The following is a 57,261-nucleotide window of genomic DNA, read 5'->3' as shown; positions in this document are numbered from 1 at the left end:
GACTGCATCAGTGCAAAGGTCTGGGCGTACATCAGGAAGCAAAATGCCTGCTCAACGTCGATAAAGTGACGGGATGGCGGCAGGATGATATGCGGGCCGGCGGCAACAATGTCGTTGCTTTCAGCGGCGATGGCGATCACGCGCATTGCCTGGTTATCGCGGCGGAGTTCTGCCAGCAGATCAAGATCATACTGACGGGTGTAAGGATGGCTGGAGACAAACACCACGACCAGCGTTTCATCATCGACCAGTGATTTCGGGCCATGACGGAATCCGGTCGGGGAATCATAAAAGGCCGCCAGTTTACCCGCCGTCAGTTCCAGCACTTTCAGCGCCGACTCACGTGCCGCGCCCTGTAAGCCACCGCTGCCGAGATAAACGATCCGTTTCCACGGCGCGTAACCAAACACGCCTTCGCTGAAATCGCCGAGCGAGGTCAGGATCGCCTGGCAACGATCCGCCACGTCGCGGAAGGTCTGGCTGTTGATTGTCTCAGGCGCGAAAACCGCGAGGCAGCTGGCCATCATGGTGGTAATACTGCTGGTCATCGCAAAGCCGCGATCGTGCGTTTCTGCGGGCATCAGCAGGGCAAACGCGTTATCGCTGTTGAGCGCGTTTTGATAGAGATCGCCCGCTTCATTGCAGGTGATCGGCAGGTGATAGCACTCTGGTACAAACTGATTCGCCAGTTCCACGGCGGCGACGCTTTCCGGGCTGTTGCCGGATCGACCGAAGGAGATTAACAGCAGCGGGTGGGCTGGATTCAGGTAGTCCATCGGATTGGTAACCAGATCGGTGGTCGGTACGGCGCTGAAGTTTTTGCCGGTATGGCTGGCGAGCCACGGCGCGATGATGTCACCGATAAATGCCGAGGTTCCGGCACCGGTCAGGATTACCCGCAGGTTCTCTTTGCGCAGTAACGGTTCAAGAAAGTTATTGAGCGCGGAACGTAGCGCGTCAATGTTGGCGAGCGAACGAAGCCACGCGCGAGGCTGATGGCGGATCTCTTCTTCAGTCCATGTACCGGTGGTGGCAGGGGGGTAATTTTCTGGCATAACTCAATCCTTAGTTTGATGAACTTGACGTCGGGCGTTATAGCTTTCGCTTACCTTTCGTTTCATTTCACTTGGTGATATCTTTCGTTGATTAAAATTTATAGAAAAGAAACTGAAAGTTCAATGAAGAGAAAGGAAATAAAACGAAATTTGTGATCGTTGAAAGAAAAGACAAGGGAAGATAAAGGGATTGTTTGATGGGGGGATATTTGCACCGATTACCGGATGCGGCGTAAACGCTTTATCCAGCCTGGCTGTCACCAACCGCAGGTCGGATAAGACGCGTCAGCGTCGCATCCGACACCGGTGCAAAAGTCAAAACAAAAGAAAAAAGGCCTTGTGAGGGAAGTGAAAGCCAGATAAAGAAACGAAAGTGTAAAACGCCACTCACAGTCTTTTACCAATAGCGGCGGGGCGCTTACCTCATATTCCTTCCTCGACCGGACATTCTTCATGGCAGCGGCCTAACTCGTCCACCAGACTGGTCAGCCCACGGTGTCCGCACTCCAGCGCCTGCACACGGAATTCTTCTCCGCTTAACCCTTCGCGCTCCAGCACCATTTCCAGTAATAGTTGCAAATTGGTGCCGGTGATCACTTCACAGCCCGGTTTTTGCATCGCCAGCGTTGAAGCTACGCGAAACGGTGTGCCGCCCAGCAAATCCGTCAGAAAAACAATGCCGTCTTCACAATCCAGTTGGGCGATGGCTTCTTCAAGCTGCGATGTAAGCAGCGCGGTGCTTGAGGTTTCCGGAAAATCAATGGCGATAAACTGTGATTGCTCACCGAGGATTTGCTTCATTGCTTTTTCCATGCCGCTGGCAAATCCACCATGCCCTGTCAAAATAATACTTAACATCTAATACCTCATTGTATTTAAAGGAAATGACAGAATTTACCGACGATGCCGAGAACCACAGTGATTGCAATCAGGCGCAGCGGACTCCAGCCGCGACGTACCAGCCAGAACATGGTCAGGGTATAGACCAGCGGTAAGAAGGCAGGCATCAGTTTGTCGATAACGTCAGTCTGTAGCTTAACCACTGCGTCGCCTGCCGTGATTTCCAGTGTGGTGCTTAAACGGACATAGGTTGCTACCAGCGCGCCGATCACCGTCATCCCGACGATAGACGCCGCATGACCGACTTTTTTGGTATTCGCTTTAATTAGCGGGATCGCCGCCACGCCCATTCGATAAGCGTAATGCGCAAGACCAAAACGCAGACCGAGATGCACCACGTTGAATAACACGATAAATACCACGGCGCCGAGAATAGAGCCTTGCAACGCCAGACTGGCACCAATCCCGCCGCAAATTGGCAGCAACGTCAGCCAGAACATCGCATCGCCAATCCCGCCGAGCGGCGCACCGACAGCAATTTTGGTGCTCTGAATACTGTTAACGTCCTGCTTAGAACGCTCCATCGCAAGGATAATGCCGATCACAAACGTCACCAGAAACGGGTGAGTATTGAAAAAGCCCATATGGCCTTTCATGGCGCGCGCCAGGTCGCGTTTATTGGTATGGATCTTTTTCAGTGCAGGCAGCAGACCGTACAACCAGCCGGAAGCCTGCATACGTTCGTAGTTGAAAGAAGCCTGTAACAGCATGGAACGCCATGCGACGCGATTGATATCTTTTTTCGTTAACTCCGCGCCAATGCTTTGATCTTCATATACGTTTTCATTGACGCCAGTCAGCAGTGCTTCTTCGTTTTCACTGACGTTCGGCAGGGTCGTTTGATTAGATGCCATCTTCAAATTCCTCTTTCTGTGCCGCAGGTTGAATCGGTTCAGGAGATTTACGCAGCAGGTCGATCAGCGCCATCGCCAGCGCGGCAGCAGCAATAGCCAGCACCGGTAACTTGAGCCAGGCGGCGGCAACAAAGCCCAGGATGAAGTAGGGGATGTAGACGTTTTTCATCATGATTTTCAGCAGTACGGCAAAACCGATTGCTGGCATGATGCCGCCTGCGACGCCGAGGCCGTCGATTAAGCGTTGCGGCAGGACATCAATGATGGTTTTGGCATGTTCCGCACCGAAGTAAATCGGCAGGAAAGCGCAGAGAAAATAGAAGATGCCGAGCGCCAGCAGCGCCAGATAGTTCACGCGCTCAATGCCGCGTGTATCGGCATTTTCCGCCATCCTGTCGCAGCGGGACATCACGCCAGACATCACCGAGAACAGGAAGGTAATCCCCATCTGTACCGCGACGGCGAAAGGTACGGCGATACCGACCGCGACATCGGGTTTCACACCGGTGGTAATAGCAAATGCCGTACCGACTATAGTACCGATAATTACGTTAGGCGGCTGTGCGCCCGCCAGCGGAGCCAGCCCCATCCATACCAGTTCCAGCGTACCGCCGGTTAAAATACCGGTATGTAGATCGCCAAGTACCAGCCCAACCAACGGTCCAAGAACCACCGGGCGATGTATATGGGTTAAGCCGTTAAACATATCCAGGCCAGCGATAAAGGCGAGAATGCCCAACACGAATGCCTGCAACAGACTGATTTCCATAATGAATCCCTCAAAGTAATTTAAAGAGCTCCACAGCAGGTTCTGTCGGGACGCCCTGAACGAAGCATTCCACTCTGGCGGTTTTCAGATCGTTAAACGCCGCGATATCACCCGCATCTACAGAAACCGTTTTGGCGATTTGCTGCTTGCCATTGGTGTAATGCATATTGCCAACGTTAATGCGACTCACCGGGACACCACCTTTTACCAGCGTCAGGAAATCGGCTGGTGTTTTGCAAACCAGCAGGATTTTCTGCCGGTCAGCGGCGCGATGGATGTTGTCGATCACTTTTTGCAATGACCAGAAACGCACGGCGATCCCTTCTGCCAGTACCATTTCCATCAGGTTTTGTTGTACCGGATCTTCGGCTACCTCGTCGTTGGCGACCAGAACCAGATTTGCCCCCGCAAATCCGACCCACTGAACGCCGACCTGACCGTGAATCAAGCGTTCATCAATCCGGCTTAAAACAATATTTGGCATAGCGTGTTCCTCTTGTTTTGGTTATTGGCCTCCACAGGCTGTGTGGTACTGCGCCAGGATGTCCTGAATATGGTTGATAATGAGCGCCCTCGGCGTTGGTTGTAGCTCGCCGGAGCGAACTTTGACGTATTGCAGCGGCAGATACTGGCTGATGAGCGGCAGCGGAATTGGGGCATCCGCCAGGTTACGAATCAGATGGGCGAAAGCGTTATCAATCTGGCTGTCCGGCCAGTAGTAGCGCACGCGATCTGAGTAGCTGTAACCGCGTGCCAGACGACGTGCGTTGCCGTCACCGTGGTAGTGGCTTTGCCAGTATTCCGGGCGATCGAGCATCACGTTTTCCAGTATCTGACGCAGACCGGAACAGGCTTTCGCTGGCACCAGCTCTTCTTCAATCGCCGCCAGAGAAAACAGGGCTTCACGCAGGGCGAAGGTCAGCGCCGGGCCAACTTTCAGAATGGCAAAGTGGTCGATTACCAACTGGCGCAGCGATTGCGGCGTTTGATAATCGGTAGAGTGAGCTTCGAAAATCAGCGTTTCATAGTGTTCAACCATCTGGCTTAAGGCGGTCGCTTTGGCTGGCTGATAATCAATAACGTTGGTGTGATCGAATTCGACGCCGGGTTGTACTACCAGGGCAATGATGCGTGGCCAGATGGCATTCAGACCCTGCTTTTCAAAAGCGTGACGATGAGCTTCCAGCGTGGCGCGGGCGGCATCCGGCGTGGTGACCGCCAGTTCGCTTAAGGTTTCATGAGCGCCGCCAGGCACCGGCACTTCAGTACCAATGACATACACCAGATCGGCTTCGCCAAAGTGTTCGCGGCAGGTTTCTTCCGCCACTTTCGCCAGACGGGCAGCGCGTTCAGCCACGATATCATCGGTTAAGGGAACCGGATCGCCCTGACAGGACATACTGCAATCAAGATGGATTTTTTTGAACCCCGCCGCGACGTAGCTTTTAATCAAATCATCGGCATTGTCCATCGCCTGAGCGGCAGGCAGATTCTGCCAGCGGTTTGGCCCCAGATGGTCACCGCCGAGAATCAACGCGTCTTGCGGGAAATTCAGCGAGTCGGCAAGCTGGCAAACAAAGCCGCGAAAATCGGCGGGCGTCATTCCGGTATATCCGCCGAACTGATCCACCTGATTGGAGGTTGCTTCAATCAGTAACGGCGTTTGGTTTGCGAAGGCGTAGTGGATGGCGGCTTCCAGTACCAGCGGATGCGCGGAGCAAACGGCATAAATCCCATTTGTTTTGCCCTCTTTGTGCTGTCTCACCATTTCTATCAGATATTTCACTTTCCTCTCCAGGCCAGATAACTGCCATTGCTGATCTTTCGTTTTGTTTCAGTTGATACTGCGTCATGGTGAGGTAAAAATAAAACGAAAGGTAATTGTTTTCTGATCTGATTCACAAAAGAAACATAATGAAAGCTTCTGAAACAGGAGTCGCTTGCGTCAACGGGCAAGGTGGGCTTGCATTTGCTTAATAGAACGGTATTAATAATAAAAACGAAATGAAACGAAAGCTTTACGAAAGGATTTTCTATGAGTAATACCGACGCATCAGGTGAGAAACGAGTGACTGGCACCAGCGAACGACGAGAGCAGATCATTCAGCGCCTGCGTCAGCAAGGGAGTGTGCAGGTTAACGATCTGTCAGCATTATTTGGCGTTTCTACCGTGACGATCCGCAATGATCTGGCTTTTCTGGAAAAACAGGGGATCGCCGTGCGTGCGTATGGTGGCGCGTTGATCTGCGATGGCACAACGCTGTCAGTCGAGCCTTCGGTAGAAGATAAAAGCGCGCTGAACACGGCGATGAAACGCAGCGTTGCGAAAGCTGCCGTTGAGTTAATTAAGCCAGGTCATCGGGTGATCCTCGACTCCGGGACCACCACCTTTGAGATTGCCCGTCTGATGCGCAAGCACACCGACGTAATTGCGATGACCAACGGTATGAACGTGGCCAATGCTTTGCTGGAAGCTGAAGGGGTGGAACTGCTGATGACCGGAGGGCATCTGCGCCGCCAGTCGCAATCTTTTTACGGCGATCAGGCTGAACAATCGCTGCAAAATTACCACTTCGATATGCTGTTTCTCGGCGTAGACGCTATCGATCTGGAGCGCGGCGTCAGCACGCACAATGAAGATGAAGCTCGTTTAAACCGCCGGATGTGCGAAGTTGCGGAACGGATCATCGTGGTCACCGATTCCAGTAAGTTCAACCGCTCCAGTTTACATAAGATCATCGATACTCAGCGGATCGATATGATCATTGTCGATGAAGGCATTCCTGCGGATAGTCTGGAAGGACTGCGAAAGGCTGGGGTTGAGGTGATTCTGGTCGGGGAGTGAGAAATGGTGCCCGCTGGTCAAAACGGATGCGTTCGGCGGGCATTGTGAACACCATCAATGGGTTTCTTCAGTCTCTCTGGTGAGGGTTTCCCAGTCGGCAGGAGGATGTCCTCTTTTTAACATTTTGCTGAATACGGTATAGGCATCTGTTTTTTTACCGTAGGTGCGCAGCGTGTTTTCATCGTTCATCCATCCCAGAATGATGACTTTCTCTTTTTCGCTGTAACGAAAGAAGAGACGATAACGACCAGCGCCAAATTTTACCCGTGACCAGTCTTTATTTTTCCCTGAGCCTAACGACTTGCCATGACGGAATGCCGGTGATGATGGATTGACCGTGATATGCTCCTCAATAACTTTATGTACTACTGCCAATAACTTTGTGGCGGCTTTTTTCTGATAATTTTCAGGATCTTTCCCCTTTAATGTCTCAACTTCGGCAACTAAAGCGTCGTAGGTTTCCTGAAAGCAGGGATGAGCATATAGCGCCCAACCATTAACCCTTTGTGGAAAATCCATTATTCGTCGTCGCCAATCTCATCATCAATGTTGACGTCCATGCCAGCGACAAGTCTCTTTCCTTGTTGAATTTCGAATGGACGAGTTTTTTGCGGGTTGTTCTGGATATCTGCATCCAGAAAACGCAAAAATGCATTCATAGTATGATCCTCCTGTTCATCTCCCACACGGCACATAAATACTTGCCCACCAGGCAGGATTTCGTAATGAATGCTGTCCAGGCCTGGCTTCAGTTTTAAGGCCTCACGCACTGGCGCGGGGATAGTTGTTTGTCCGCGTATCGTGACCTTTGATTCAGTGGTCAGTACAGCGTTAGAGCGAGCATTAGCGGGCATTGTTCACTGTCCTTTTACAGCCTTTTTTCTGCTCAAATTATAATCTTCAACTAAGGTAATGCAAATGCATTATTAATGGATGACGGGACTTGAAACAATAAAAACATGGCACTAAGGCCATGTTTTGCGAGGCGCGTTCCAAAAGAAATCAGGTCACCGGCGCCGGGTTAAACACCGCCAGTTGGTTATGCAGTCTCCATTGATCCGAGAAGGTTTTCTTCTTCCCGCTGGCGACATCGAGAATAAAGTGGAACAGCTTCCAGCCCACCTCTTCAATGGTCTCTTCGCCGGTGGCGATAGTGCCCGCATTAATATCCATCAAATCAAACCAGCGGTTCGCCAGTTCGGTGCGGGTCGCCATTTTAATGACCGGCACCGCCATCAGACCGTACGGTGTGCCGCGACCGGTCGTAAATACTTGCACGGTAATCCCTGAAGCCACCTGTTGGGTGCCACAGACGAAATCGCTGGCTGGCGTCGCGGCGTAAATTAATCCGCGTTTGGTCGGACGCTGACCGGGTGACAGCACTTCTACAATCGCACTTTTACCTGATTTAGCAATGGAGCCGAGTGCCTTTTCCACCACGTTTGCCAGACCGCCTTTTTTGTTACCCGGCGAAGGGTTGGCGCTGCGGTCGGTTTTCCCCATATTGAGATAGTTGTCGTACCACTCCATCTCTTCCAGCAGGCGCTTGCCAACCTCTTCGTTAACAGCGCGCGGCGTCAGCAGATGAATGGCGTCACGCACTTCCGTGACTTCTGAGAACATCACCGTTGCGCCGCAGCGCACCAGTAAATCAGATGCATAACCCACTGCCGGGTTTGCCGTTACACCAGAAAACGCATCGCTGCCGCCGCACTGCATACCGACAACCAGTTCTGAAGCTGGACAGGTTTCTCGCTGCCGTTGATTTAATTTTTGCAGATGGCGCTCGGCAACTTGCAAAATATCCTCGACCATTGACTGAAAACCGACATGTTTTTCATCCTGCAAGCTGACAATACTGGCACTTTCCACTGGAATAGCCGGTACATCATCCGTGCCGATCAGCAGGCGCTCAGGTTGCAATTTCTCGCAACCCAGACCAATCACCATCACCTCACCGCCAAAGTTTGGGTTAAGCGAAATGTTGTGAATAGTACGAATAGGCACCACCGCCGCCGGAGCGTTAATCGCCACGCCACAACCGTACAGATGATTCAGCCCCACCACGCCATCGACGTTCGGGTATTTCGGCAGCAGGTCACGCTCAATGATTTTCACCACGTAATCCACCACGCCCGCCACACAGTGGACGCTGGTGGTGATGCCGAGCAGGTTTTTGGTTCCCACGCTGCCATCGGCATTGTGATAGCCTTCAAAGGTATAACCTTCAAGCGCCGGTAAGGGTTCCGGCACTTTAGTTGCTAGTGGCAGCGTGTGTAATGGCGGCGCTTCCGGCAGTACTACCATTGATTCGTCGATCCAACTTCCGCGTGGGATCGCGCGCACGGCGTAACCAATCACTTCGCCATAACGAATAATTTCACCATTAGCCGGAATGTCCAGCAATGCGACTTTATGCCCCTGGGGAATATGTTCAATTAATTCCAGCCCATCCGGAAAACGCGTTCCTGCTTTCAGGCCATTATCATTAACAATAATTGCCACATTATCTGTGTTGTGAACTTTTATATAAAACGCAGTCGGCGTTTCTTGTCTGATTTCGATGTTGGCCATTATCCCGTTTTCTCCGGTCGCTGGTAATAATAAATTTATGTTGATTGATTCTGATGACAGAAATAATTTTATCTGCGAGATGGAATAAGAGTGTCAGGAGATGAAAAGTCAGTATGTGATCAACATCACTAATTATCGTGATAGCAGGGTAACCGGGGCAGGCAAAGCGTAAATATGTGCATTGGCACGCAGCGTGATAGGCATATGCTCAAAATAATATTTATATCAGACAAACATAATGAGCATTTGCACAATGCCTATTGTTTCTGTGCTGATTATACTCATTGTCGAAAACGGATTTATTATTGTGCAGTGGCCAATATTCGTTAATAGAATATTTAATAAATAGCACTGACCTTTTTGCTATCGACTGAATATAAACATGATTAGTGGGATTGATGAATAAGGAACGCATGTGCCTTTTTAATCTTACTGCCTATTTTTATTGTCATCGAAGAGATTGCCCTCTTTCAATACTGCACCAGGAAGCCTGATTGGCGACATTAAACGTATGGAATTGCAGAAATAAGCAAAGGTATAAGCGATGAATAACGATATTTTCCCAAATAAGTTCAAAGCCGCGTTGGCAGCGAAACAGGTACAGATTGGCTGCTGGTCAGCACTTTCTAACCCAATTAGCACAGAAGTTCTTGGTTTAGCTGGCTTTGACTGGCTGGTGCTGGATGGCGAACATGCGCCAAACGATATCTCCACGTTCATTCCTCAGTTGATGGCTCTGAAGGGGAGCGTCAGCGCGCCAGTGGTGCGTGTACCGACCAACGAACCGGTGATCATCAAGCGTCTGCTGGATATCGGTTTTTATAACTTCCTGATCCCCTTTGTGGAAACGAAAGAAGAAGCGGTGCAGGCGGTGGCATCTACCCGTTATCCACCAGAAGGTATTCGCGGCGTCTCCGTTTCTCACCGCGCCAATATGTTTGGCACCGTGGCGGATTACTTCGCTCAGTCGAATAAGAACATCACCATTCTGGTGCAAATTGAAAGCCAGCAAGGCGTTGATAACGTTGATGCTATCGCCGCAACCGAAGGCGTGGACGGTATCTTCGTTGGCCCCAGCGATCTGGCAGCGGCATTAGGTCATCTCGGCAATGCGTCGCATCCGGATGTGCAAAAAGCGATTCAACATATTTTTAATCGCGCCAGAGCCAACGGCAAACCCTGCGGCATCCTCGCCCCTGTCGAAGCCGATGCGCGTCGTTATCTGGAATGGGGCGCTACGTTTGTGGCCGTTGGCAGCGATCTCGGCGTATTCCGTTCCGCCACGCAGAAACTGGCAGATACCTTTAAAAAATAACCACCACCGCAACAAGAGAGATGATTGATATGACTATGAAAGTTGGTTTTATTGGCCTGGGTATTATGGGTAAACCAATGAGTAAAAACCTCCTGAAAGCAGGTTACTCGCTGGTGGTTGCTGACCGTAACCCTGAAGCCATTGCTGAAGTGATTGCCGCAGGCGCAGAAACAGCGTCTACGGCTAAAACTATCGCTGAACAGTGCGACGTCATCATAACCATGCTGCCAAACTCCCCTCATGTGAAAGAGGTGGCGCTGGGTGAAAATGGCATCATTGAAGGCGCGAAGCCAGGTACGGTATTGATCGATATGAGTTCAATCGCTCCGCTGGCAAGCCGTGAAATCAGCGAAGCACTGAAAGCGAAAGGTATTGATATGCTGGACGCCCCGGTGAGCGGCGGTGAACCGAAAGCCATCGACGGTACGCTGTCAGTGATGGTGGGCGGCGACAAGGCTATTTTCGACAAATACTATGATTTGATGAAAGCGATGGCGGGTTCCGTGGTGCATACCGGGGAAATCGGTGCAGGTAACGTCACCAAACTGGCAAACCAGGTCATTGTGGCGCTGAATATTGCCGCGATGTCAGAAGCGTTAACGCTGGCAACCAAGGCGGGCGTTAACCCGGATCTGGTTTATCAGGCAATTCGCGGTGGACTGGCGGGCAGTACCGTTCTTGACGCCAAAGCGCCTATGGTCATGGACAGAAACTTCAAGCCAGGCTTCCGTATTGATCTGCATATTAAGGATCTGGCAAATGCGCTGGATACCTCCCACGGCGTTGGTGCGCAATTGCCGCTAACTGCTGCGGTTATGGAGATGATGCAGGCACTACGTGCCGATGGTTTGGGAACGGCGGATCATAGCGCCCTGGCGTGCTACTACGAAAAACTGGCGAAAGTCGAAGTTACTCGTTAATGACGTCGCGCCCGGATGGCGTATTGCAATCCGGGCCTGGAATCCAGGCCGAATAAGAGAAACGCCCTCCGGCGTCATGTGGTAACAGGCACAGGTATGAAAATCGTAATCGCCCCAGACTCTTATAAAGAAAGTTTATCTGCCAGCGAGGTTGCGCAGGCGATAGAAAAAGGATTTCGGGAAATTTTTCCTGATGCACAGTACGTTTCTGTTCCGGTTGCTGATGGCGGCGAAGGAACGGTGGAAGCGATGATTGCAGCTACCCAGGGTTCCGAACGTCACGCCTGGGTTACAGGGCCACTGGGCGAGAAGGTGAATGCCAGTTGGGGGATCTCTGGCGATGGTAAAACCGCGTTTATTGAAATGGCGGCGGCCAGTGGGCTGGCGTTAGTACCGTCGGAAAAGCGTGATCCGTTGGTGACGACTTCTCGCGGCACGGGAGAGTTAATTTTGCAGGCGCTGGAGAGTGGCGCGACCAGTATTATTATTGGCATCGGCGGCAGTGCCACCAACGACGGCGGTGCGGGGATGATGCAGGCGCTGGGGGCGAAGTTAAGCGATGTCAACGGTAATGAAATCGGTTTTGGCGGCGGCAGTCTTAATACCCTGAATGATATTGATATCTCCGGCCTCGATCCGCGTTTAAAAGATTGCGCTATTCGCGTCGCCTGCGATGTCACTAATCCACTGGTGGGCGATAACGGTGCTTCGCGTATTTTTGGCCCGCAAAAAGGGGCTAATGAAGCCACGATTATCGAGCTGGACAAGAATCTCTCTCACTATGCTGATGTCATCAAAAAATTGCTGCATGTTGATGTGAAAAACGTTCCTGGTGCAGGGGCGGCAGGCGGCATGGGGGCGGCGATAATGGCGTTTCTTGGCGCAGAGCTAAAGAGCGGCATTGAGATTGTGACGACGGCGCTCAATCTGGAAGAACATATTCATGATTGCTCGTTGGTGATCACCGGAGAAGGCCGCATTGATAGCCAGAGCATTCACGGTAAAGTGCCGATTGGCGTAGCGAACGTCGCGAAGAAATACAATAAACCGGTAATTGGTATTGCGGGTAGTCTGACGAAGGATGTCGGCGTTGTGCATCAGCATGGCATCGATGCTGTATTCAGCGTGTTGAACAGTATTGTTACGCTGAATGAAGCTTTCAGTGGGGCTTATGACAATATTTACCGTGCTTCACGCAATATCGCCGCGACGCTGGCGATTGGAATGCGTAACGCGGGGTGACAAGGGCGCGCAAACCCTCTATACTTCGCGCCGAAGCTGACCAGACAGTCGCCGCTTCGTCGTCGTCCTCTTCGGGGGAGACGGGCGGAGGGGAGGAAAGTCCGGGCTCCATAGGGCAGGGTGCCAGGTAACGCCTGGGGGGGAAACCCACGACCAGTGCAACAGAGAGCAAACCGCCGATGGCTCACGCAAGTGGGATCAGGTAAGGGTGAAAGGGTGCGGTAAGAGCGCACCGCGCGGCTGGTAACAGTCCGTGGCACGGTAAACTCCACCCGGAGCAAGGCCAAATAGGGGTTCATAAGGTACGGCCCGTACTGAACCCGGGTAGGCTGCTTGAGCCAGTGAGCGATTGCTGGCCTAGATGAATGACTGTCCACGACAGAACCCGGCTTATCGGTCAGTTTCACCTCTTCAACAGAAACCCGCCAGTGCAAAACTGGCGGGTTTTTGCTTTTGAAGCAGGCAGTAAGATGAATGACTGTCCACGACGCTATACCCAAAAGAAAGCGGCTTATCGGTCAGTTTCACCTGTTTTAACGAAAACCCGGCAGAGCAAACTGGCGGTTTTTTGCTTTTGGAGCGAGCGGTAAGATGAATGACTGTCCACGACGCTATACCCAAAAGGAAGCCCAATATAAACACTCTTTTTAGTCACCCCGTGCTCTCTTCTGATAACTTACTTCGAATGGCAATTATTAGTTTTGTGATCCTCAACACAAAATACTGTTCTGCAACCGGAATGCGAGAATAAATCATGGAAAACGATTGCATTCACAAAATGACGTTCTGCAAAAGAGACAATGAATGACGTTAATCAATTGTTCGAGATGATCAATATCTGTATTCGAGATTTTAAAATATTGATAAAATAAATGTTCTATCTCCAACAAATAGCGCAAAAAAATGTGATGTACCGCATTATTTATCTGTGGAAATGATTTATTTATAATAAAATTTGATAACTTGCTCATTAAATTTAACTTAAAAGTCGTCTGCGAAATACACGATAATTGCTTGAAATATCGTCTAAGAGCATTTTTTAATAACAAAAATTAAGTGTGTCGTTATCGCCATAAAATATGGTTATCCCCCCTTGTTTTTTTGATAAAAGTCAGCCTTTGTGTTGATTTTATTTATATAACCCATTGATATTAAATGATTATATGTCTTTAAGGATATGCCTGGAAAACTAATGAAAGTTAATTTGTGAGTGGTCGCACATATCCTATTCATTGCATTTTGATACACTTCATACCGTCAATGAGGTAATTAACGCGGGTTGTTATGAGCACTATTCTTCTTCCTAAAACGCAACACCTGGTAGTCTTTCAGGAAGTCATCAGAAGTGGCTCTATTGGCTCGGCTGCAAAAGAATTAGGGTTAACTCAACCAGCGGTCAGTAAAATCATTAACGATATCGAAGATTATTTTGGCGTGGAATTAGTGGTGCGGAAAAATACCGGTGTAACGCTGACGCCAGCGGGTCAATTGTTGCTCTCACGCTCCGAATCCATTACCCGCGAAATGAAAAATATGGTTAATGAGATTAGCGGTATGTCCTCTGATGCAGTCGTGGAGGTCTCATTTGGTTTTCCATCGCTGATCGGCTTTACCTTTATGTCCGGGATGATCAACAAATTCAAAGAGGTGTTCCCGAAAGCGCAGGTCTCAATGTATGAAGCGCAATTGTCCTCGTTCTTACCGGCTATCCGCGACGGGCGTCTGGATTTTGCGATAGGTACGTTAAGTGCAGAAATGAAGCTTCAGGATTTGCATGTCGAGCCGCTGTTCGAGTCAGAGTTCGTACTGGTTGCCAGTAAGTCCCGAACATCCACCGGCACCACCACGCTGGAGTCTTTGAAAAACGAACAGTGGGTGTTGCCGCAAACGAATATGGGATACTACAGCGAACTACTCACCACGTTACAAAGAAATGGCATCAGTATTGAAAACATTGTTAAAACCGACTCAGTCGTGACAATTTATAATCTTGTTCTCAATGCTGATTTCTTAACCGTGATTCCCTGCGATATGACTTCACCTTTTGGTTCTAATCAATTTATTACCATTCCGGTTGAGGAAACATTACCGGTAGCGCAATATGCCGCAGTATGGTCGAAAAATTATCGTATTAAAAAAGCAGCATCGGTTTTGGTGGAATTAGCCAAAGAATATTCATCTTATAATGGGTGTAGACGAAAGCAATTAATAGAATCTTGTTAGTTATTTGTTTTTTATTTAAACATAAATAATCCACCTGCCTTTTTGCAGGTGCTGGTTACGGTTACCTACATATTTAATTCAGGCTAAGAGGTTTTATAATGCATATTACATACGATCTGCCGGTTGCTATTGATGACATTATTGAAGCAAAACAACGTCTGGCTGGGCGAATTTATAAAACAGGCATGCCTCGATCTAACTATTTTAGCGAACGTTGCAAAGGTGAAATATTCCTTAAGTTTGAAAACATGCAGCGTACCGGGTCATTTAAAATTCGTGGCGCATTTAATAAATTAAGCTCCTTAACTGATGCTGAGAAACGTAAAGGTGTAGTGGCCTGTTCAGCAGGGAACCACGCGCAAGGGGTTTCGCTCTCCTGTGCGATGTTGGGGATTGATGGTAAAGTTGTAATGCCGAAAGGCGCGCCAAAATCCAAAGTTGCGGCAACGTGTGACTACTCTGCTGAAGTGGTACTGCACGGCGACAACTTCAACGACACCATCGCCAAAGTGAGCGAAATTGTCGAAACGGAAGGTCGCATCTTTATTCCACCTTATGATGATCCGAAAGTGATTGCCGGTCAGGGAACCATTGGGCTGGAAATTATGGAAGATCTTTATGATGTCGATAACGTCATTGTGCCAATTGGCGGTGGCGGTTTAATTGCCGGTATTGCGGTGGCAATTAAATCTATTAACCCGACCATTCGTGTTATTGGTGTGCAGTCAGAAAACGTTCACGGCATGGCGGCTTCTTTCCACTCCGGAGAAATAACCACGCACCGAACTACCGGCACCCTGGCGGATGGTTGTGATGTCGCCCGCCCGGGTAATTTAACTTACGAAATCGTTCGTGAATTAGTCGATGACATCGTGCTGGTTAGTGAAGACGAAATCAGAAACAGTATGATTGCCTTAATTCAGCGTAATAAAGTCGTTACCGAAGGTGCAGGCGCTTTGGCATGTGCTGCATTATTAAGCGGTAAATTAGACCAATATATTCAAAACAGAAAAACCGTCAGTATTATTTCTGGCGGTAATATCGATCTTTCTCGCGTCTCTCAAATCACCGGTTTCGTTGACGCTTAATTAATTCGTTGAGGATAGGATATGAGTACTTCAGATAGCATTGTATCCAGCCAGACAAAACAATCATCCTGGCGTAAATCAGATACCACATGGACGTTAGGCTTGTTTGGTACGGCAATCGGCGCCGGGGTGCTGTTCTTCCCTATCCGCGCAGGTTTTGGCGGACTGATCCCGATTCTTCTGATGTTGGTATTGGCATACCCGATTGCGTTTTATTGCCACCGGGCGCTGGCGCGTCTGTGTCTCTCTGGCTCTAACCCTTCCGGCAACATTACGGAAACGGTAGAAGAGCATTTTGGTAAAACCGGCGGTGTGGTCATCACGTTCCTGTATTTCTTCGCGATTTGCCCACTGTTGTGGATTTATGGCGTTACCATTACCAACACCTTTATGACCTTCTGGGAAAACCAGCTCGGTTTTGCGCCGCTGAACCGTGGCTTCGTGGCGCTGTTCCTGCTGCTGCTGATGGCGTTCGTCATTTGGTTTGGTAAAGATCTGATGGTTAAAGTGATGAGCTACCTGGTATGGCCTTTTATCGCCAGCCTGGTGCTGATTTCTCTGTCGCTGATCCCTTACTGGAACTCTGCGGTTATCGATCAAGTTGACCTTGGTGCGCTGTCGTTAACAGGTCATGACGGTATCCTGATCACCGTCTGGCTGGGGATTTCCATCATGGTTTTCTCCTTTAACTTCTCACCAATCGTCTCTTCTTTCGTCGTTTCTAAGCGTGAAGAGTATGAGAAAGACTTTGGTCGCGACTTCACTGAGCAGAAATGTTCACAAATCATCTCTCGCGCCAGTATGCTGATGGTTGCAGTGGTCATGTTCTTTGCCTTCAGCTGCCTGTTTACGCTGTCTCCGGCGAACATGGCGGAAGCAAAAGCGCAGAATATTCCGGTGCTTTCTTACCTGGCTAACCACTTTGCATCCATGACCGGCACCAAAACGACGTTCGCTATTATTCTGGAATATGCGGCGTCCATCATCGCGCTGGTTGCTATCTTCAAATCTTTCTTCGGTCACTATCTGGGGACGCTGGAAGGTCTGAACGGTCTGATTCTGAAGTTCGGTTATAAAGGCGACAAAACCAAAGTGTCGCTGGGTAAACTGAATACTCTCAGCATGATCTTCATCATGGGTTCAACCTGGGTTGTTGCCTACGCCAACCCGAACATCCTGGATCTGATTGAAGCCATGGGCGCACCGATTATCGCATCCCTGCTGTGCCTGTTGCCGATGTACGCCATCCGTAAGGCGCCGTCTCTGGCGAAATACCGTGGTCGTCTGGATAACGTGTTTGTTACTGTGATTGGTCTGCTGACCATCCTGAACATCGTATACAAACTGTTTTAATCCATAACTCAGGATGAGAAAAGAGATGAATGAATTTCCGGTTGTTTTGGTTATTAACTGTGGTTCGTCTTCGATTAAGTTTTCCGTGCTCGATACCTGTGACTGTGAAGTATTAATGTCAGGTATTGCCGATGGTATTAACTCGGAAAATGCATTCTTATCCGTAAATGGGGGAGAGCCAGCACCGCTGGCTCACCACAGTTACGAAGGTGCATTGAAGGCAATCGCATTTGAACTGGAAAAACGGAATTTAAATGACAGTGTGGCCTTAATTGGCCACCGCATCGCCCACGGCGGCAGTATTTTTACCGAGTCCGCTATTATTACCGATGAGGTCATTGATAATATCCGCCGCGTTTCTCCACTGGCTCCGCTGCATAATTACGCCAATTTAAGTGGCATTGAATCGGCGCAGCAATTATTTCCTGGCGTAACTCAGGTGGCGGTATTTGATACCAGTTTCCACCAGACTATGGCTCCGGAAGCTTATTTATACGGCCTGCCGTGGAAATATTATGAAGAGTTAGGTGTGCGCCGTTATGGTTTCCACGGAACCTCGCACCGCTATGTTTCCCAGCGCGCCCATTCGCTGCTGGACCTTGTGGAAGATGACTCCGGGCTGGTTGTGGCGCATCTTGGCAATGGTGCGTCAATCTGCGCGGTTCGTAACGGTCAGAGCGTAGATACTTCAATGGGAATGACGCCGCTGGAAGGCTTGATGATGGGGACGCGCAGTGGTGATGTCGACTTCGGCGCGATGTCCTGGGTTGCCAGTCAAACCAATCAGAGCCTGGGCGATCTGGAACGCATAGTGAATAAAGAGTCGGGATTATTAGGTATTTCCGGTCTTTCTTCCGACCTGCGCGTACTGGAAAAAGCCTGGCATGAAGGACACGAGCGCGCACAACTGGCAATTAAAACTTTTGTTCATCGAATTGCCCGTCATATTGCCGGACACGCTGCCTCATTACATCGTCTGGATGGCATTATATTTACCGGCGGAATAGGCGAAAACTCAAGTTTAATTCGTCGTCTGGTCATGGAACATTTAGCCGTATTAGGCGTTGAGATTGATGTGGAAATGAATAATCAATCTAATTCCTACGGTGAACGTATTATTTCCAGTGAAAATGCGCGCGTAATTTGCGCCGTTATTCCGACTAATGAAGAAAAAATGATTGCCTTAGATGCAATTCATTTAGGCAAAGTTAACGCTCCCGCAGAATTTGCATAATTTAGTTGAAGTCTTGTAGAGAGATTATTTTTCATGAAGGTAGATATTGATACCAGCGATAAGCTGTACGCCGACGCATGGCTTGGCTTTAAAGGTACGGACTGGAAAAACGAAATTAATGTCCGCGATTTTATTCAACACAACTATACGCCTTATGAAGGTGATGAATCTTTCCTTGCTGAAGCAACGCCAGCGACCACGGCATTGTGGGAAAAAGTAATGGAAGGCATTCGTATCGAAAATGCGACCCACGCGCCGGTTGATTTCGATACTAATATTGCCACTACCATTACTGCCCATGATGCTGGTTATATTAATCAGCCGCTGGAAAAAATTGTTGGTCTGCAAACCGATGCGCCGTTAAAGCGCGCGCTGCATCCGTTTGGCGGCATTAATATGATTAAAAGTTCATTCCACGCATATGGCCGTGAAATGGACAGCGAATTTGAGTACATCTTTACCGATCTGCGTAAAACCCATAATCAGGGCGTATTTGATGTTTACTCACCTGATATGCTGCGCTGCCGTAAATCTGGCGTACTGACCGGTTTGCCGGACGGTTATGGTCGTGGTCGTATCATCGGAGACTATCGCCGCGTGGCGCTGTACGGCATCAGTTATCTGGTACGTGAACGCGAACTGCAATTTGCCGATCTCCAGTCTCGTCTGGAAAAAGGTGAGGATCTTGAAGCCACCATCCGTCTGCGTGAAGAGCTGGCAGAACATCGTCATGCGCTGTTGCAGATTCAGGAAATGGCGGCGAAATACGGCTTCGACATCTCCCGTCCGGCGCAGAATGCGCAGGAAGCGGTGCAGTGGCTCTACTTCGCTTACCTGGCGGCGGTGAAATCGCAAAACGGCGGCGCAATGTCTCTGGGTCGTACCGCATCGTTCCTCGATATCTACATTGAGCGCGACTTTAAAGCCGGCGTGCTTAATGAGCAGCAGGCGCAGGAACTGATCGACCACTTCATCATGAAGATCCGCATGGTGCGCTTCCTGCGTACACCGGAATTTGATTCGTTGTTCTCCGGCGACCCCATCTGGGCGACGGAAGTGATCGGCGGGATGGGGCTGGATGGCCGCACTCTGGTGACTAAAAACTCCTTCCGCTATCTGCATACCCTACACACCATGGGAGCAGCGCCGGAACCAAACCTGACTATTCTGTGGTCGGAAGCATTGCCGATTGCCTTCAAAAAATATGCGGCGCAAGTATCTATCGTCACCTCTTCTTTGCAGTATGAAAACGACGATCTGATGCGTACTGACTTCAACAGCGACGATTACGCGATTGCCTGCTGCGTCAGCCCAATGGTGATTGGTAAGCAGATGCAGTTCTTCGGTGCACGCGCTAACCTGGCGAAAACACTGCTGTACGCAATCAACGGCGGGATGGACGAGAAGCTGAAGATTCAGGTCGGCCCGAAAACGGCACCATTGATGGACGACGTGCTGGATTACAACAAAGTCATGGACAGCCTCGACCATTTCATGGACTGGCTGGCGGTGCAGTACATCAGCGCGCTGAACATCATCCACTACATGCACGACAAGTACAGCTATGAAGCCTCGCTGATGGCGCTGCACGATCGTGATGTCTATCGCACCATGGCTTGCGGCATCGCGGGTCTGTCGGTGGCGACGGATTCACTTTCCGCCATTAAATATGCCCGTGTGAAACCCATCCGTGACGAAAACGGTCTGGCGGTGGACTTTGAAATCGACGGCGAATATCCACAGTACGGCAACAACGACGAGCGTGTAGACAGTATTGCTTGTGACCTGGTTAAACGCTTTATGAAGAAAATTAAAGCCCTGCCAACCTATCGCAACGCCGTGCCGACCCAGTCGATCCTGACTATCACTTCTAACGTGGTGTACGGACAGAAAACCGGTAACACACCGGACGGTCGCCGCGCGGGTACGCCGTTTGCGCCGGGCGCTAACCCGATGCACGGTCGTGACCGCAAAGGCGCGGTAGCCTCGCTGACTTCCGTGGCGAAACTGCCGTTCACTTACGCCAAAGACGGTATTTCGTACACCTTCTCGATCGTCCCGGCGGCGCTGGGTAAAGAAGATCCGGTACGCAAAACTAACCTTGTTGGTCTGCTGGATGGATATTTCCATCACGAAGCGGACATCGAAGGCGGTCAACATCTCAACGTTAACGTTATGAATCGGGAAATGTTGTTGGATGCCATTGAGCACCCGGAAAAATACCCGAACCTGACAATCCGTGTCTCTGGCTACGCTGTGCGCTTTAACGCGCTGACTCGCGAACAGCAACAGGATGTGATTTCACGTACCTTTACCCAGGCGCTCTGACGCCGGAGGATGTATGAAAAAGATTATCGAAACGCAACGTGCCCCTGGCGCAATCGGCCCTTATGTTCAGGGCGTTGATTTAGGCAGCATGGTCTTCACCTCCGGACAAATTCCGGTTTGCCCGCAGACTGGCGAGATCCCGGCTGATGTGAAAGATCAGGCGCGTTTAAGCCTTGAAAACGTCAAAGCGATCGTGGTTGCTGCTGGCCTCACCGTGGGCGATATCATCAAGATGACGGTATTCATCACCGATCTGAACGACTTTGCCACCATCAATGAAGTCTATAAGCAGTTCTTCGATGAGCATCAGGCGACTTACCCGACCCGTAGCTGCGTGCAGGTCGCGCGTTTGCCGAAAGATGTGAAGCTGGAAATTGAAGCTATCGCAGTACGTAGCGTGTAAAGCCCGGAGCGGGGCGATTGCAGAGTCGTCCCGCCCTCTTCACAGAATGGCAATCCGAGAGTGTGGTTATGATTAGTGCATTCGATATTTTCAAAATTGGTATTGGCCCCTCCAGTTCGCATACCGTGGGGCCAATGAATGCTGGAAAAAGTTTTATCGACCGACTGGTGAGTAGTGGCTTATTAACTGCAACAAGTCATATTGTGGTCGATCTTTACGGGTCGTTGTCACTGACGGGCAAAGGCCATGCCACGGATATCGCCATCATTATGGGGCTGGCAGGAAACAGCCCGCAGGATGTTGTTATTGATGAGATCCCTGCATTTATTGAACTTGTGACGCGCAGTGGGCGACTGCCGGTGGCTTCTGGTGCGCATATTGTTGATTTTCCTGTAGTAAAGAACATTATCTTCCATCCCGAAATGTTGCCTCGTCATGAGAACGGGATGCGGATTACTGCCTGGAACGGGCAGGAAGAGCTATTAAGCAAAACCTATTACTCTGTCGGCGGCGGGTTTATCGTTGAAGAAGAACACTTCGGCCTGTCGCACGATGTCGAAACACCCGTACCTTATGACTTCCACTCGGCAGGCGAACTGCTGAAAATGTGTGATTACAACGGCCTGTCTATTTCTGGCCTGATGATGCATAACGAGCTGGCGCTGCGCAGCAAAGCGGAAATTGATGCAGGGTTTGCTCGTATCTGGCAGGTGATGCACGACGGTATTGAACGCGGCATGAATACCGAAGGCGTATTGCCTGGCCCGCTCAATGTCCCACGCCGGGCGGTGGCGCTGCGCCGTTTGCTGGTCTCTAGTGACAATATCTCTAACGATCCAATGAACGTCATCGACTGGATCAATATGTTTGCTCTGGCGGTCAGCGAAGAAAACGCCGCTGGCGGACGTGTAGTGACAGCACCAACTAACGGCGCTTGCGGTATTATTCCGGCAGTGCTGGCCTATTACGATAAATTCCGCCGTCCGCTCAATGAGCGATCCATCGCCCGTTTTCTACTGGCGGCTGGCGCTATTGGCGCGCTGTATAAAATGAATGCCTCCATCTCTGGTGCGGAAGTGGGGTGTCAGGGCGAAATTGGCGTGGCCTGTTCGATGGCGGCGGCAGGGTTAACCGAACTGCTGGGCGGCAGCCCGGCGCAGGTATGCAATGCGGCGGAAATCGCTATGGAGCATAACCTTGGGCTGACCTGCGATCCGGTTGCCGGACAAGTGCAAATTCCGTGTATTGAACGTAACGCTATCAACGCTGTGAAAGCGGTAAACGCCGCGCGGATGGCAATGCGGCGTACCTCTGCACCGCGTGTTTCGCTCGATAAAGTGATCGAGACGATGTATGAAACCGGCAAAGATATGAACGATAAATACCGCGAAACTTCACGCGGAGGACTGGCGATAAAAGTGGTCTGCGGCTGATATTTCATCCGCATTTATCTTTGGGTGCACAAAATGTGCACCCTTTTTTATTGTGATCTGCCGCAAATAGAGAATAATTGTTTCTTTTCTGTTGATTTTATAGAAAATTATTATCCATAACTGCTATTTCAAAGTCTTGATTGTGAAGATTTTCTCTAACCTCACGCGTATCATTTCTTCATTCTAATAACTCGCCTGCAAAAAAACGTAGACCGCGTATCGCCTTGATGCGGCTCGAAAAAAATAAAAAGCCCTACAAAATATTGAGCGAGAAATTATGGAAATTGCAACGAATAAAGGCGTTATTGCAGACGCTTCGACCCCGGCGGGTCGTGCTGGAATGAGTGAAAGTGAATGGCGTGAAGCAATCAAATTCGACAGTACCGACACCGGCTGGGTGATTATGAGTATCGGGATGGCGATTGGCGCGGGGATTGTTTTTCTCCCGGTACAGGTCGGTTTGATGGGATTGTGGGTATTTTTGCTCTCATCAGTGATTGGTTACCCGGCAATGTATCTGTTTCAGCGGTTGTTTATTAATACGCTGGCAGAATCACCGGAGTGTAAAGATTACCCCAGCGTCATCAGCGGTTATTTAGGTAAAAACTGGGGCATCCTGTTAGGTGCACTCTATTTCGTGATGTTGGTGATCTGGATGTTCGTCTATTCCACCGCCATCACCAACGATAGCGCCTCCTATTTACATACTTTTGGCGTGACGGAAAGCGTGCTATCAGACAATCCGTTTTATGGACTGGTACTGATTTGCATTCTGGTAGCCATCTCCTCACGCGGCGAGAAACTGTTATTCAAGATTTCGACTGGCATGGTTCTGACCAAGCTACTGGTGGTCGCGGCGCTGGGCGTGTCGATGGTGGGAATGTGGCATCTGTATAACGTGGGTTCGCTGCCGCCGCTGGGGCTACTGGTGAAAAACGCCATTATTACGCTGCCGTTTACCCTGACGTCGATTCTGTTTATCCAGACATTAAGCCCGATGGTGATTTCCTATCGCTCGCGGGAAAAATCGATTGAAGTAGCGCGGCATAAAGCGTTGCGGGCAATGAACATCGCGTTCGGCATTCTGTTTGTTACCGTCTTTTTCTACGCCGTGTCGTTCACGCTGGCGATGGGACATGACGAAGCGGTAAAAGCCTACGAGCAGAATATTTCCGCGCTGGCGATTGCCGCACAGTTTATTAGCGGTGACGGTGCAGCGTGGGTAAAAGTGGTTAGTGTCATTCTCAATATCTTTGCCGTAATGACCGCGTTTTTTGGCGTCTATTTAGGCTTCCGTGAGGCAACGCAAGGGATCGTAATGAACATCCTGCGCCGCAAAATACCTGCCGAGAAGATTAACGAAACTCTCGTTCAGCGCGGCATCATGATTTTCGCCATTTTACTGGCCTGGAGCGCCATCGTACTGAACGCGCCGGTGTTGAGCTTCACCTCTATCTGTAGCCCGATTTTCGGCATGGTAGGGTGCCTGATCCCGGCGTGGCTGGTTTACAAAGTACCGGCATTGCACAAATACAAAGGGATGTCTCTGTACCTGATTATCGTCACCGGTTTGTTGCTTTGCGTTTCTCCGTTCCTGGCATTTTCTTGATTTACCTGAAATTTTAAGGTTTTTATTATGTTTGATTCGACTTTAAATCCGTTATGGCAGCGTTACATCCTCGCCGTTCAGGAGGAAGTAAAACCGGCGCTGGGATGTACTGAACCTATTTCACTGGCGCTGGCAGCGGCGGTTGCTGCGGCAGAACTGGAAGGTCCGGTTGAACGTGTAGAAGCCTGGGTTTCGCCAAATCTGATGAAGAACGGTCTGGGCGTCACCGTTCCCGGTACGGGAATGGTGGGACTGCCGATTGCGGCGGCGCTGGGAGCGTTAGGTGGAAATGCCAAAGCCGGGCTGGAAGTGCTGAAAGACGCAACTGCGCAGGCGATTGCTGATGCCAAAGCATTGCTGGCGGCGGGGAAAGTCTCGGTTAAGATCCAGGAACCTTGCGACGAGATCCTCTTCTCACGCGCCAAAGTCTGGAACGGCGAGAAGTGGGCGTGTGTCACCATCGTCGGTGGACATACCAACATTGTGCATATTGAGACGCACAATGGCGTGGTATTTGCCCAGCAGGCATGTGTGACAGAGGGGGAGCAAGAGTCGCCGCTGGCGGTGCTCTCCAGAACGACGCTCGCCGAGATCCTGAAGTTCGTCAATGACGTCCCGTTTGAGGCGATCCGCTTTATTCTCGATTCTGCGAAGTTAAACTGTGCATTATCGCAGGAAGGTTTGAGTGGCAACTGGGGGCTGCATATTGGCGCAACGCTGGAAAAACAGTGTGCGCGCGGTTTGTTGGCGAAGGATCTCTCCTCGTCGATTGTGATTCGTACCAGCGCGGCATCTGATGCGCGTATGGGCGGCGCAACGCTTCCGGCGATGAGTAACTCCGGTTCTGGTAACCAGGGGATCACCGCGACAATGCCCGTAGTGGTGGTCGCGGAACACTTCGGGGTGGATGATGAACGGCTGGCACGCGCGCTGATGCTTTCGCATTTGAGCGCGATTTACATCCATAACCAGTTGCCGCGTTTATCCGCGCTGTGCGCGGCGACGACGGCAGCAATGGGGGCTGCCGCTGGGATGGCGTGGCTGGTGGATGGGCGTTATGAAACGATCTCTATGGCGATCAGCAGTATGATCGGCGATGTCAGCGGCATGATTTGCGATGGTGCGTCGAACAGTTGTGCGATGAAGGTTTCGACCAGTGCTTCGGCAGCGTGGAAAGCGGTGTTAATGGCGCTGGATGATACCGCCGTGACCGGCAATGAAGGGATTGTGGCGCATGATGTTGAGCAGTCGATTGCCAATCTGTGTGCGCTGGCAAGCCATTCGATGCAGCAAACGGATCGGCAGATTATCGAGATTATGGCGAGCAAGGCCAGATAAGCGGCGAGTCTTGGGTATCGTGCCTGAAGCCGGATGCGATGCTGGCGCATCTTATCCGGCCTACGAGTGGTGCAATTTATTGATGTTGCTGGGTTTTGTAGGCCGGATAAGGCGTTTACGCCGCATCCGGCAACCTGTCTTTATGCGGCGGCTTCATCCTCGGCTAACCGCGTTTCGGCGTCGGCTACTATCGCTTCCAGCTCGCTCAACATCTCTTCATAGCCAAAGTTTTTAGTTGCGCGAGTGGTTTCTTTCGCCACAACGGGCTTCACTGACTGGCGTTTCTTCGCCGATTTTTTACTCATCATCTTCTCCCTGTAAAAACAACTAGACAGGTAAATCTATCAGTAAAGCGCGCAGCGGGGAATCAGCAACCAGCGTAATGTTAGCCTCGTCACGAATAAATGCACCATCACCGCAGGTCAGTGCCGCTTTCTCTTCATGATGCGTAATTGCATGAAATTGGCCGTGAATCGATTGTAAATAGGCGCGCGGGCCGTGCAGTTGAAAGTTCGCACTTTCGCCCTTAGCGAGCACAATATGATGCAGCCACACTTGCTGGCGCAGTTGCAGGCTACCCTCTGTGCTATCGGGCGAGGCGATTAATTGCTGCTTGCCCATATTAAGCGCCAGTTTTTGAATCAGCGGATTCTCTCGCTGCGGGCAGGCATCCAGCCAAAGCTGCATCCGCGTTAACGGTTTGTCTTTGCTAATGTTATGTTCGCTATAACTCACGCCCGGCTGAGTAGAAAGCAATAAGGCTTCACCGGCGCTGGCCTGAACATGATTGCCTTCACTGTCGCGGTATTCTGCTTCTCCATCCAGAATCACATTCAAAATATCGACTTTTGGATAGGTTCGTGGCTGAAAGGCGGCTCCTGGAGCCAGCACTTCCTGATTGAGCACGCGCAGGGAGGCGTAGCCTAACAATTTAGGGTCGAAGTAGTGTCCAAAGGAAAAAGTATACCGGGCCTGTAACCATCCGTAGTCTGCTTGTCCACACTGCCTGGCAGTTCGGGTAGTAATCATAATTATTGACCTCTCTTTACTTCCTTTTATGGTAAGGGGCTGGACGCTACATTGTTAGCCAGATATTCTGCCCGGTATGTTCAAATTTCCTGAATGAGAACGACATGGCCAAAGAAAGGGCATTAACGCTGGAAGCACTACGTGTTATGGATGCGATCGATCGCCGTGGCAGTTTTGCGGCGGCGGCAGATGAGCTGGGACGCGTGCCTTCTGCGCTTAGCTACACCATGCAAAAACTGGAAGAAGAGCTGGATGTGGTACTGTTTGACCGCTCTGGCCATCGCACCAAATTCACCAATGTCGGGCGTATGTTGCTGGAGCGAGGACGCGTTCTGCTGGAAGCCGCAGATAAACTGACTACCGATGCGGAAGCCCTCGCGCGCGGTTGGGAAACGCATCTCACCATTGTGACCGAGGCGCTGGTGCCGACGGCTGCCTTTTTCCCTTTGATCGACAAACTGGCGGTGAAAGCCAATACCCAACTGGCAATTATCACCGAAGTGCTGGCGGGCGCGTGGGAGCGGCTGGAGCAGGGGCGAGCGGATATAGTTATCGCGCCGGATATGCATTTTCGTTCCTCGTCGGAGATCAACTCGCGCAAGCTCTATACCTTAATGAACGTCTACGTTGCCGCGCCGGATCACCCGATTCACCAGGAGCCGGAACCGCTTTCTGAGGTGACGCGCGTGAAATATCGCGGAATTGCGGTAGCGGATACCGCTCGTGAGCGTCCGGTATTGACGGTGCAGTTGCTGGACAAACAGCCGCGCTTAACGGTCAGCACCATTGAAGATAAACGCCAGGCGTTACTGGCGGGGCTGGGTGTCGCAACTATGCCGTACCCGATGGTGGAAAAAGATATTGCTGAAGGACGGCTACGTGTCGTTAGCCCGGAATCGACCAGCGAGATCGATATCATTATGGCCTGGCGTCGTGACAGTATGGGGGAAGCGAAATCCTGGTGTTTGCGGGAAATTCCAAAGTTGTTCGCCGGAAAATAAACGATTAAGCACCTTTCACAAGGTGCTTAATTATTATTCCTGTTCCAGTTTCGGGTCTGGCCCAAAGCGGTTTTCACCCGGTGTACCCGCCTGGCAGTTAAAGACGATGATAATCAGCCAGCCGATAAACGGGATTAAGAACAGCAGTACCCACCACGCCGAGCGGTCGGTGTCGTGCAGGCGGCGGAACTGAACTGCCCACCACGGTAAAAACACCAGAATGCCATAGATTGTCGTCAGGATGCCTTCGCCACCGGCGCGTTGCCAGCCTAACATTTTATCCAGTAGTCCCAGCACGAACGTAAAGATGATGTTGACCAGAATAAACATCCAGTACTCTTTGCGCCGCGCACGACCCCGAAATCCGACATAATTTTTTAGTACTTTCAGATACCAGTCCATTTTTGCCTCAATTTTGCTCAATCACTTGTTTTTAAAGCAGCAAATTAAGAATAGACATGAATGAAATGGCAGTAAATATCACCACGGTGAATTAATGAGGTGCAATGAACGGAACTTCAGACTGATGGCAAGCGCAAAATCGCCAGATGCGCTACGCTTATCTGGCCTGTGAGTTCTCTGCAATATATTGAATGTACAATATTTTTAGGTCAAATAAGCCGTTCAAGCCGCATCCGACATGAACAACACGCACTTAGCCAGCAATCAGAGGCACCACGAAGGGTGCCTTTGTCTAGCCGAAGCGAACGTCCCGCCCGTGCGGTTCATCAAGATCCTGCCACGGACCAATCGAAATAATCCCCGTAGGGTTGATGGTCTTATGGCTGCGGAAGTAGTGATTACGGATGTGATCAAAATTGACAGTTTCGGCAATCCCCGGCATCTGGTAGATATCGCGCAGGAAGCCGTACAGATTCAGGTAATCGCTGATGCGGTGCTTATCACATTTGAAGTGGGTGACATACACCGGATCAAAACGCACCAGCGTGGTCCACAGGCGAATATCAGCTTCGGTTAACTGGTTACCGGTCAGATAGCGATGCTGACCTAAGATCTGCTCCAGTCGCGCCAGCGATTCAAACACTTTCACCACCGCCTCGTCGTAGGCTTCCTGGCTGGTAGCAAAACCGGCTTTATACACGCCATTGTTGACGGTGTCGTAAATCCAGCCGTTAAGTTCGTCAATTTTAGTTTGCAGCGCAGGAGGATAATAATCTCCCGCTTTCGCGCCCAGTGCATCAAACGCGGTATTGAACATGCGGATGATTTCCGCCGATTCGTTGCTGACAATGGTGTGGTTCTTTTTGTCCCATAGCACGGGAACAGTGACACGTCCGCTATAGTGTGGATCGGCGTGGAGATAAAGCTGATACAGAAACTCATGTTGATAGAGCGTATCACCGGTTGCTCCCGGAAAACTGTCATCAAAGGTCCAGCCATTTTCCAGCATCAGCGGATTCACCACGGAAACGGAGATAAACGGTTCCAGACCTTTGAGTTTACGCATAATCAGCGTGCGGTGTGCCCACGGGCAGGCGAGTGAAACATAGAGATGGTAGCGATCTTTTTCTGCGGCAAAACCGCCTTTGCCGGTTGGTCCTGGTGCGCCGTCAGCGGTGAGCCAGTTACGAAATGCGGAAGCTGAACGTTGAAATTTACCGCCGGTGGATTTGGTGTCGTACCAGGTGTCATGCCAGACGCCGTCAATCAGTTGACCCATTTTTCTCTCCTCCAATAGCAAAAACGAGGAGTGTTTCTCCTCGTTTCAGATTGCTGGCAAAGTGCACATTTTTGATTGTCGGATGCGATGCTTACGCATCTTATCCGACCAACAAATATCGTTAAGTATAGTCTCTGCTTACCACTTTTTATTCAGCAGGCGGTCGATGCTGAATGCGCCCGGCCCCGTAATTGCCAGCAGCAGGAATCCGCCAGAAATGGTCAGGTTTTTCATAAACATCAGCGAGTTCATGCCCTCTGCAAAATTGCTGTGAAATAAAAACGCAGTCAGCAGTGTAAAGCCAGCGGTAAACAGCGCCGTGGTACGAGTCAGGAAACCAAACAGAATTGCCAGACCACCGCCAAACTCAAGCAAAATCACCAGCGGCAGCATAAAGCCGGGGACGCCCATTGCTTCCATATATTGTTGCGTACCCGCGTAGCCTGTAATTTTTCCCCAGCCTGCCGTAATAAACAGAATCGGCATTAAAATACGCGCTACCAGTACACCAATATCTTCTAATTTTTTCATCTTACTCTCCACTGCGCCGCTCAGGCTGCTGATTGTTTTTTTGTGCATTGACGCGGTATTAGCGTCGTTGCTGTCGATGGAGAGAAGCATAAACGTAGTGAATGGTGATTGTTAGCAAGGAAAACTGTCAAATTTTTTCAAAAATTTTGAGGGATAAGGCCGGAATGGCTCCGGCCAGAAAGACGTTAACCGCGCAGCTGTTGCTGTTTGAGGGTGGTTTTAACCAGACGCCAGGCACTCCATACGCCAAAACCGCGCCTGGCCCAGCGAACCAGCATATTCGGATGGCGAATTGTCCAGATAGCCATCACGCTACTGCCAACCAGCGCCCAGGAGCGCAGACTCAACAGTATATTCCAGCGACGATCGTAAGCGCCTGTTGCTTCCAGCCAGTCTCGACGACTGGCGGAAAGATCCAGCCGTTGTTGCTGGATCTGGCTAAGTAGTTGTGCCTTGCGGCGTTCACGTTCGACTTTACCGCTCACGGGACTCCTCCTCGAGCAGTTGCCGATCGTTCGCCAGTTCATGGCGCGTGTGGCGCAACAGTGTCGATTTCCGTGACTTGCGTAACGTCCAGATACCGCCAATCAGTGCCAGTAGCAGCAACACCACGGTGGTGGCAATCATCGCATTCAGGCGATATTGCGGATCAACCGCCCAGATAATCAGCACCATCAGGCTCATAAGACCAAATGCAGCGAAAAGCATCGTCAGGCCCAGCATCAGTAACAGTTGAAAGAGATTGGCTTTTTCCTCTTCCAGCTCCACCACCGCCAGCCGCAGACGTGTCTCCACCATTTCGACCATGATGGTGACTATTCGCTGCCCGATGCCCAGAACGCTTTTACCGGGCCCTTGCGCGTGATGAGTGTCCGCCATAATTAACGACGCGACAGCAGAACGCCGAGCACTACACCGATTGCAGCGCCAATGCCCACACCCGTCCACGGATTTTCACGCACGTACTCATCGGCACGCGCCGCCGCTTCACGAGTCTGTTTGGCAATTGCCTCGCCAGTTTCACCCAGGCGATAGCGGCTCTGTTTTAGCGCCTGCTCTGCTTTACTACGAATCTTACTCAACTCTTCTTTCGACTTATCTCCTGAGGCGCTTAGTACTTCTTCCAGCGTATCAGACAGGGATTTCAACTCTGCACGCAAATGTTCCGTAGTGTGTTCTTTCGACATAGTTTTCTCCAGGTGAGTAAGTAATGACTATTGTGAATTAGTAGTCGCGCGCTTCCAGCTTTTTCAGCTCTTCCTGCGCTTCTGCCAGTTTCCGTTCGCGTTTGGCAATCTTGTCCGCATCGCCTTTTTGCTTCGCCTCAGCTAAATCTTGCTTGCGTTCCGCCACCTCATCTTTCTGCTTAGCGATTTTTTTCTGATGATCGGCGCGAAGCTGGCTATCTGAACAGTTGGCCCGGACTTCACTCAGGGCTTTATTCAGACCGTCAATACGATTCTGGTTTTGGTGTTTTTCGGCATAGCTGATCTCCTTAAGGATATTTTGCTCCTTTTCCTGACACAGGGTAGTGGCATAACTACCGGCACTAAGAGCAAAAAGAGAAACAGCTAAAGCAATGCGGTATTTCATTCTTGAACCTTCCATTGTGACTCGAACCTATTACAAAGGAACGATTGTCCAGACAACGAAGCGGTAGTGTTAACCACCGCCTCATTAATCATAGACAGTAACGGTGAAATCACCAAAGTGAGTGATATGTTTCGGATAACAGGAAGTTATCCGAAGCGATGAGAATTATCCCGCAGCCGGGTCAGCCACTGCATGGCCTGACTGTTATCGTCCTGCTGCGCAATGATGTAGCCATGGGGCAATGTTCTGTCGAGGACTGCTTTTGCGGCGGCACTCTGGTCGCTGGAGTCAAACGTAATTAACAGAGTGTCGTTCTTGGGGGTAATGCTTTTGAAAGGAATGCCGTGAGCGTCAAGGTGATGCCAGATGGAAAAACCGTCTGGCATCGTCATGCCTTGATGAACGGCACGGATCGCCAGCGTTGAATCTTGCTGACGAACCGCAGACCAGGCCAGCAACAGCGTGCCGACCAGCAATAAAGCAGCGCCGAACCAGACTAGCTGGCGAAGCGACATGCGAGGTATTTGCATCCTTTACCCCCGATTTCCATATTTCTTTTTCCATAACACGACCAGAGAACCTGCCAGGCCAAATACCAGCAGTACCACCGGGAGCAGCATCAGGCATGACATTAGCTGATCCTCGTACTTCAAAAATACCGGCGTTTTGCCGAGCATGTAACCCAGGGTTGTCAGGATCAACACCCACAACAAACCGCTCATCCAGTTGAAGAACTGAAAGCGTGCGTTATTCAGCCCTGATAACCCGGCAATGGTCGGCAGCAGTGTTCTGACAAACGCAATAAAGCGACCAATTAATAGCGCCGATAAACCGTGTTTGTGAAAAAGATGGTGTGCGCGTTGGTGATAGTGCGCGGGTAAATGGGAAAGCCAGTTTTGTACAGTGCGGGTATTGCCCAGCCATCGCCCCTGTATGTAACTGACCCAGCAGCCAAGGCTGGCGGCTACGGTCAATAGCAAAATCGTTTGTGGATAACCCATCGCGCCTTTAGCAATCAATACGCCGACCAACACCAGTAAGCTGTCGCCCGGTAAAAAGGCTGCCGGAAGCAAGCCGTTTTCAAGGAACAAAATTACAAACAAGACAAAATACAACATGCCAATCATCGACGGATTGGCCAGCGTTTCAAAATCCTGCGCCCACAGGGCCTGCAGTAATTGGGTCAAAAGTTCCATTCATTATTCCTGGTGAATCGGTTAACGCCACGCCGGTTTTAAATGATGCACTCCCGCCAGATTATTGCTGTTTTTGTATGGATTGCGGGTCGGAGCACCAACACGGCCTGAACTATTCCCTGTTAAAACGTGAGATAAGAAAACATTTAATAGCATAAATTCAAATTGAATCTAATTGTAACAAAGGTCAACGTTGTTCGTTATCAAAATTACATGTCCGTGGAGTCTGATTTTGCTGATTGCAGGGGAGGGTGGCGAGAGGATTTACACAGGCTGACACTTTATACTTTTTGCTTACTGACAAAGCGTACAGGCGCGTTGTAGCGCCTGCCCGATGGGAATTTCATTTGCTGCCGCTGGCGGCCGTATCCAGATGCACAACCGGGTTTTCTGCGAACAGGTAACGGTCGGCGTTGAACTCGAAATCGTCGCTGGTTTCGTTAAATAACATTATCTTGGTGTTTTCCAGATGCTGCCACATTGCCAGCTTAGCGGCATGGGGATCTTTGCGAATTAACGCCTTAAGGATCTGATCGTGGTCATCACACCAGTTATCGACGGTACGGGAATCAATGTGTTCGTGGAGTTTTTTCCAGTACGGGTTATGGCTACGCTGGGTCCACATCTTCTCAACGATGGCTGCCAGGGCTGAGTTCTGCGTCGCCAGGGCAACCTGAATATGGAACTGCAAATCCCACTCGGAATCGCGGAAGCATTGTTCGCCGCGAGCCTGCTCCTGGATGGCCATCAATTTCATGATGTCCTGCTTGGTCACCTGGGTTGCGGCAAACTCGGCAATATTGCTCTCGATAAGCTGGCGAGCCTGTAGCAGTTCAAACGGGCCGTAATTGGCAAATTCCATATTATCGTCAGCCGCCTGCTGATGGCGCGGCTGGTTGGAAACCACGTGAATACCTGAACCTTTACGCACCTCCACATAGCCTTCAACTTCCAGCATGATGATGGCTTCACGAACTACCGTTCGGCTGACGTTTTTTTCATCGGCAATAAAACGTTCGGCGGGCAGTTTATCACCCACCAGATAGACGCCCTGCTCAATGCGCTCTTTCAGGTCAGCAGCAAGTTGTTGGTACAAACGGCGTGGTTCAGAGATTTCCATATGCGTCTCCCGGAATGGAATGCGGACAAAGTTATCATACCACTTTATTTATGGGTATGCCATTGTTCATATATAGATATGGTGATTGAAATAATGTATTTAATTAACATTGTGAATATTTATAAATTCCTAAAAATTAAGCGTCGATATTGTGAAAATTACTATGTTTCAGTAACTTAATTTTTCGCTTTTTAAATTAATATTAACTAAAAATGCTTTTTTATATTGACTTACAATAAATCTACATTTCTAATGCACTAACTTTTTTGAAACAATTTTGTAAGATCAATTCTATATGGTGGCGAAAATTAAACTCTTATCACGGCTTACGCCGCTTTTATTCGTGTTCGCTCCTTTTTTTGCACAGTCAAATATGACTGTTTATCCTATGGCTGTTTCTATTAATAGTCAGGGTGAAGGCAACGTTCGTGTAATATCTAAAAGTAATGAAGTTCAGTATATCAAGGCGACAGTATTCCGTATCGATAATCCATCGACGCCTCAGGAAAATGAAGTTGAGATTAAATCCGGTGATGCAAATCATCTGGTCGTTATGCCACCCAAATTCGCCTTACCAGCCGGTAGCAGCAAAACCGTGCGCTTTGTCGCAATGGAACCAGAGCAAAAAGAGAAAAATTACCGCGTTAAATTTGAAGCAGTTCCCAGTATTGATGACGTTGCCACAGATAAAAAAGATCTCTCTATGCAGTTAACAGTTAACTTGATTTGGGGGATTGTTGTTAGTGTTCCACCCCAACAACCTATTGCTAAGTTAGAAGTAAATCCTGCCAAAAAATTATTTAATGCAGGGAATCAACGTTTAAAACTTTTAACGATCGCTTATTGCAAAAATAATAGCAAAGATAATTGTAAGATGCAGACCGTAAATAAAAATATCTTCCCTGGTCAGGAAATAAATCTTGAAAGCATATCTGGCCACGACAAGATCGTTGTCAAATATAATAACTGGATCACTAAGGATAATGGCGAGTTTGAGCTGGCGATCCATTAATTATCATTGTCATAAACGAAGGAATAGTAATGAAAAAGGCATTTGCAAAATCTCTTCTGGTAGCAGCGTTATTCTCTGTAGCAGGCTCCGCGTTAGCAGTACAAAAAGATATTACTGTAACAGCTAACGTTGATGCCGCTCTGGATATGACGCAAACCGATAACAGCGCACTGCCGAAAGCAGTTGAAATGCAATATCTGCCGGGTCAGGGTCTGCAATCTTATCAGTTGATGACTAAAATTTGGTCTAACGATGTGACTAAAGACATTAAAATGCAGTTGGTTTCCCCTGCGCAACTGGTTCATAACCTGGACGGCAGCAAAACTGTTCCGCTGACTGTGACCTGGGGTGGTACTGAAATCAAGTCCGATGCCGCTACCACTTTTGAAGCAACCAAAATTTTTGCTTCCGATGCTTTAACCAACGGTTCTTTGGCTAAAAACCTGATGTTTACTCAGACTACCAAAGGTGTACTGGAAACCGGTATTTACCGTGGTGTGGTAAGCATCTATCTGTCCCAGGATATCTAATCCGGATAACAGAATTAATACGTAATAAAGGGGGGCTTGTCCTCCCTTATTTTAACTATTTTAGTCGTTGTTATGGATTACAGGGTTGCCATGGATAAAAAATTACTGGCTCTTTTGATCCTGGCGAGTCTCAGCCCGGCAAAGGCAGCATTAACTAAAATTCCCGCTGGGTTTGAGGTTATTGCGCAGGGACAGCAGGAGTATATTGAAGTCTATTATGCCGGGAAAAGTCTCGGTAAATATTATGCAATGGTTAATCTTGATGCGGTAACATTTCTGGATTCAGCAAGTTTATATAATAAGCTGGAGCTGGATACCAAAGACCAAAAAATCACTCAAGCCGTAAAAGCGAGACTGGCACAACCACTGGCGCGTCATGGTGAACTGGCTTGTGGTTTTGCGCAGACCGATTCAGGATGTGGCTTTCTCAATACCGATTCTGTTGACATTATTTTTAATGATGAAGAGAGTTCCGCCACCCTCTTTCTGAATCCCCAATGGAGTTCCTCGTTAAATTCAAAATCGCTATATTTAAATCCAGACAGAAACGCGATTAATGCATTTATTCATCAGCAGGATATTAACGTGCTGGTGCAGGATGATTACCAATCGTTCTCCATTCAGGGCAATGGTGCGCTGGGTGTCACAGAGAATAGTTATATTGGCGGGCACTGGAATTTCAATGGCTATGAGGCAGAAGATGTCAGCGATAATAATGCTGATGTCAGCGATCTCTATTATCGTTATGATTTTTTACGTCGTTATTATGTGCAGGCGGGGCGAATGGACAACCGCACGCTATTTAATGCACAAGGCGGGAATTTTACTTTTAACTTTCTGCCACTCGGTGCAATCGATGGAATGCGTATCGGGTCAACACTCAGTTATTTAAACCAGGCGCAGAGTCAGCAAGGAACGCCAGTAATGGTCCTGCTTTCGCGCAATTCTCGTGTTGACGCTTATCGTAATGAACAACTTCTGGGATCGTTTTATCTCAATAGTGGTTCGCAATTTATTGATACTGGTTCCTTTCCGCCAGGCAGCTACAGCGTGGCGTTAAAAGTTTATGAGAACAACCAACTCACCCGCACTGAACTTGTCCCTTTTACCAAAACAGGGGGGCTGACGGACGGAAATGCGCAGTGGTTCTTACAGGCCGGTAAAACCACCTCCCAGGCTGCCGATGACGAAAGTTCAGCTTATCAACTGGGTTTTCGCCTGCCGTTACATCCACAATATGAGCTCTACGCAGGGCTGGCGAATGCCGATGATGTGAATGCTTTCGAGTTAGGTAATAACTGGACGGCGGATTTAGGCGGGGTGGGGAATCTTGCCGTAGGTGCCAGTCTGTTCCGCAATGACGATGGCGGCAAAGGTGATATGCAGCAGGTTAACTGGAGTAATTCGGGATGGCCGACGCTGGGCTTTTATCGTACCAACTCCGACGGAGATGCTTGTACAACCGACAGCAGAGATAGCTACAACGCCTTAAGCTGTTATGAAAGCATATCCGCTACGATTTCACAGAATCTTATCGGCTGGAACATGATGCTGGGTTATACCCGCACGCAAAATAACACCGACGACAGCTTACGCTGGGACAAACAGCAGAGTTTTGAAAATAACTATCTTCGCCAGACTTCTGCGCAAAGTATTTCTGAAACCGTACAGCTTAGCGCGTCTCGCACTTTTGTAATGCGTGACTGGATTTTGAGCACTTCTGTCGGGGTTTTCCATCGTAACGACAACGGCGGAGATAACGACGACAACGGATTGTACTTATCGTTTTCGTTATCTGATACACCAACGATGGACAGCAATAATAACAGTCACTCAACCAATGTTTCGACTGACTATCGCTATAGCGATCAGGATGGCGACCAAACTTCATGGCAGTTATCGCATACCTTTTATAACGATTCATTCAGCCATAAAGAACTTGGCGTGACCGTCGGTGGTCTGAACACCGATACCATAAACAGCGCGGTTAACGGTCGCTGGGAAGGGCAGTACGGTAATCTCAACGGAACTGTATCAGACAGTTACGATCGCAAGAACCATGATCATCTTTCAGCCTTTACAGGGTCTTACAGTTCCACACTGGCGGTGAGTCGTTACGGAATTAATCTGGGAGCCAGTGGAACAGATGATCTGCTCGGCGCTGTATTAGTCGATGTAAAAGGATTTACTGAACAGGATGAAGAGAGCCAGGATCTGCAATTCGAAGCTCGGGTTGCGGGCAGCAGAACTCTGCAACTTGGTCAAAGTGACAGTGTGTTGTTCCCCTATGCTGGATTCCAGTCGGGCTTTGTTGACGTCAGGGACAGCAACCAGGGCAACCAGCAGGGAACAACCAATATTATCAATGGCGCGGGAAACCGGGAATTAATGTTGCTGCCCGGTAAGTTACGTTATCGCGAAGTCACTGCCAGCTTTAACTACAACTATATTGGTCGCTTGTTATTGCCAGCATCAGTAGAGAAATTCCCGCTGATTGGTCTGAACAGCACCATGTTATTGGTGGCTGAAGATGGCGGATTTACGCTGGAAATTAGCGGCAATGATAAAGAATTGTATCTGCTTTCCGGACACGAATTCCTTAAATGTCCGCTGACTGTTGTGAAGAAACGCGCCAGCATTCGTTACAGCGGCGATGTGACTTGTAGCGTCGTGAGTTATTCGCAATTGCCAGAGTCGATTCAGGTTCAGGCGCAGTTAAAACAGCCTAAATTACGCGAAAGTGTGCAAACGGCGCAAAGGGAGGTTGCACCATGAGAAAGCGATTGATTGCCATACTATTTTGCTTTTTGGGCTCGGTTGCGGGTGTTCAGGCATCGCCCAACGTTACGGCTGAAATTACTTATGATTTGGCAGTCGGCAGGGCAGATTATTACATCTGGAACAAGGAAGAACCCCCTGCTATAAACTACGACACCGCATGGTCAAGTTATCAGTGCAATTTTCCTGATCGACAGCAGATTTGTACACCATCTGGTAATTATTCAAACGTGAAAATTTATATGACAGAAAAGCGCAGTGGTATGCGTTGGCCAGTTAACCTTAAAGGATATACGAATTTTGTGGTCCGCAATCCAGGAGGGGACTGTGATGGCTGGTCGGCGCAATTCCCTTTAGATAGTACAACTACTCGTCGATGTATAGCTAATAGCGGTGCTTATAATGCCAATGTAAAACTGTTAACGCTCTATCTTGAGCAAGCAGAAATGAAAAAATTACCGATTGGTGGCGTCTGGGAAGGTTCCGTTAAAATGCATTTTACCTACCCTGGAGCAGATTATTTTGCGGATATCACGCTTAATACGCTCGATCCCAACCATATCGATATCTTCTTTCCGGAGTTTGCCCACGCCACGCCACGGGTACAGTTGGATCTACACCCGACGGGGAGCGTCAATGGCAGTAACTATGCTCAGGATCTGACCACGCTGGATATGTGCCTGTACGATGGTTTTAACGGCAACGCCATCAGTTATGAAATCCAGCTTAAAGATGAAGGTCGCCCGGCTGCCGGGCGAAGAGATGGCGACTTCTCGATTTATCGTCAGGGAGGAACATCGACAGATGCCTCAGAACGCATTGATTACCGGGTAAAAATGTATAACCCGGAAACGGGCGGGCAAATTGATGTTCGCAACAATGAAAATATGGTCTGGAACAGCGTCAACCTGAAGCGCGTTCGTCCGGTTGTGCTGCCAGGAATTCGTTACGCCGTCATGTGTGTGCCGACGCCATTAACCCTGGCGGTCGATAAATTTAGCGTGATGGATAAACAGGCAGGGTATTACATGGGGAAACTATCGGTAATTTTTACTCCATCTCTACCAACCATCAATTAACCCTATAGGCCGGACAAACGCATAAACAACGAAGCCGCCTGAACAGGCAGCTTCGACATTAAAACTCACGCTAAGCGTTAATGTTGCGGGGCGGGATCGTTATGTGTTTCCTGCGCCACCTCAATCGCCGGTTTGTTCTGCAATACCGTCCAGATAACCAGCGCGCCTAACAGGTCGAACACTGCCAGCACTGCGAACAGCGGGCTGAAGCCGATGGTGTCAGCCAGAGCACCAACAACCAAGGCAAACAGCGTACTTGCCAGCCATGCGGACATCCCGGTCAGACCGTTTGCCGTTGCCACTTCGTTACGACCGAACACGTCAGAAGAGAGCGTAATCAGTGCGCCAGACAGTGCCTGGTGAGCAAAACCACCGATACACAGCAGCATAATCGCCACATATGGATTGGTGAACAGACCGATCATACCTGGGCCAATCATCAGCACCGCACCCAGCGTGACTACCATCTTACGGGAGACGATCAGGTTCACGCCAAACCAACGCTGGAACAGCGGCGGCAGGTAACCACCGAGGATACAACCGAGGTCAGCAAACAGCATCGGCATCCAGGCGAACATCGCGATCTCTTTCAGGTTAAAGCCGTAAACTTTAAACATGAACAGTGGGATCCACGCGTTGAAAGTCCCCCACGCCGGTTCAGCCAGGAAACGCGGCAGCGCGATACCCCAGAACTGACGGTTACGCAGGATCTGACCAACGGACATTTTCTTCGCCGTGCCAACCTGGTGCTGGGCTTCCTGACCGTTAATAATGTATTCGCGTTCTTCATCAGTCAGATGTTTCTGGTCGCGCGGGTGTTTATAGAAAATCAGCCATGCCATCGCCCAGATAAAGCTCAGCGCACCGGAGATGATAAATGCCATCTGCCAGCTGTGCATCACAATTGCCCATACCACCAGCGGCGGTGCAATCATCGCACCAATTGAAGAACCAACGTTAAAGTAACCTACTGCGATGGAACGCTCTTTCGCCGGGAACCATTCGGAACTGGCTTTCAGACCCGCTGGGATCATTGCTGCTTCAGCAGCACCTACCGCACCACGAGCAATCGCCAGGCCGCCCCAGCTACCTGCCAGCGCGGTAGCGCCACAGAACACAGCCCACAACACGGCAAACATCGCGTAACCGATTTTTGTACCCAGAACATCCAGTACATAACCCGCTACCGGTTGCATGACCGTATAAGCAGCAGAATAAGCTGCGATGATGTAGGAATACTGTTGGGTGGAGATGTTTAACTCTTCCATCAGAGTTGGCGCAGCTGCCGCCACAGTGTTACGCGTCAGGTAACCGAGCACGGTGCCGAGCGTCACCAGTGCGATCATATACCAACGTAACCCTTTAATTTTACGCATGTAAAACCTCATCGTTTTGTTATATCCGCAGTAATCGCGGCCATCATCCCGCCAGAGGCTGAAGATGTTACTTACGACCGGGTAACCGAAAAAAAACCGGCACGCCCCGAACGTTGCCATGAAAGTTTCGTGCTAATTCGGCTTCCGTACCGGTCAATCCAATCCATCCAGAGAATGAATCGGCAATTTGCATTCCGTCGACTTATGATTTGCGACGGCAAAAAGATAACTTGTCATACAACTTTAAAAGGTGAGAGCCATCACAAATGTGCGAATATTTGTAGGGACATTACACGATGATAGCGAGGCCAGTAACGGCGCGGCTTGCAGCGATATTTACCACTTTGAGAGTAATTTTTTTAACTACGTTTATTGATCTAACTCACGAAAATATCTTCTGGCTCTGGAAATTGGTGTGATAACTTTGTCAGCATCGCACCATAAGCAAGCTAGCTCACTCGTTAAGAGGAAGACGATAATGACTCCGTTTATGACTGAAGATTTCCTGTTAGATACTGAATTTGCCCGCCGTCTGTATCACGACTACGCAAAAGACCAGCCGATTTTCGACTACCACTGCCATTTGCCGCCGCAGCAGATTGCAGAAGACTATCGCTTTAAGAATTTGTATGACATCTGGCTGAAAGGCGATCACTACAAATGGCGTGCAATGCGCACCAATGGTGTAGCTGAACGCCTGTGTACCGGTGATGCCTCTGACCGTGAAAAGTTTGACGCCTGGGCGGCGACCGTTCCGCACACTATCGGCAACCCGTTATACCACTGGACGCACCTCGAACTGCGTCGTCCATTCGGTATCACGGGCAAACTGCTGTCTCCGTCGACTGCCGATGAAATCTGGAACGAATGTAACGAACTGCTGGCGCAGGATAACTTCTCCGCGCGCGGCATCATGCAGCAGATGAACGTGAAAATGGTCGGCACCACCGATGACCCGATCGATTCTCTGGAGCATCACGCAGAGATCGCCAAAGACGGCTCTTTCACCATTAAAGTGCTTCCGAGCTGGCGTCCGGATAAAGCCTTCAACATCGAACAGGCGACCTTTAACGACTATATGGCGAAGCTGGGTGAAGTTTCTGATACCGACATTCGCCGCTTTGCAGACCTGCAAACTGCCTTGACCAAACGTCTGGATCACTTCGCCGCTCACGGCTGTAAAGTGTCTGACCATGCGCTGGACGTGGTGATGTTTGCTGAAGCGAACGAAACTGAACTGGACAGCATTCTGGCACGCCGCCTGGCAGGCGAAACCCTGAGTGAGCACGAAGTGGCACAGTTTAAAACTGCGGTGCTGGTGTTCCTTGGTGCCGAATACGCACGTCGCGGTTGGGTGCAGCAGTACCACATCGGCGCTCTGCGTAATAACAACCTGCGTCAGTTCAAACTGCTGGGGCCGGATGTTGGTTTTGACTCCATCAACGACCGTCCGATGGCAGAAGAGCTGTCTAAACTGCTGAGCAAACAGAACGAAGAAAACCTGCTACCGAAAACCATTCTCTACTGCCTGAACCCGCGCGATAACGAAGTGCTGGGCACCATGATCGGTAACTTCCAGGGCGAAGGTATGCCGGGCAAAATGCAGTTCGGTTCCGGCTGGTGGTTTAACGACCAGAAAGACGGTATGGAACGTCAGATGACCCAACTGGCGCAGCTCGGTCTGCTGAGTCGCTTTGTCGGTATGCTGACTGACAGCCGTAGCTTCCTGTCATACACCCGTCACGAATACTTCCGCCGCATTCTGTGCCAGATGATCGGTCGCTGGGTGGAAGCGGGCGAAGCACCGGCGGACATCAACCTGCTGGGCGAGATGGTGAAAAACATTTGCTTTAACAATGCGCGTGACTATTTCGCCATTGAACTGAACTAAGGTCTGGGGTTGATATGCAATACATCAAGATCCATGCACTGGATAACGTCGCGGTTGCTTTAGCAGATTTGGCTGAAGGCACAGAAGTCAGTGTCGATAACCAAACCGTTACGCTGCGCCAGGATGTTGCTCGTGGACATAAATTTGCGTTAACGGATATCGCAAAAGGGGCCAACGTCATCAAATATGGCCTGCCGATTGGTTATGCACTGGCGGATATTGCGGCGGGGGAACACGTTCACGCCCACAATACGCGCACGAATCTGAGCGATCTGGATCAGTATCGCTATCAACCTGATTTTCACGAACTGCCAGCACAAGCGGCAGATCGTGAAGTGCAGATCTATCGTCGCGCTAACGGCGATGTCGGGGTGCGTAATGAGCTGTGGATCCTGCCAACCGTGGGCTGTGTCAACGGCATCGCGCGGCAGATCCAGAACCGTTTCCTGAAAGAGACCAACAACGCTGAAGGTACTGACGGCGTGTTCCTCTTCAGCCACACCTACGGCTGCTCACAACTGGGTGACGATCACATCAATACCCGCACTATGCTGCAAAACATGGTGCGCCACCCGAACGCAGGTGCGGTGCTGGTGATTGGTCTGGGCTGTGAAAACAATCAGGTCGATGTCTTCCGTGAAACGCTGGGGGACATCGATCCTGAACGTGTCCATTTCATGATCTGCCAGCAGCAGGACGATGAAATCGAAGCCGGGATCGAGCATTTGCATCAGCTGTATAACGTGATGCGCAACGATAAACGCGAGCCAGGCAAACTCAGCGAACTGAAGTTTGGTCTGGAGTGCGGCGGTTCTGATGGTCTTTCTGGTATTACCGCTAACCCGATGCTGGGGCGTTTTTCTGACTACGTGATTGCTAACGGCGGTACTACCGTACTGACCGAAGTGCCGGAGATGTTTGGCGCAGAGCAGTTGCTGATGGATCATTGCCGCGACGAAGCAACGTTTGAAAAACTGGTCACCATGGTCAACGACTTCAAACAGTACTTTATTGCGCATGACCAGCCTATCTACGAAAACCCATCGCCGGGGAACAAAGCGGGCGGTATCACCACGCTGGAAGACAAATCACTTGGATGTACTCAGAAAGCGGGTTCCAGCGAAGTGGTTGACGTGCTGCGTTACGGCGAGCGTCTGAAAACGCCGGGGCTGAACTTGTTAAGTGCACCGGGTAACGATGCCGTAGCGACCAGTGCCCTGGCGGGCGCAGGCTGTCACATGGTGCTGTTCAGTACCGGTCGCGGTACGCCGTATGGTGGTTTTGTGCCGACGGTGAAAATTGCCACCAACAGTGAACTGGCGGCGAAGAAAAAACACTGGATCGACTTTGACGCGGGTCAGTTGATTCACGGAAAAGCGATGCCGCAGTTGCTGGAAGAATTTATCGATACCATCGTTGAGTTTGCCAACGGTAAGCAAACTTGCAACGAGCGTAACGACTTCCGCGAACTGGCGATCTTCAAAAGCGGCGTAACGCTATAAAGTCGAAATGAGTTGTTAATAAAAAACGGCGTTTCATAATGTGAAGCGCCGTTTGCTTTTCCATACCTGTTAAGGATTTATTATGACCGCGTATTGGCTGGCCCAGGGCGTGGGTGTCATCGCCTTTCTGATTGGTATCACTACATTTTTTAACCGTGACGAACGTCGCTTCAAAAAGCAGCTTTCGGTCTATAGCGCCGTTATTGGCGTGCATTTTTTCCTCCTGGGCACTTATCCTGCCGGTGCCAGTGCCATCCTTAATGCTATTCGTACGTTGATTACCTTACGCACGCGCAGCTTATGGGTAATGGCGATATTTATTGTGCTGACTGGCGGAATCGGCCTGGCGAAGTTCCATCATCCTGTTGAACTATTGCCGGTTATTGGCACGATTGTCAGTACCTGGGCGCTGTTCCGCTGTAAAGGGCTGACCATGCGCTGCGTGATGTGGTTTTCAACGTGTTGCTGGGTGATTCACAACTTTTGGGCCGGGTCGATTGGCGGCACGATGATTGAAGGCAGTTTTCTACTGATGAATGGCCTGAATATCATTCGTTTCTGGCGGATGCAGAAAAGGGGAATTGATCCGTTTAAAGTGGAGAAAACCCCTTCCGCCGTTGACGAAAGGGGTTAAACATTAATTACGCAGGGCGCTATTTGCCAGACGCTCGTCTTCTGCCTGGCAAACAGCCGCAGTGAACAGCACGTCAGTTGAAGAGTTCAGTGCGGTTTCGCAAGAGTCCTGCAACACGCCGATGATAAAGCCGACGGCAACCACCTGCATGGCGATATCGTTCGAAATACCGAACATATTACAGGCCAGTGGGATTAGCAGCAGAGAACCCCCCGCCACGCCGGAGGCGCCACAGGCACATAGGGAAGCAACCACGCTCAGCAGCAGCGCCGTAGGCAGATCGACCGGAATACCCAGCGTATTAACCGCAGCAAGCGTCAACACCGTAATGGTGATTGCTGCGCCCGCCATATTGATGGTGGCTCCCAGCGGAATAGAAACGGAATAGGTATCGCGATCCAGATTCAGCTTTTCGCACAGCGCCATATTCACCGGAATGTTCGCCGCAGAGCTGCGGGTGAAGAAGGCGTACACGCCGCTTTCGCGCAGGCACAGCAGCACCAGCGGGAACGGGTTACGACGAATTTTCCACCACACCAGCAGTGGGTTAACCACCAGCGCCACCAGCAACATACAGCCAACCAGCACGACCAGCAGTTGCGCGTAGCCCCACAGTGTGGAGAAACCGGTAGTTGCCAGGGTAGAAGAAACCAGACCAAAAATACCGATTGGTGCGAAGCGAATCACCAGTTTCACCATAAAGGTGACGGCATTCGACATATCATTGACCAGGTTTTTGGTGGTTTCGTTACCGTGACGCATCGCGAAACCGAGGCCAATCGCCCACACCAGGATCCCGATGTAGTTACCTTTCAACAGCGCGTCGATGGGGTTGGAAACCATGCTCATTACCAGTCCGCGCATCACTTCCACAATACCTGACGGCGGCGAAATATCGCCTGCGCTACTGGACAAATGCAGGGTAGAAGGGAAGGCGAAGCTGAAAACGACTGCGGCCAGTGCGGCGGAGAAAGTACCCAGCAGATAGAGGAACAGAATAGGGCGGATATTGGTTTTCTGCCCGTGTTGGTGGTTAGCGATGGAAGCCATCACCAACATCAGCACCAGGATGGGTGCTACGGCTTTCAGGGCGCCAACAAATAAAGTGCCTAACAGACCAACAGCTTCAGCCGCCGGTTTTGAGATCCATGCCAGAATAATCCCCAGAACAAGGCCGACCAGGATTTGTTTTACCAGGCTGCCATGAGCCAGACGCCGGAATAGCCCCGGTGAATGTTGCGTAGTCATTTTTCGATCCTTTCATTGTGTTGTCGTACATCCCTGGTACGTTCTTTCGACGCATCTTTCAGGATGTAACAAAGTGTTTGCAAGGTCGAGTATAAGGAAAGTTACAGCTTCGGGAAGCGAAAAATGCTGGATTTTAAAGAGAGGTCATGTTTTGCAACTTAATGGTTACATTTGTTTGACATAAAAATAAAGCCCAACGTGCGGCTTCCAGACTGATGACAACGTCAAAAAAGTACTCGGTCAGTCCCCTCGCCCCTTTTGGGGAGAGGGTTAGGGTGAGGGGAACAGGCCAGCATTGGTGCGAAAAATTACCCTCACCCCGACCCTCTCCCTGGAAGGGAGAGGGAGAAAACGGTGCTCATGTTGATGACAGGGTACACGGCTTAGGCAGATTAAAAATCATTCTACCCGCTGCTTATCATGCCGATAATTCACCCAGGCGTTGATAATAAACGTCATCACCAGAATGCCAAACACCACGCCCAGCGAGACGGCGATCGGAATATGGTAGAAGTCGACAATCAGCATCTTGATACCGATAAACACCAGAATCACCGCCAGACCATATTTGAGCATCGAGAAACGTTCTGCTACGCCTGCCAGCAGGAAATACATCGCACGCAGGCCGAGGATCGCAAACAGGTTTGAGGTCAGCACAATAAACGGATCGGTGGTAACAGCGAAGATAGCCGGAATGCTATCCACGGCGAAAATCACGTCGCTCAACTCCACCAGAATCAGCACCAGCATCAGCGGGGTGGCGTACAACAAGCCATTCTTACGCACAAAGAAATGCTCGTTGTCGATGGTGTCGGTCATGCGCAAATGACCGCGCAGCCAGCGCACCAGCGGCTTGTCGCCGATTCCTGATTCATCTTCATGAGCCAGCGCCATCTTCACGCCGGTAAACAGCAGGAATGCACCGAAGATATACAGGATCCAGTCGAACTGCGAAATCAGCCAGCTACCGGTGAAGATCATGACGGTACGCAGAACAATCGCCCCGAGCACGCCATACACCAGCACGCGGCGCTGTAATGCCGCCGGAACAGAGAAATAGCTGAACAACATTAACCAGACAAAGACGTTATCGACCGCCAGCGATTTCTCAATCAGATAACCCGTGAGGAAGGCCAGCGCCTGCGGGTCAGCGACTTCGCGCCCCTGTGTCTGCACCAGATACCACCAGAAAGCGGCGTTAAAGAGTAACGACAGCGTCACCCAGACCAGCGACCAGGCCGCAGCCTGTTTCATGGTCATGGCATGTGCCCCACGACGCCCCTGCAACAACAGGTCGATAGCCAGCATAATGGCGACAACAACAGCGAATCCGCCCCATAGCAACGGCGTGCCGACAGTATTCATAGAAGTTCCTTACACATAAAAAAAACGGCCAACGTCGGAAGACGTCAGCCGCTGCTTTTTATGCATAGACCTCGCCTTCCGGCAAGGTCTCACTTACAACAAAAAAGGAATACGTCTGCGTATTCCTTTCGGGTTGCCCGGTGACCGGATGTGGTTTTTCACACATCGTAATGACGATCGACCGGCAATGAAGTTACTCCCCTTTGCAGGTAACAAAGTATGACAGACCATTCAGCCAGTCAATGGTCTGTTACATGCCTTTTACACTGCTTTACGGTAACAATTATAGATTTACGCTATCGGCCGGAAAAACAACTCCAGTCTGGCGGCGGATCTCGGTCAGCAGTTTGGCAGTGATGCGACTGACCGCCAGCCCTGGATGATCCACCAGATGCTCATCCACCAGGGTAGCGAACAGCTCTGCTTCGTAGAGCATGGTATTAATATGCTGCGGTTGGGTGAGATCCTGCATCTGGCTGCCGCGTGGCACAAAGCAGACTTTCTGGCATTCAGAAAGTTTTTCAATCACCAGCGATCCCGCTTCGCCCTGAATCTCGCTTGCCAGCACAGAATCGCTGACCTTTGAGTGCTGCAACGTAACGCTGAAATCACCGTAATCCATCACCACCACGCCGTGGGCATCCACGCCGCTTGCCAGCAAACTGGCGGTTGCCTGCACGCTTTTCGGTTCACCAAATAACGCCACCGCCGACGCCAGGCAGTAAAAGCCGATATCCATGATTGAACCGTTAGAGAACGCCGGATTAAAGGTGTTGGGATTCTCACCATCCAGGTAACGCTGATACCGCGAGGAATACTGGCAGTAGTTGAAAAAGACTTTACGCAATTTGCCGACTTTCGGCAGCACCTGGCGTAACAGATGAAAGTTCGGCAGGCTGGCGGTTTTAAATGCCTCAAACAGCACCACCTGATTTTCTCGTGCGCAGGCAATGGCGGCATCCACTTCCGCCAAATTCGACGCCAGCGGCTTCTCGCAAATCACATGAATTTTATGGCTAAGGAAAAGTTGTGTCTGGGAAAAGTGCAGGGCATTCGGGCTGGCAATATACACCGCGTCAATGGCATCGCTTTCCGCCATCGCTTCCAGCGATGTAAACAGATGCTCGACAGAAAAATCATTGGCGAAGTGCTGAGCCTGTTCAAGGCTGCGGGAATAAACGGCGGTTAACTTGTATTTACCGCTCTCATGGGCGGCCTCGACGAACTGACGAGTGATCCAGTTCGTGCCAATCACAGCGAAACGTATCATAACGCGTGGATACTCCATAAAGGGATTCTGTCGTCAATGTAGCACGCCTTTTTCATCTTCGACGTGCGCAGATACGCATTATTCTTTTGCCGGACAGCCATGCTCACTAAACGGCCCAATCATGACCGATGGCCCTAGATATTTCGGCTGGCGATGGAGGATTTTTGCGTCAATCAACGCACTGACACGAGCGAGTTTCTCCCGCAGTTGAGTATAAAAACCGTGCTTCATATTGAGGTCTGGCGCGTTAAACCCGATAGCGTCGATACCGTACTGTTTTGCCAGCCAGATGGCGCGTTGGTTATGAAATTCTTGCGAGATAATGGTGATATGGTTTTCCCCAAACACCTTTTTGGCACGCACTACCGAATCCAGCGTTGAGAATCCGGCATAGTCGCAGAAGATCACTTTCGCCGGTACGCCTTTAGCGATCAAGGCCTGCTGCATGCCTGATGCTTCATCGTAATTTTTACGTCCGTTATCGCCACTTACCAGCAGCCATTTCACTTTTCCGGCATGGTACAACGCTGCTGCGGTATCAATGCGTCGGGTAAAGTAGCGATTACCCGGTCTCGCCCCCAGCAATAAACCCACGTTACGCGCCGGAACGGCGTTGATATCGCTCCAGGTCAGCTGCTTGCTGGCGGTGACCATTGCGCGATCGGCGATAAAAATGGTCGCTCCTGCCACAAGCAACAATAAACAGGCAATTTTAAGAGTCCGGCGAGAAAAACAAACGCGGCGAAGAAGGCGAGCAAATGCGCGCAGCATGGTCGTTATCCTTAACGAAAAGAGGGGCGTCGATTTTAGGCGTTAATGGTTGAAAATATAACGCCTGGCATCATTTTCAGATTTTGTCCTGCCCAAGCGACAACTGCGTTAGCCACAGCCGGGTGTCAAACTCAAGCTGGTGGTACTGCGGTTCCATATGGCAACACAATTGATAGAACGCTTTGTTATGCTCTTTCTCCTTCAGGTGCGCCAGCTCGTGCACCACGATCATGCGCAAAAACGGTTCCGGCGCGTTGCGAAACACGGTAGCGACGCGGATCTCTGCTTTTGCTTTCAGCTTGCCGCCCTGCACACGAGAAACAGCGGTATGTAACCCGAGCGCGTTTTTTAGCACATGGATCTTGTTGTCATACATCACTTTATTGATCGGCGGGGCATTGCGCAGAAACTGATTTTTCAGATCCTGGGTATATTGCCAGAGGGCTTTATCGGTGGCGTAGTCGTGCGTTCCCGGATAGCGTTTTGCCAGCACATCGCCCAGACGTTGTTCATTAATCAGCGTGCGCACCTGGGAAAGTAGCTGCTCGGGATAACCCTGAAGATAAGTAAGATTGCTCATAACCGCCCACGAAAAAGAGAAAAAGGGTATACTCACGCACCCTTTTCAGGGGCAACGTCGAAATTTTATCATTCAGGAGGGCCGATGAGCCACTTAGACAACGGTTTCCGTTCACTGACACTACAACGTTTTCCGGCGACGGATGACGTTAACCCGCTACAGGCGTGGGAAGCGGCGGATGAATATCTGCTGCAACAGTTGGACGACACAGAAATCTGCGGCCCGGTGTTGATCCTGAATGATGCCTTTGGCGCGTTAAGCTGTGCGCTGGCAGAACATAAGCCGTACAGCATTGGCGACTCGTATATCAGCGAACTGGCAACGCGCGAGAATTTACGTCTCAACGGGATTGATGAGTCGAGTGTGAAGTTTCTCGACAGCACTGCCGACTACCCGCAACAGCCGGGTGTGGTGCTGATCAAAGTACCGAAAACACTGGCATTACTGGAACAGCAACTGCGTGCGCTGCGCAAAGTGGTCACGTCGGATACGCGTATTATTGCCGGTGCCAAAGCCCGTGACATTCACACTTCCACGCTGGAACTGTTCGAAAAAGTGCTCGGCCCGACCACCACCACGCTGGCATGGAAAAAAGCGCGCCTGATTAATTGCACTTTCAATGAACCGCCGCTGGCCGGTGCGCCGCAGACCGTTAGCTGGAAGCTGGAAGGTACTGACTGGACTATCCACAATCACGCGAATGTCTTCTCCCGCACCGGGCTGGATATTGGCGCGCGCTTCTTTATGCAGCATCTGCCGGAGAACCTCGAAGGTGAGATTGTCGATCTCGGCTGTGGTAACGGCGTTATTGGCCTGACATTGCTCGATAAAAATCCGCAGGCGAAAGTGGTGTTTGTCGATGAATCACCGATGGCGGTTGCTTCCAGCCGTTTGAACGTTGAAACCAACATGCCAGAGGCGTTGGATCGCTGCGAGTTTATGATCAACAACGCGCTCTCCGGCGTGGAGCCTTTCCGCTTTAATGCTGTGCTCTGCAACCCGCCGTTTCATCAGCAACATGCGCTGACCGATAACGTCGCCTGGGAGATGTTCCACCACGCCCGCCGCTGCCTGAAAATCAACGGTGAGCTGTATATCGTTGCCAACCGCCATCTGGATTACTTCCATAAACTGAAGAAAATTTTCGGCAACTGCACCACTATTGCTACGAATAATAAATTTGTGGTGCTGAAAGCGGTGAAGCTGGGGCGTCGTCGGTAAGATTGGCAACTACCTGCCGGATGCGGCGCATCCGGCAATGCTGCTCATTTCTGGAATCTCGCTTCCATAAAACAAAAAATCCCTGTCACCGCCCCCTGCATTCTCTTGTTTGGCATTTCTCAACGTTTATTCTTCCGTCATACAGATAAATTCATTCGTTGCCAATCTGTCAACGAATGTTATCATATTGCCAATTTGTCAACGGACATGATGAAGAATGCACCTGATCACTCAAAAAGCACTGAAAGATGCTGCGGAAAAATACCCGCAACACAAAACGGAGCTGGTGGCTTTGGGGAACACGATTGCTAAGGGATATTTCAAAAAACCTGAGTCATTAAAAGCAGTGTTCCCATCTCTGGATAACTTCAAATATCTGGATAAGCATTATGTTTTCAATGTCGGGGGCAATGAATTACGTGTTGTCGCAATGGTCTTTTTTGAATCGCAAAAGTGCTACATACGCGAAGTTATGACGCACAAAGAATACGATTTCTTTACCGCCATTCATCGTACTAAGGGGAAAAAATGATTGCGATTGCCGACATCTTGCAGGCGGGAGAAAAGCTAACTGCTGTGGCACCTTTTCTGGCGGGTATCCAGAACGAAGAACAATACGCCCAGGCGCTGGAACTGGTCGATCATCTGCTGCTTAACGATCCTGAAAATCCCTTGCTGGATCTGGTGTGTGCCAAAATAACCGCGTGGGAAGAATCAGCGCCCGAATTTGCTGAATTTAATGCCATGGCTCAAGCCATGCCAGGTGGTGTTGCTGTGATTCGTACCCTGATGGATCAATACGGTTTAACCCTTTCCGATCTGCCGGAAATTGGTAGCAAGTCGATGGTGTCACGCGTTTTGAACGGGAAGAGGAAATTAACGCTGGAACACGCTAAAAAACTGGCAGCGCGATTCGGTATTTCTCCCGCCTTGTTTATTGATTAATGCAACTGCCGGATGCGGCATGAACGCAGCATCCGGCACGTCAAATAACGATTTAAATCTCCAGTGCAAGCCGTGTTCCCTGGGCAATCGCTCGGCGTGCGTCCAGCTCCATAGCCACGTCGCAGCCGCCAATCAAATGCACGGTTTTCCCGCTATCAATCAGCGGTTGCGCCAGCGCTCGGTTTGGCTCTTGCCCTGCGCAGATCACCACATTGTCCACGGCTAATACCTGCGTTTCGCCGTTGATCACCACATGCAGCCCGTCATCGTCGATCTTCTGATAACTTACGCCTGGGATCATTTTCACGCCTCGCGAGAGCAGGGTGGTGCGATGGATCCAGCCTGTGGTTTTACCCAGCCCCTGACCTGGTTTGCTGGCTTTGCGTTGGAGCATCACAATCTGCCGTGGGCTACGGGGGATCAGCATCCCTTGCGAACTTAAGCCACCAGCCTGTTGTAGGCTGCTGTCGATCCCCCACTCATTACAGAACTCGGCGATATTCTGGCTGGTGGATTCGCCCGGCTGACTTAAATACATCGCCGTGTCAAAGCCAATCCCACCACAACCGATGATGGCAACTTTGTTGCCCACCGGCGCTTTGTCGCGCAGTACATCGAGATAACTCAATACCTTCGGATGATCGATCCCGTCGATAGGCGGAACGCGCGGCACGATCCCGCTAGCGAGGATCGTTTCATCGAACGACTGTAACTGATCCGCCGTCACGGTGTGATTGAGTTTCAGCGTCACGCCTGTTACTTCTATCATCCGCCGGTAGTAACGTAGCGTTTCGTAAAACTCCTCTTTGCCGGGGATCTGTTTGGCGATATTAAACTGACCGCCGATCTCACTGTGCGCATCAAACAACGTTACCTGATGACCACGCGCCGCCGCGTTAATGGCAAACGCCAGCCCCGCCGGACCGGCACCGACCACCGCCAGATTTTTTTTCTGCACGGCAGGAAGGATCGGCATTTTGGTTTCGTGGCAGGCGCGAGGATTCACCAGGCACGAGGTGACTTTGCCAACGAAGATCTGATCGAGACAGGCCTGATTGCAGCCAATGCAGGTGTTGATCTCATCGGCTCGCCCTGATTGCGCTTTTGACAGCAGCTCCGCATCAGCAAGAAACGGTCGCGCCATCGATACCATGTCCGCATCACCGCGCGAGAGAATGTCGTCGGCAACCTGCGGATCGTTAATCCGGTTGGTGGTCACCAGCGGCAGCGAGACGTGGCCTTTCAGTTGGCGCGTGACCCAGCTAAAGGCACCGCGCGGCACGGGCGTGGCGATGGTCGGAATGCGCGCTTCATGCCAGCCAATGCCGGTGTTGATAATGGTCGCGCCTGCCGCTTCGATGGCCTGCGCCAGTTGTACCGTTTCGGCAAAAGTACCGCCGTCTTCGACCAGGTCTAGCATCGACAGACGGTAGATAATAATGAAGTCGTTGCCGACGCGTTCGCGCACTGCTCGCACCACTTCAACGGCAAACCGCATCCGGTTAGGGTAATCGCCGCCCCACTGGTCGCTACGTTGGTTGGTGCGCAGGGTAAGAAATTCGTTGATCAAATATCCTTCGGAACCCATTACCTCGACACCGTCGTATCCGGCCTCCCGCGCCAGTTGCGCGCAGCGGGCGAAATTGTCGATCAGTTGCAGAATCTCTTCATGGCTTAACTCATGGGGAACGAAACGGTTGATGGGAGCCTGCAATGCGGAAGGTGCCACCAGATGCGGCTGGTAGCTGTAGCGCCCGGTATGCAAAATTTGTAGGGCAATTTTGCCGCCTTCCTGATGCACCGCTTCAGTAATGGTGCGATGGTGCGGGATCTGGCTGACGTCATTGAGCATTGCACCGCCTTCCATGCCAACGCCTGTTAAATCTGGTGCGATACCGCCGCTGACAATCAACGCCACGCCGTGACGGGCGCGTTCGGCATAAAACGCAGCCAGCCGTTCAGCGCCGTCCGGGTATTCCTCCAGCCCGGTGTGCATTGAGCCCATCAACACGCGGTTTTTTAACGTGGTAAAACCTAAATCCAGCGGGGCGAACAGCGACGGGTAGCTCATAAAATTGTCCAGTATGTAAAATAATTGTTATGTGGTCGGATGAGTTCTAATTTAGCCGTCGCCGGAGAAAAGGGAAAAGGGGAATGCGGGGTTTGTGATGGGATTCAAAAAGAATACGCCCGGTGGTAACGCCGGATGCGACGCTTGCCGCGTTTTATCCGGCCTGGGGGATTGCACATGTAGGGCGGATAAGGCGTTCACGCCGCATCCGCCAGCCGTTGCAAATTACTGCTTACGGAAAAAATCGTTATACAACATATACAAATGCGCGGCACTCCAGGAGAAATTTGGTGCGCCTTGCTGCGCGCCAGTGAGCGGGTTGTAATTCTCCTGAATTGGGCCATCGGCGGTTAATCCTTTGGCGTGCCGGAAGAACGTATCCGCCAGCTTCAGGGCATCATCGCGATAACCGTAACGCTCCATCCCTTTCAGACCAAACCAGAACTGATCCACCCATACGCGCCCACGCCAGTAGATATCAGCGCCAAAAGCCGGATTGGTTAACGCTGCCGTTCCCAGCGGTACAAAGGTGTTGAACTCTTTAGGATCGAGCATCACCTTCACCACCGCGTCGGCATTGGCCTGCGTTGCCGCACCGTTAAACAGCGGCGACCAGCCTTCCGGCCCTTTACCGCGCTCGACTATCGGTTTGCCCGCGCAGCCGTTCGCCAGCGGTTTATCTTCAATGCGCACGTCATAGTAGAACTGTGTAGTCGGGTCGAACATACAGGTGTTGATGTAGTCCGCGAGCTGCTGTGCCAACTGACGATAGCGTTTGGCCTCTTCCGGCTTACCGAGGATGGTTGCCATCTCCGCCAGATAATGGTTATCGCTGTACATATAGCTGGCCTGATCCACCGACTCTTGCAATAGCGAGTAGCCCAGCAACGTTCCGTCCTGACTGCGGTTTTCGGCGAATTTCACCGTCCAGTCGCTACGTTTGCCGCCGTTAGCGACATATTTATCCAGCTGTTCTTTGTCGATAAACCCAAAGACGGCGGCGTCATCACGCCCCGATTCCCACGACGCAGCGACCTGTGCCGGAATTTCCAGACTGTCATACTGGCCTTTCTCCACCACGCGGGCGTAGTTGTTCAGGCCAGACTGCGTCTCTTCTTTGTCGCCTTTTTTCACCGTAAACAGCATCTCACCGCTCTCGGTGTTGTGGGCTTTATCGCGGGTCGCGCCATATTCCGGCACGCCGTTGCCGTTATGATCGCGGTTACGTAACCACCAGTCGTGATAGGCCACCAGTTTCGGGTACATCTCTGCCAGCCAGGCTTTATCCTGGGTGACGTTGTACACTTCCATCACCGACCAGGCGGCAAGGCTGGGTTTGGTGTTACGTTCGTTCCAGTTGCCGCCATCGCCACCGCGCTCTGGGCTAAGGTTCCACGCAATCAGGTCGGGGACAAAGCCCACATCCTGCGGACGCACGGTGTCGCCAGGCTGGATCTGCCAGGAGAAGACCGCTCGGATATTCTCTTTGGCGATATCCGGATTGAAATGCGCCATCGCAAACGCCTGCTTCCAGGTATCCCACGGCCAGGTCTGATTGCCGGAGAACCAGCGCCCGGTTACCGACGGCGTGACGGTGTTATATTTCACCGCACCGCCAGGCGAGCGCCAGTTACCGTTAAGCGTCTCGATTGCTTTCACCGCGACGCGCGTCTGTTCCGGCGTCGCATCCGGGTTGGTTAACCCTTTCTTCAGATACTCTTCCCAGCGTTGCTGCGAGGCGGTGAGATAAAACGCCGGACGTGCCAGAATATCGCGGATTTGCATCTGCTCTTTGCTAACTTCCTGGGCGGTCTGCAGATGGGAATAGGTGGTATAGAGCGTCGTTGAACCGTTGATATGTGCCTTACTGGTAAAGCGATTGCCGCTGATTTCAGTCTGCACAGGCAGGGATTTATGCACCTGATATTCCGATTCGCCGGAGGTCAGTAGATCCCAGGTGGCGCGCACTTTGCCAAAGGTGACTTTCAGGCCATCACGGGTGGCGCTGATTTTGCGTTGATAATCAGGGTACTCGCCAGCAATGGTTTTATCGGAAAGTGGTTTCCCTTCTTTTGCTTCCAGTTTTTCCAGCAGCTCGCCATCCCACACCAGATCCAGCGGTTTATCGCTGATGATTTTAGTTTCCAGTAGTGAGGTGCGCGGCGTGGCGAAGCGCAGGGTCATTTCAACCTGCACATCTTTTGCTGTCAGTTTTTGCACCAGCGCGCCGGGAATACTGTATGCCTCCAGCGTGAAGTCGACTTTCTTGCCGTCCTGCCAGACGGTCAGGCGGTCGAAATTGGTCGCCATAAAGTTGATGTACTCTTCTGTCAGCAGCGCAACGCCCGGAAAACCGCCCATGGTGTTCGGGCCGTCTGGCAACAAGTGACCATGCCAGGCACCGAGATCAAAAAACGGGTTAAAACGCTGGTGATCGTCGTAGTCGTAATCCTTCATGTACTGCGGCGCGCCGGTACGGTTAATCACATTTTTATAATTGTCGGCGTTAGCGGCATGGGCGGAAAAGCTCATCAGCAGAGCACAGGCTACTGGCGTTAAAATAGTTTTGATTTTCATGAAATTACAGTCCTTATTACCAGTAAAAATATTGCATCAGGAAGATTTGGTCGCTGGGATCGTTAGAGGCATTTTTCATGTAGAAGCGGCTATCAAAAGCCGTTGCGAAACGTCCGCCGCCGTATTCGTACCAGATACCAAACTGCATGAAAGAGGTGGTTTCATCGTCAGCGTGGTCAGGGCGATGTTTGGCGTAGGTGTAAGCGGTGGAGAGATAAACGCCTTTTAACGCTTCATACATGGCGCTCACCATTATCCCGCTTTCACTTCCCGGTACGTCCAGCCCGTCGGCGCGTCCGGTATGGTGCCAGGCGCGAGCGGCAAAGTTAGGGGTAAGCAGGCCCGTGAGATAGAGTTGTCCAGTGCCGTCGGTGATTTCCAGACCGTTCATCCAGGTGATGCCTTCGGCAAGGTCATACTGGATGTAACCGTTCATCATTGCCGGATAGGTATATTTGTCGTCGTAGCGATCGTACTTGCCAAAATGTAGCCAGGCTTTGCTTTCGTCATGATGTCCGGCAGGTGTGGCGGTGACGCTATAACGAAAGTTGCCGCTTAAGTTCTGCACCTTCAGCGCGGTCATAATGTCGCGGGTATTGGGAATGACGTAGCCCAGATCGGGCGTGAAATCGCCCCACCATTGCAGGTCATCCAGCGAGGAATCCTGGCGCAGACTGAGCATGATTTCGGTGCCATCGTTAGTACGATAACCGCCATAAAAACGGTTAATCCCACCTTCAAAACCACCCCAGCTATGATCAGGCACCCAGGCATTGC

Annotated in this window: 56 protein-coding genes and 1 other RNA gene (2 of these 57 running past the window's edge); 25 read left to right on the top strand and 32 right to left on the bottom strand. The window is 50.6% G+C overall.

The annotated features are described in order from the left end of the window. The 6 genes from A7Z29_RS07900 to kbaZ all read right to left on the bottom strand — a co-directional run. Positions 1-1,055, bottom strand: the 5' portion of a protein-coding gene (locus tag A7Z29_RS07900) for an AgaS family sugar isomerase (RefSeq protein WP_001114846.1). The gene continues 94 nt to the left of window position 1, outside the view; 1,055 of the gene's 1,149 nt are visible here — the first part of the coding sequence; its start codon is at positions 1,053-1,055; its stop codon lies beyond the left edge, outside the window. A 423-nt stretch (positions 1,056-1,478) separates the two neighbouring features. Further along, positions 1,479-1,913 (bottom strand): PTS galactosamine/N-acetylgalactosamine transporter subunit IIA, encoded by a 435-nt coding sequence (gene agaF, locus A7Z29_RS07895; RefSeq protein ID WP_000948824.1) that lies wholly within the window; start codon positions 1,911-1,913, stop codon positions 1,479-1,481. A 17-nt stretch (positions 1,914-1,930) separates the two neighbouring features. Further along, positions 1,931-2,809 carry a PTS N-acetylgalactosamine transporter subunit IID gene (gene agaE, locus A7Z29_RS07890; protein ID WP_024212648.1) on the bottom strand — a complete coding sequence of 293 codons (879 nt, stop codon included), beginning with the start codon at positions 2,807-2,809 and terminating at the stop codon, positions 1,931-1,933. Further along, the gene (gene agaW, locus A7Z29_RS07885) at positions 2,799-3,578 is read right to left on the bottom strand and encodes a PTS N-acetylgalactosamine transporter subunit IIC (protein WP_000406229.1); all 780 of its coding nucleotides are present in this window, start codon (positions 3,576-3,578) and stop codon (positions 2,799-2,801) included. The genes agaE and agaW overlap by 11 nt, the downstream gene beginning before the upstream one ends. A 10-nt stretch (positions 3,579-3,588) precedes the next feature. Beyond that, complete coding sequence (agaV, locus tag A7Z29_RS07880) at positions 3,589-4,062, bottom strand: PTS N-acetylgalactosamine transporter subunit IIB (RefSeq protein ID WP_032226366.1); 474 nt, start codon at positions 4,060-4,062, stop codon at positions 3,589-3,591. A gap of 21 nt (positions 4,063-4,083) precedes the next feature. Continuing rightward, positions 4,084-5,364, bottom strand: a complete 1,281-nt coding sequence (kbaZ, locus tag A7Z29_RS07875; RefSeq protein WP_105290068.1) for a tagatose-bisphosphate aldolase subunit KbaZ — start codon at positions 5,362-5,364, stop codon at positions 4,084-4,086. Between the two features lie 249 nt (positions 5,365-5,613). Between kbaZ and agaR the strand changes: the two genes are divergently transcribed. Continuing rightward, positions 5,614-6,423 (top strand): aga operon transcriptional regulator AgaR, encoded by an 810-nt coding sequence (agaR, locus tag A7Z29_RS07865; RefSeq protein WP_000072177.1) that lies wholly within the window; start codon positions 5,614-5,616, stop codon positions 6,421-6,423. Between the two features lie 54 nt (positions 6,424-6,477). Here the strand turns inward: agaR and yhaV are convergent, their stop codons facing one another. From yhaV to garD, 3 genes are all read right to left on the bottom strand, one after another. After that, the gene (gene yhaV / locus A7Z29_RS07860) at positions 6,478-6,942 is read right to left on the bottom strand and encodes a type II toxin-antitoxin system ribonuclease toxin YhaV (RefSeq protein ID WP_032221941.1); all 465 of its coding nucleotides are present in this window, start codon (positions 6,940-6,942) and stop codon (positions 6,478-6,480) included. Further along, a complete protein-coding gene (prlF, locus tag A7Z29_RS07855; protein ID WP_016159726.1) occupies positions 6,942-7,277 on the bottom strand; it encodes a type II toxin-antitoxin system antitoxin PrlF in 336 nt (111 codons plus the stop codon). Before prlF ends, yhaV begins: the two co-directional genes overlap by 1 nt. A 148-nt stretch (positions 7,278-7,425) precedes the next feature. Next, the gene (garD, locus tag A7Z29_RS07850) at positions 7,426-8,997 is read right to left on the bottom strand and encodes a galactarate dehydratase (RefSeq protein WP_105290067.1); all 1,572 of its coding nucleotides are present in this window, start codon (positions 8,995-8,997) and stop codon (positions 7,426-7,428) included. Between the two features lie 544 nt (positions 8,998-9,541). On the opposite strand from garD, the gene garL reads away from it, so the two are divergent. The 4 genes from garL to rnpB all read left to right on the top strand — a co-directional run bounded on the left by garL (position 9,542) and on the right by rnpB (position 12,883). Next, entirely contained in the window at positions 9,542-10,312 is a 771-nt protein-coding gene (gene garL, locus A7Z29_RS07845) for a 2-dehydro-3-deoxyglucarate aldolase (protein WP_032226361.1), read from the top strand. Positions 10,313-10,341: 29 nt separating this feature from the next. Continuing rightward, positions 10,342-11,232, top strand: a complete 891-nt coding sequence (gene garR, locus A7Z29_RS07840) for a 2-hydroxy-3-oxopropionate reductase (protein WP_024165151.1) — start codon at positions 10,342-10,344, stop codon at positions 11,230-11,232. A gap of 96 nt (positions 11,233-11,328) precedes the next feature. Further along, positions 11,329-12,474, top strand: coding sequence for a glycerate 2-kinase (gene garK, locus A7Z29_RS07835; protein ID WP_105290066.1), 1,146 nt, complete (start codon positions 11,329-11,331; stop codon positions 12,472-12,474). A 32-nt stretch (positions 12,475-12,506) separates the two neighbouring features. Then, positions 12,507-12,883, top strand: an RNA gene (gene rnpB / locus A7Z29_RS07830) — RNase P RNA component class A. A 343-nt stretch (positions 12,884-13,226) separates the two neighbouring features. Here rnpB and tdcR read toward each other — a convergent pair. Then, the gene (tdcR, locus tag A7Z29_RS07825) at positions 13,227-13,445 is read right to left on the bottom strand and encodes a transcriptional activator TdcR (RefSeq protein ID WP_038808901.1); all 219 of its coding nucleotides are present in this window, start codon (positions 13,443-13,445) and stop codon (positions 13,227-13,229) included. A 313-nt stretch (positions 13,446-13,758) separates the two neighbouring features. On the opposite strand from tdcR, the gene tdcA reads away from it, so the two are divergent. The 9 genes from tdcA to cyuA all read left to right on the top strand — a co-directional run bounded on the left by tdcA (position 13,759) and on the right by cyuA (position 25,483). Further along, the gene (gene tdcA, locus A7Z29_RS07820) at positions 13,759-14,697 is read left to right on the top strand and encodes a transcriptional regulator TdcA (RefSeq protein WP_000104199.1); all 939 of its coding nucleotides are present in this window, start codon (positions 13,759-13,761) and stop codon (positions 14,695-14,697) included. A gap of 98 nt (positions 14,698-14,795) precedes the next feature. Then, on the top strand, positions 14,796-15,785 hold the full coding sequence (tdcB, locus tag A7Z29_RS07815) for a bifunctional threonine ammonia-lyase/L-serine ammonia-lyase TdcB (RefSeq protein WP_000548353.1): 990 nt from the start codon (positions 14,796-14,798) through the stop codon (positions 15,783-15,785). A gap of 21 nt (positions 15,786-15,806) precedes the next feature. Then, the gene (gene tdcC, locus A7Z29_RS07810) at positions 15,807-17,138 is read left to right on the top strand and encodes a threonine/serine transporter TdcC (protein ID WP_000107715.1); all 1,332 of its coding nucleotides are present in this window, start codon (positions 15,807-15,809) and stop codon (positions 17,136-17,138) included. 25 nt (positions 17,139-17,163) lie between these two features. Then, positions 17,164-18,372 carry a propionate kinase gene (tdcD, locus tag A7Z29_RS07805; protein ID WP_010346322.1) on the top strand — a complete coding sequence of 403 codons (1,209 nt, stop codon included), beginning with the start codon at positions 17,164-17,166 and terminating at the stop codon, positions 18,370-18,372. A 33-nt stretch (positions 18,373-18,405) separates the two neighbouring features. Beyond that, positions 18,406-20,700, top strand: a complete 2,295-nt coding sequence (tdcE, locus tag A7Z29_RS07800; RefSeq protein ID WP_105290065.1) for a 2-ketobutyrate formate-lyase/pyruvate formate-lyase — start codon at positions 18,406-18,408, stop codon at positions 20,698-20,700. A gap of 13 nt (positions 20,701-20,713) precedes the next feature. Next, positions 20,714-21,103 (top strand): enamine/imine deaminase, encoded by a 390-nt coding sequence (locus A7Z29_RS07795; RefSeq protein ID WP_000719986.1) that lies wholly within the window; start codon positions 20,714-20,716, stop codon positions 21,101-21,103. 68 nt (positions 21,104-21,171) lie between these two features. Beyond that, on the top strand, positions 21,172-22,536 hold the full coding sequence (gene tdcG, locus A7Z29_RS07790; RefSeq protein ID WP_105290064.1) for an L-serine ammonia-lyase: 1,365 nt from the start codon (positions 21,172-21,174) through the stop codon (positions 22,534-22,536). A gap of 277 nt (positions 22,537-22,813) precedes the next feature. Further along, the gene (locus A7Z29_RS07785) at positions 22,814-24,145 is read left to right on the top strand and encodes an SLC5/6 family protein (RefSeq protein WP_000401618.1); all 1,332 of its coding nucleotides are present in this window, start codon (positions 22,814-22,816) and stop codon (positions 24,143-24,145) included. 27 nt (positions 24,146-24,172) lie between these two features. Beyond that, positions 24,173-25,483 carry a cysteine desulfidase gene (gene cyuA, locus A7Z29_RS07780; protein ID WP_105290063.1) on the top strand — a complete coding sequence of 437 codons (1,311 nt, stop codon included), beginning with the start codon at positions 24,173-24,175 and terminating at the stop codon, positions 25,481-25,483. A 140-nt stretch (positions 25,484-25,623) separates the two neighbouring features. Here the strand turns inward: cyuA and yhaL are convergent, their stop codons facing one another. Both yhaL and A7Z29_RS07770 read right to left on the bottom strand, forming a co-directional pair. After that, positions 25,624-25,788: a protein YhaL gene (gene yhaL, locus A7Z29_RS07775; RefSeq protein WP_010346326.1), complete on the bottom strand. Its 165-nt coding sequence runs from the start codon at positions 25,786-25,788 to the stop codon at positions 25,624-25,626. Positions 25,789-25,810: 22 nt separating this feature from the next. After that, the gene (locus A7Z29_RS07770) at positions 25,811-26,512 is read right to left on the bottom strand and encodes a pirin family protein (RefSeq protein WP_105290062.1); all 702 of its coding nucleotides are present in this window, start codon (positions 26,510-26,512) and stop codon (positions 25,811-25,813) included. Positions 26,513-26,616: 104 nt separating this feature from the next. On the opposite strand from A7Z29_RS07770, the gene yhaJ reads away from it, so the two are divergent. Then, positions 26,617-27,513, top strand: coding sequence for a DNA-binding transcriptional regulator YhaJ (yhaJ, locus tag A7Z29_RS07765; RefSeq protein ID WP_001041002.1), 897 nt, complete (start codon positions 26,617-26,619; stop codon positions 27,511-27,513). 33 nt (positions 27,514-27,546) lie between these two features. Here the strand turns inward: yhaJ and A7Z29_RS07760 are convergent, their stop codons facing one another. The 11 genes from A7Z29_RS07760 to exuR all read right to left on the bottom strand — a co-directional run bounded on the left by A7Z29_RS07760 (position 27,547) and on the right by exuR (position 33,634). Continuing rightward, positions 27,547-27,915 carry a DUF805 domain-containing protein gene (locus tag A7Z29_RS07760; RefSeq protein ID WP_000384146.1) on the bottom strand — a complete coding sequence of 123 codons (369 nt, stop codon included), beginning with the start codon at positions 27,913-27,915 and terminating at the stop codon, positions 27,547-27,549. A 292-nt stretch (positions 27,916-28,207) separates the two neighbouring features. Then, complete coding sequence (gene yqjG, locus A7Z29_RS07755; protein ID WP_000531183.1) at positions 28,208-29,194, bottom strand: glutathionyl-hydroquinone reductase YqjG; 987 nt, start codon at positions 29,192-29,194, stop codon at positions 28,208-28,210. A gap of 138 nt (positions 29,195-29,332) precedes the next feature. Then, positions 29,333-29,725, bottom strand: a complete 393-nt coding sequence (locus A7Z29_RS07750) for a DoxX family protein (protein ID WP_000732221.1) — start codon at positions 29,723-29,725, stop codon at positions 29,333-29,335. A gap of 185 nt (positions 29,726-29,910) precedes the next feature. Further along, positions 29,911-30,210 carry a YqjK-like family protein gene (locus A7Z29_RS07745; RefSeq protein ID WP_000015589.1) on the bottom strand — a complete coding sequence of 100 codons (300 nt, stop codon included), beginning with the start codon at positions 30,208-30,210 and terminating at the stop codon, positions 29,911-29,913. Further along, the gene (locus tag A7Z29_RS07740) at positions 30,200-30,604 is read right to left on the bottom strand and encodes a phage holin family protein (RefSeq protein WP_000785727.1); all 405 of its coding nucleotides are present in this window, start codon (positions 30,602-30,604) and stop codon (positions 30,200-30,202) included. The genes A7Z29_RS07745 and A7Z29_RS07740 overlap by 11 nt, the downstream gene beginning before the upstream one ends. Before the next feature lie 2 nt (positions 30,605-30,606). Next, complete coding sequence (locus tag A7Z29_RS07735; RefSeq protein ID WP_000031409.1) at positions 30,607-30,912, bottom strand: ElaB/YgaM/YqjD family protein; 306 nt, start codon at positions 30,910-30,912, stop codon at positions 30,607-30,609. 37 nt (positions 30,913-30,949) lie between these two features. Further along, positions 30,950-31,318: a DUF1090 family protein YqjC gene (gene yqjC / locus A7Z29_RS07730; RefSeq protein ID WP_010346332.1), complete on the bottom strand. Its 369-nt coding sequence runs from the start codon at positions 31,316-31,318 to the stop codon at positions 30,950-30,952. Between the two features lie 146 nt (positions 31,319-31,464). Beyond that, the gene (mzrA, locus tag A7Z29_RS07725; RefSeq protein WP_001166774.1) at positions 31,465-31,848 is read right to left on the bottom strand and encodes an EnvZ/OmpR regulon moderator MzrA; all 384 of its coding nucleotides are present in this window, start codon (positions 31,846-31,848) and stop codon (positions 31,465-31,467) included. Positions 31,849-31,851: 3 nt separating this feature from the next. Continuing rightward, complete coding sequence (gene yqjA, locus A7Z29_RS07720) at positions 31,852-32,514, bottom strand: DedA family general envelope maintenance protein YqjA (RefSeq protein WP_000422149.1); 663 nt, start codon at positions 32,512-32,514, stop codon at positions 31,852-31,854. 21 nt (positions 32,515-32,535) lie between these two features. After that, entirely contained in the window at positions 32,536-32,670 is a 135-nt protein-coding gene (locus A7Z29_RS24035; RefSeq protein WP_432758335.1) for a hypothetical protein, read from the bottom strand. A 187-nt stretch (positions 32,671-32,857) separates the two neighbouring features. Next, positions 32,858-33,634, bottom strand: a complete 777-nt coding sequence (gene exuR, locus A7Z29_RS07715) for a transcriptional regulator ExuR (protein WP_000406033.1) — start codon at positions 33,632-33,634, stop codon at positions 32,858-32,860. Positions 33,635-33,929: 295 nt separating this feature from the next. Between exuR and A7Z29_RS07710 the strand changes: the two genes are divergently transcribed. The 4 genes from A7Z29_RS07710 (at position 33,930) to A7Z29_RS07695 (ending at position 39,033) form a co-directional block, all read left to right on the top strand. Beyond that, positions 33,930-34,646 carry a fimbria/pilus periplasmic chaperone gene (locus tag A7Z29_RS07710; RefSeq protein WP_085461219.1) on the top strand — a complete coding sequence of 239 codons (717 nt, stop codon included), beginning with the start codon at positions 33,930-33,932 and terminating at the stop codon, positions 34,644-34,646. Positions 34,647-34,675: 29 nt separating this feature from the next. Then, a complete protein-coding gene (locus tag A7Z29_RS07705) occupies positions 34,676-35,176 on the top strand; it encodes a CS1 type fimbrial major subunit (protein WP_105290061.1) in 501 nt (166 codons plus the stop codon). Between the two features lie 90 nt (positions 35,177-35,266). Then, positions 35,267-37,951 (top strand): TcfC E-set like domain-containing protein, encoded by a 2,685-nt coding sequence (locus tag A7Z29_RS07700; protein ID WP_105290060.1) that lies wholly within the window; start codon positions 35,267-35,269, stop codon positions 37,949-37,951. Further along, positions 37,948-39,033, top strand: coding sequence for a CfaE/CblD family pilus tip adhesin (locus A7Z29_RS07695; protein WP_105290059.1), 1,086 nt, complete (start codon positions 37,948-37,950; stop codon positions 39,031-39,033). Before A7Z29_RS07700 ends, A7Z29_RS07695 begins: the two co-directional genes overlap by 4 nt. Before the next feature lie 77 nt (positions 39,034-39,110). On the opposite strand, the gene exuT is transcribed toward A7Z29_RS07695, so the two are convergent. Beyond that, positions 39,111-40,409 (bottom strand): hexuronate transporter ExuT, encoded by a 1,299-nt coding sequence (gene exuT, locus A7Z29_RS07690; RefSeq protein WP_024165155.1) that lies wholly within the window; start codon positions 40,407-40,409, stop codon positions 39,111-39,113. Between the two features lie 478 nt (positions 40,410-40,887). Between exuT and uxaC the strand changes: the two genes are divergently transcribed. The 3 genes from uxaC to A7Z29_RS07675 all read left to right on the top strand — a co-directional run bounded on the left by uxaC (position 40,888) and on the right by A7Z29_RS07675 (position 44,436). After that, positions 40,888-42,300, top strand: a complete 1,413-nt coding sequence (gene uxaC, locus A7Z29_RS07685; protein WP_105290058.1) for a glucuronate isomerase — start codon at positions 40,888-40,890, stop codon at positions 42,298-42,300. 14 nt (positions 42,301-42,314) lie between these two features. Continuing rightward, positions 42,315-43,802: an altronate dehydratase gene (uxaA, locus tag A7Z29_RS07680; RefSeq protein WP_001199359.1), complete on the top strand. Its 1,488-nt coding sequence runs from the start codon at positions 42,315-42,317 to the stop codon at positions 43,800-43,802. Positions 43,803-43,884: 82 nt separating this feature from the next. Further along, positions 43,885-44,436 carry a YgjV family protein gene (locus tag A7Z29_RS07675; protein WP_000128138.1) on the top strand — a complete coding sequence of 184 codons (552 nt, stop codon included), beginning with the start codon at positions 43,885-43,887 and terminating at the stop codon, positions 44,434-44,436. A gap of 3 nt (positions 44,437-44,439) precedes the next feature. On the opposite strand, the gene sstT is transcribed toward A7Z29_RS07675, so the two are convergent. The 5 genes from sstT to A7Z29_RS07650 all read right to left on the bottom strand — a co-directional run bounded on the left by sstT (position 44,440) and on the right by A7Z29_RS07650 (position 49,670). Further along, positions 44,440-45,684, bottom strand: coding sequence for a serine/threonine transporter SstT (gene sstT, locus A7Z29_RS07670; protein ID WP_105290057.1), 1,245 nt, complete (start codon positions 45,682-45,684; stop codon positions 44,440-44,442). Positions 45,685-46,083: 399 nt separating this feature from the next. Next, positions 46,084-47,049, bottom strand: coding sequence for a TerC family membrane protein Alx (alx, locus tag A7Z29_RS07665; protein ID WP_001098822.1), 966 nt, complete (start codon positions 47,047-47,049; stop codon positions 46,084-46,086). Positions 47,050-47,332: 283 nt separating this feature from the next. Then, on the bottom strand, positions 47,333-48,319 hold the full coding sequence (locus tag A7Z29_RS07660) for a Gfo/Idh/MocA family protein (protein WP_032226529.1): 987 nt from the start codon (positions 48,317-48,319) through the stop codon (positions 47,333-47,335). 78 nt (positions 48,320-48,397) lie between these two features. Then, complete coding sequence (locus tag A7Z29_RS07655; RefSeq protein ID WP_085461215.1) at positions 48,398-49,090, bottom strand: SanA/YdcF family protein; 693 nt, start codon at positions 49,088-49,090, stop codon at positions 48,398-48,400. A 76-nt stretch (positions 49,091-49,166) separates the two neighbouring features. After that, entirely contained in the window at positions 49,167-49,670 is a 504-nt protein-coding gene (locus tag A7Z29_RS07650) for a M48 metallopeptidase family protein (protein ID WP_001295542.1), read from the bottom strand. A gap of 84 nt (positions 49,671-49,754) precedes the next feature. On the opposite strand from A7Z29_RS07650, the gene rlmG reads away from it, so the two are divergent. The 3 genes from rlmG to higA all read left to right on the top strand — a co-directional run bounded on the left by rlmG (position 49,755) and on the right by higA (position 51,836). Then, entirely contained in the window at positions 49,755-50,891 is a 1,137-nt protein-coding gene (gene rlmG, locus A7Z29_RS07645; RefSeq protein WP_105290056.1) for a 23S rRNA (guanine(1835)-N(2))-methyltransferase RlmG, read from the top strand. A gap of 217 nt (positions 50,892-51,108) precedes the next feature. Further along, the gene (higB, locus tag A7Z29_RS07635; RefSeq protein ID WP_000550188.1) at positions 51,109-51,423 is read left to right on the top strand and encodes a type II toxin-antitoxin system toxin HigB; all 315 of its coding nucleotides are present in this window, start codon (positions 51,109-51,111) and stop codon (positions 51,421-51,423) included. After that, entirely contained in the window at positions 51,420-51,836 is a 417-nt protein-coding gene (gene higA, locus A7Z29_RS07630; RefSeq protein WP_000560254.1) for a type II toxin-antitoxin system antitoxin HigA, read from the top strand. Before higB ends, higA begins: the two co-directional genes overlap by 4 nt. A gap of 52 nt (positions 51,837-51,888) precedes the next feature. Here the strand turns inward: higA and fadH are convergent, their stop codons facing one another. From fadH to ygjJ, 3 genes are all read right to left on the bottom strand, one after another. Next, complete coding sequence (gene fadH / locus A7Z29_RS07625) at positions 51,889-53,907, bottom strand: NADPH-dependent 2,4-dienoyl-CoA reductase (RefSeq protein ID WP_105290055.1); 2,019 nt, start codon at positions 53,905-53,907, stop codon at positions 51,889-51,891. Between the two features lie 225 nt (positions 53,908-54,132). Further along, positions 54,133-56,484, bottom strand: coding sequence for an alpha-glucosidase (gene ygjK, locus A7Z29_RS07620; RefSeq protein WP_105290054.1), 2,352 nt, complete (start codon positions 56,482-56,484; stop codon positions 54,133-54,135). A gap of 16 nt (positions 56,485-56,500) precedes the next feature. Further along, positions 56,501-57,261, bottom strand: the 3' portion of a protein-coding gene (gene ygjJ / locus A7Z29_RS07615) for a protein YgjJ (RefSeq protein ID WP_000767629.1). 310 nt of this gene lie beyond the right edge of the window; the window shows 761 of its 1,071 coding nt (coding positions 311-1,071); its start codon lies off the right edge, out of view; its stop codon occupies positions 56,501-56,503.

The sequence above is a fragment of the Escherichia sp. MOD1-EC6842 genome (assembly GCF_002965705.1).
GTDB lineage: Bacteria > Pseudomonadota > Gammaproteobacteria > Enterobacterales > Enterobacteriaceae > Escherichia > Escherichia ruysiae.
Note: the sequence above shows the minus strand (reverse complement) of the source record. Positions and strands in the feature narration are given on the sequence as shown.

Excerpts from the sequence above, each read along its gene's own strand:
- rlmG (WP_105290056.1), top strand. The coding sequence starts at position 49,755 with ATGAGCCACTTAGACAACGGTTTCCGTTCACTGACACTACAACGTTTT.
- tdcE (WP_105290065.1), top strand. The coding sequence starts at position 18,406 with ATGAAGGTAGATATTGATACCAGCGATAAGCTGTACGCCGACGCATGG.
- A7Z29_RS07710 (WP_085461219.1), top strand. The coding sequence starts at position 33,930 with ATGGTGGCGAAAATTAAACTCTTATCACGGCTTACGCCGCTTTTATTC.
- A7Z29_RS07760 (WP_000384146.1), bottom strand. The coding sequence starts at position 27,915 with ATGGACTGGTATCTGAAAGTACTAAAAAATTATGTCGGATTTCGGGGT.
- tdcG (WP_105290064.1), top strand. The coding sequence starts at position 21,172 with ATGATTAGTGCATTCGATATTTTCAAAATTGGTATTGGCCCCTCCAGT.
- A7Z29_RS07700 (WP_105290060.1), top strand. The coding sequence starts at position 35,267 with ATGGATAAAAAATTACTGGCTCTTTTGATCCTGGCGAGTCTCAGCCCG.
- A7Z29_RS07675 (WP_000128138.1), top strand. The coding sequence starts at position 43,885 with ATGACCGCGTATTGGCTGGCCCAGGGCGTGGGTGTCATCGCCTTTCTG.
- higB (WP_000550188.1), top strand. The coding sequence starts at position 51,109 with ATGCACCTGATCACTCAAAAAGCACTGAAAGATGCTGCGGAAAAATAC.
- yqjA (WP_000422149.1), bottom strand. The coding sequence starts at position 32,514 with ATGGAACTTTTGACCCAATTACTGCAGGCCCTGTGGGCGCAGGATTTT.
- garL (WP_032226361.1), top strand. The coding sequence starts at position 9,542 with ATGAATAACGATATTTTCCCAAATAAGTTCAAAGCCGCGTTGGCAGCG.
- ygjK (WP_105290054.1), bottom strand. The coding sequence starts at position 56,484 with ATGAAAATCAAAACTATTTTAACGCCAGTAGCCTGTGCTCTGCTGATG.
- uxaC (WP_105290058.1), top strand. The coding sequence starts at position 40,888 with ATGACTCCGTTTATGACTGAAGATTTCCTGTTAGATACTGAATTTGCC.
- uxaA (WP_001199359.1), top strand. The coding sequence starts at position 42,315 with ATGCAATACATCAAGATCCATGCACTGGATAACGTCGCGGTTGCTTTA.
- prlF (WP_016159726.1), bottom strand. The coding sequence starts at position 7,277 with ATGCCCGCTAATGCTCGCTCTAACGCTGTACTGACCACTGAATCAAAG.
- tdcA (WP_000104199.1), top strand. The coding sequence starts at position 13,759 with ATGAGCACTATTCTTCTTCCTAAAACGCAACACCTGGTAGTCTTTCAG.
- A7Z29_RS07660 (WP_032226529.1), bottom strand. The coding sequence starts at position 48,319 with ATGATACGTTTCGCTGTGATTGGCACGAACTGGATCACTCGTCAGTTC.
- alx (WP_001098822.1), bottom strand. The coding sequence starts at position 47,049 with ATGAATACTGTCGGCACGCCGTTGCTATGGGGCGGATTCGCTGTTGTT.
- mzrA (WP_001166774.1), bottom strand. The coding sequence starts at position 31,848 with ATGCAAATACCTCGCATGTCGCTTCGCCAGCTAGTCTGGTTCGGCGCT.
- tdcC (WP_000107715.1), top strand. The coding sequence starts at position 15,807 with ATGAGTACTTCAGATAGCATTGTATCCAGCCAGACAAAACAATCATCC.
- A7Z29_RS07735 (WP_000031409.1), bottom strand. The coding sequence starts at position 30,912 with ATGTCGAAAGAACACACTACGGAACATTTGCGTGCAGAGTTGAAATCC.
- garK (WP_105290066.1), top strand. The coding sequence starts at position 11,329 with ATGAAAATCGTAATCGCCCCAGACTCTTATAAAGAAAGTTTATCTGCC.
- tdcR (WP_038808901.1), bottom strand. The coding sequence starts at position 13,445 with ATGAGCAAGTTATCAAATTTTATTATAAATAAATCATTTCCACAGATA.
- tdcD (WP_010346322.1), top strand. The coding sequence starts at position 17,164 with ATGAATGAATTTCCGGTTGTTTTGGTTATTAACTGTGGTTCGTCTTCG.
- agaV (WP_032226366.1), bottom strand. The coding sequence starts at position 4,062 with ATGCCAAATATTGTTTTAAGCCGGATTGATGAACGCTTGATTCACGGT.
- A7Z29_RS07655 (WP_085461215.1), bottom strand. The coding sequence starts at position 49,090 with ATGCTGCGCGCATTTGCTCGCCTTCTTCGCCGCGTTTGTTTTTCTCGC.
- higA (WP_000560254.1), top strand. The coding sequence starts at position 51,420 with ATGATTGCGATTGCCGACATCTTGCAGGCGGGAGAAAAGCTAACTGCT.
- A7Z29_RS07705 (WP_105290061.1), top strand. The coding sequence starts at position 34,676 with ATGAAAAAGGCATTTGCAAAATCTCTTCTGGTAGCAGCGTTATTCTCT.
- yqjG (WP_000531183.1), bottom strand. The coding sequence starts at position 29,194 with ATGGGTCAACTGATTGACGGCGTCTGGCATGACACCTGGTACGACACC.
- A7Z29_RS24035 (WP_432758335.1), bottom strand. The coding sequence starts at position 32,670 with ATGCTATTAAATGTTTTCTTATCTCACGTTTTAACAGGGAATAGTTCA.
- A7Z29_RS07795 (WP_000719986.1), top strand. The coding sequence starts at position 20,714 with ATGAAAAAGATTATCGAAACGCAACGTGCCCCTGGCGCAATCGGCCCT.
- yqjC (WP_010346332.1), bottom strand. The coding sequence starts at position 31,318 with ATGAAATACCGCATTGCTTTAGCTGTTTCTCTTTTTGCTCTTAGTGCC.
- A7Z29_RS07740 (WP_000785727.1), bottom strand. The coding sequence starts at position 30,604 with ATGGCGGACACTCATCACGCGCAAGGGCCCGGTAAAAGCGTTCTGGGC.
- agaR (WP_000072177.1), top strand. The coding sequence starts at position 5,614 with ATGAGTAATACCGACGCATCAGGTGAGAAACGAGTGACTGGCACCAGC.
- A7Z29_RS07650 (WP_001295542.1), bottom strand. The coding sequence starts at position 49,670 with ATGAGCAATCTTACTTATCTTCAGGGTTATCCCGAGCAGCTACTTTCC.
- tdcB (WP_000548353.1), top strand. The coding sequence starts at position 14,796 with ATGCATATTACATACGATCTGCCGGTTGCTATTGATGACATTATTGAA.
- yhaV (WP_032221941.1), bottom strand. The coding sequence starts at position 6,942 with ATGGATTTTCCACAAAGGGTTAATGGTTGGGCGCTATATGCTCATCCC.
- fadH (WP_105290055.1), bottom strand. The coding sequence starts at position 53,907 with ATGAGCTACCCGTCGCTGTTCGCCCCGCTGGATTTAGGTTTTACCACG.
- sstT (WP_105290057.1), bottom strand. The coding sequence starts at position 45,684 with ATGACTACGCAACATTCACCGGGGCTATTCCGGCGTCTGGCTCATGGC.
- cyuA (WP_105290063.1), top strand. The coding sequence starts at position 24,173 with ATGTTTGATTCGACTTTAAATCCGTTATGGCAGCGTTACATCCTCGCC.
- agaF (WP_000948824.1), bottom strand. The coding sequence starts at position 1,913 with ATGTTAAGTATTATTTTGACAGGGCATGGTGGATTTGCCAGCGGCATG.
- exuR (WP_000406033.1), bottom strand. The coding sequence starts at position 33,634 with ATGGAAATCTCTGAACCACGCCGTTTGTACCAACAACTTGCTGCTGAC.
- agaE (WP_024212648.1), bottom strand. The coding sequence starts at position 2,809 with ATGGCATCTAATCAAACGACCCTGCCGAACGTCAGTGAAAACGAAGAA.
- A7Z29_RS07695 (WP_105290059.1), top strand. The coding sequence starts at position 37,948 with ATGAGAAAGCGATTGATTGCCATACTATTTTGCTTTTTGGGCTCGGTT.
- agaW (WP_000406229.1), bottom strand. The coding sequence starts at position 3,578 with ATGGAAATCAGTCTGTTGCAGGCATTCGTGTTGGGCATTCTCGCCTTT.
- A7Z29_RS07750 (WP_000732221.1), bottom strand. The coding sequence starts at position 29,725 with ATGAAAAAATTAGAAGATATTGGTGTACTGGTAGCGCGTATTTTAATG.
- exuT (WP_024165155.1), bottom strand. The coding sequence starts at position 40,409 with ATGCGTAAAATTAAAGGGTTACGTTGGTATATGATCGCACTGGTGACG.
- yhaJ (WP_001041002.1), top strand. The coding sequence starts at position 26,617 with ATGGCCAAAGAAAGGGCATTAACGCTGGAAGCACTACGTGTTATGGAT.
- garR (WP_024165151.1), top strand. The coding sequence starts at position 10,342 with ATGACTATGAAAGTTGGTTTTATTGGCCTGGGTATTATGGGTAAACCA.
- garD (WP_105290067.1), bottom strand. The coding sequence starts at position 8,997 with ATGGCCAACATCGAAATCAGACAAGAAACGCCGACTGCGTTTTATATA.
- A7Z29_RS07770 (WP_105290062.1), bottom strand. The coding sequence starts at position 26,512 with ATGATTACTACCCGAACTGCCAGGCAGTGTGGACAAGCAGACTACGGA.
- A7Z29_RS07785 (WP_000401618.1), top strand. The coding sequence starts at position 22,814 with ATGGAAATTGCAACGAATAAAGGCGTTATTGCAGACGCTTCGACCCCG.
- yhaL (WP_010346326.1), bottom strand. The coding sequence starts at position 25,788 with ATGAGTAAAAAATCGGCGAAGAAACGCCAGTCAGTGAAGCCCGTTGTG.